Below are 40634 nucleotides of genomic sequence, written 5' to 3'. Positions count from 1 at the left end.
CGGCAAGTCCAGCCATGGCCCGCTGAAAAGCGTGGCTGTGGAGATTGGGCATGGCAGGGACGATCACGGCATGGCGCTCATCCTGCGACTGCGGGGAAACACCGGTTTCGACCGACAAAACAGCGCCGCCATTGATGACAATGCGAACATCCTGCACCCATCCATGCGCCAGAAGCGCTGCGCCCGCGTGAATTGCCGTCATGCCACCTCTCCTCTTGGTCTCTTCCAGCGAGGCCACTTTCAGCCGTGAAATTGCGGCTTGCCAAGCGCATTATTATGTATATACATTTGGCGCACAAAAGAAAGGCGAAAAGCAAATGCCAGGGAACAAATCTGCAAAGGGAATGGCACCGGAAAACGCCACTTCATTGTGGCGCAATGCTCGGCTCGCGACATTCAACCCTTCCATGGAAGGCATCGGCGCAATCGAAAATGCCGCCATTGCCGTCCGCAACGGCCGCATTGCCTTTGCCGGGGCTGAAAGCGATCTGCCTGCGGATCTGGCGTCGGCCGACGAGACAATCGATTGCGGCGGGCGCTGGATCACCCCAGCCTTGATCGACTGCCACACCCATCTGGTATTCGGCGGCAATCGCGCCATGGAATTCGAGATGCGGCTGAATGGCGCGACCTATGAGGAAATCGCCAAAGCCGGCGGCGGCATCGTCTCTTCGGTGCGCGATACGCGCGCGCTTTCCGAGGAAGCGTTGGTTGCACAGGCACTGCCGCGTCTCGACACACTGCTGGCCGAGGGTATTTCAACCATCGAAATCAAATCCGGTTACGGTCTCGATATCGAAACCGAACTGAAAATGCTGCGCGTCGCGCGCAAGCTTGAGACGCTGCGCCCGGTGCGGATCGTCACCAGCTATCTCGCCGCGCATGCGACACCCGCCGAATATAAGGGCCGCAACGCCGATTATATGACGGATGTGGTCCTGCCGGGGCTCGACGAGGCCCAAGCCGAGGGTCTGGTGGATGCGGTGGATGGTTTTTGCGAAGGCATCGCCTTTTCCGTTGAGGAAATGACCAGAGTTTTCGAAAAGGCAAAACAGCTGAAGCTTCCGGTCAAGCTGCATGCCGAGCAGCTTTCCAACCTCGGCGGCGCAGAGCTTGCGGCATCTTACGGCGCGCTTTCCGCCGATCATCTGGAATATCTCGATGAAGCCGGTGCAAAGGCGCTGGGGACAGCGGGAACGGTGGCCGTGCTGCTGCCCGGCGCCTTTTACGCACTCAGGGAAAAACAGGCCCCACCGGTTCAGCTCCTGCGCGATGCGGGCGCTGACATTGCACTTGCGACCGATTGCAATCCCGGCACTTCGCCGCTCACCTCCCTGCTGCTGACCATGAATATGGGTGCCACTCTTTTCCGCATGACGGTGGAGGAATGCCTGACGGCGACGACGCGCAATGCCGCAAATGCGCTCGGCCTGCTTGCGGAAACCGGCACGCTGGAAACAGGAAAATCCGCCGATTTCGTCATCTGGGACATCGAACGCCCGGCTGAGCTTGTCTACCGCATCGGTTTCAATCCGCTCCACGCCCGCATTTTTAAGGGACAGAAGGTTTACCCATGACTATCACGCTTCACCCCGGCAACGTGACTCTTGCCGAACTTGCCGCGATCTACTGGGATAACGGCACGGCCAAACTCGACCGTTCGTTTGATGCCGGCATAGAAAAAGCGGCGGCCCGCATCGCCGAGATCGCCGCCGGCAATTCGCCGGTCTATGGTATCAATACCGGTTTTGGCAAACTCGCTTCCATCAAGATCGACGCGGCCGATGTGGCGACGCTGCAGCGTAACCTCATCCTGTCGCATTGCTGCGGTGTCGGTGCGGCCCTGCCGGAAAATGTCGTTCGCCTGATCATGGCGCTGAAGCTGATTTCGCTCGGTCGCGGCGCATCCGGCGTGCGGCTGGAACTGGTGCGGCTGATCGAGGATATGCTGGAAAAGGGCGTCATTCCTTCCATCCCGGAAAAAGGTTCGGTTGGCGCCTCCGGCGATCTCGCGCCGCTTGCCCATATGGCCGCTGTGATGATGGGCGAAGGCGAGGCATTTTATGAAGGCGCGCTTCTGCCCGCCGGCGAGGCGCTCGCAAGAGCCGGGCTGACCCCGGTCGTTCTCGCCGCCAAGGAAGGCCTGGCGCTGATCAACGGCACGCAGACCTCGACGGCGCTGGCGCTCGCCGGTCTTTTCCGCGCTCACCGCGCGGCACAGGCGGCGCTGATTACCGGCGCGCTTTCCACCGATGCCGCCATGGGTTCTTCCGCCCCCTTCCATCCCGATATTCACACATTGCGCGGCCATAAGGGCCAGATCGATGCGGGCGCTGCACTACGTAACCTGCTGGAAGGATCCGAAATCCGCGTCAGCCATATCGAAGGTGACGAGCGCGTTCAGGATCCCTATTGCATCCGCTGCCAGCCGCAGGTGGACGGCGCCTGCCTCGACCTTCTGAGACAGGTGGCCCGCACGCTTGAAATCGAAGCCAATGCGGTGACGGACAATCCGCTGGTGCTTTCCGACAACTCCGTCGTGTCAGGCGGCAATTTCCACGCCGAGCCGGTGGCCTTTGCTGCCGACCAGACGGCGCTCGCCATCTGCGAAATCGGTGCGATCGCGCAGCGCCGCGTGGCGCTTCTGGTCGATCCGGCCCTCTCCTATGGCCTGCCCGCCTTCCTTTCGAAGAAACCGGGACTGAATTCCGGCCTGATGATCGCCGAAGTCACGTCCGCCGCGCTGATGAGCGAGAACAAGCAGATGGCGCACCCGGCTTCCGTCGATTCGACGCCAACCTCGGCCAATCAGGAAGACCACGTCTCGATGGCCTGCCATGGCGCGCGACGCCTGCTGGCCATGACGGAAAATCTCTTCGCCATCCTCGGCATCGAGGCGCTTTCGGCGGTTCAGGGCGTGGAATTGCGTGGGCCGCTGAAAACCAGCCCTGAGCTACAAAAGGCAATCGCCGTGCTGCGGCAAGTGATCCCCTCGTTGGAGGATGACCGTTATATGGCGCCGGATCTGAAGGCGGCATCCGACCTCATCGCCTCCGGCGCTCTGGTTTCGGCCATTTCGGAAGGCATCCTGCCGAAGCTGGAGGTGTGAGGTGCGCGTCTTCGACATCAGAGAGGGTTCATCGCCGGTCATTCTCGGCCTGCCCCACACCGGCACCGAGGTTCCGGCGGAGATTTGGCAACGTCTGAACGACAATGGCAGGATACTCGCCGATACCGACTGGCATATTCACGATCTCTATGCAGATCTGATCCCCGATGCGACGACGGTTCGCGCCAATTTCCATCGTTATGTGATCGACGCCAACCGCGATCCGGAAGGCGTCAGCCTCTATCCGGGGCAAAACACCACAGGCCTCGTTCCGGACACCGATTTCGACGGCAAGCCGATCTGGAATGAGGGGCAGGAACCCGGTCAAGATGACATCGCTGCCCGGCTGGAAACCTTTCACGCGCCCTATCACGCGGCGCTTGCGGCGGAAATCGAGCGGGTGAAGGCCATCCACGGCATCGCCATCCTCTATGATTGCCACTCGATCCGCTCGCATATTCCTTTCCTGTTTGAAGGCAAGCTGCCGGATTTCAACATCGGCACCGATATGGGCAGGACCTGCGACCCGGCGATCGAAAAAATAGCCGTGGAAGTGACCTCTGCCGCAGAAGGTTACGACTGCATTCTGAACGGGCGTTTCAAAGGCGGCTGGACAACGCGCCATTATGGAAAGCCGGAAACCGGCGTGCACGCCATTCAGATGGAGCTTGCACAATCCACCCACCTTGCAAGCGAGACGCCGCCCTTTGCCTATGACGCGGAAAGGGCTGAACGCCTGCGCGTCCATCTCAAAACCATTCTGACGCGCCTCGAAAATTTCGCGCTTGCGACAAAACGATAAGGGGAAACCACATGAACAATCCGCGCCACAATATCCGCGATGTCCGCGCACCGCAGGGCACTGAACTCAATGCCAAGAGCTGGATGACGGAAGCGCCGCTGCGCATGCTGATGAACAATCTCGATCCTGACGTGGCCGAGAACCCGCATGAGCTGGTCGTCTACGGCGGTATCGGCCGTGCCGCCCGCACCTGGGAGGATTTTGACCGCATCGTCGCGACGCTGAAGGATTTGAACGAGGATGAAACGCTCGTCGTACAATCGGGCAAGCCGGTCGGTGTTTTTCGCACCCACAAGGATGCGCCGCGCGTCCTGATCGCCAATTCCAATCTCGTGCCGCACTGGGCGACCTGGGATCACTTCAACGAGCTGGATAAGAAGGGTCTCGCCATGTACGGCCAGATGACGGCCGGCTCGTGGATTTACATCGGCACGCAGGGCATCGTTCAGGGCACCTATGAGACCTTCGTCGAGGCTGGCCGTCAGCACTATGGCGGCAATCTGAAAGGCAAATGGATATTGACCGGCGGTCTCGGCGGCATGGGCGGCGCACAGCCGCTGGCGGCCGTGATGGCCGGCGCCTGCTGCCTTGCCGTCGAGAGCGACGAAACCCGTATCGATTTCCGCCTGCGCACCCGTTATGTCGACGAGAAGGCAAAGACGCTGGATGAAGCTTTGGCACTCATCGACAAGTGGACCAAGGCCGGGGAAGCCAAATCCGTCGGACTGCTCGGCAACGCGGCCGAAATCTTCCCGGAACTTGTCAAGCGTATGAAGAATGGCGGCCCGCGCCCCGATATCGTCACCGACCAGACATCGGCCCACGACCCGCTCAACGGTTATCTGCCGGTTGGCTGGAGCGTTGCCGAACACAAGGCCAAGCGTGAGAGCGATCCCAAAGCTGTCGAAGCCGCCGCTCGTGCCTCGATGAAGCAGCATGTCGAAGCGATGGTCGCCTTCTGGGATGCCGGCGTGCCGACATTGGACTACGGCAACAATATTCGTCAGGTCGCCAAGGATGAAGGACTGGAAAATGCCTTCGCCTTCCCAGGCTTCGTCCCGGCCTACATTCGTCCGCTTTTCTGCCGTGGCGTCGGCCCGTTCCGCTGGGCGGCCCTTTCCGGCGATCCGGAAGATATCTACAAGACCGATGCCAAAGTGAAGGAACTGCTGCCCGACAACAAGCATCTGCACAATTGGCTGAACATGGCGCGCGAGCGCATCGCCTTCCAGGGCCTGCCGGCACGCATCTGCTGGGTCGGGCTTGGAGACCGCCATCGCCTTGGGCTTGCCTTCAATGAAATGGTGAAGAACGGCGAGCTGAAGGCGCCTGTTGTCATCGGCCGCGACCATCTCGATAGCGGCTCCGTCGCGTCGCCGAACCGCGAGACAGAGGCCATGAAGGACGGCTCGGACGCCGTTTCCGACTGGCCGCTCCTGAACGCACTGCTCAACACGGCGTCGGGTGCGACCTGGGTTTCCCTGCACCACGGCGGCGGCGTCGGCATGGGCTTCTCCCAGCATTCCGGCATGGTCATCTGCGCTGATGGTTCCGACGATGCCGCCCGGCGGCTTGAGCGGGTTCTGTGGAATGACCCGGCAACCGGCGTCATGCGCCATGCCGATGCCGGTTACGATATTGCCGTGGAATGCGCGAAGGAACAGGGCCTGCGCCTGCCCGGCATCCTCGGCAACTAAGGGATAAAACTCGGCGCAGCCTTCGGGCTGCGCCATTTATCTGATCGGAGAGGACGACCGCGATCCGCCTTCCCTTGCACATTGCCGAATCTGGTGCCTCATCAATGCCGCGTCGGCGGCGGTGGAACTTCTGCGCTCTCTGCGGCTTTGCTCGTTGCTGTTTTTAACCGACCGGCTTTATGCTCGTTTGAAAGCCGCGCTAACCGTGAGGGCGGGCATGAAGGACATGGTAGATCGAAGAATGGCGCACAGGTTCCTCCCGCTTGCCTTTACCCTTGTTTTCGGAGCGCTTTTCCCGCTTTCCGCCACACAGGCCACGACTTCCGAAAAAGAACATATCGTTCCCGTGCGAATAGATGTGGGCGGCTACAAGCTGAACAGCGTCTTGTTCGAGCCGGGAAAAAGCGCCGATCTTCCGCCGATCCTCTTCATTCACGGGGCGAGCGCCAGCCTTTACGATCCGATGTACTCCTTTCTCACAAAGCTCCGCGGCCGGGCGCAATTGCTGTTTGTCGACAGGCCGGGGCACGGCAACTCGGATATCGGCGGCAAAGGCAATATTCTCCCGGATGGGCAGGCCGACGCCATCGCACTTCTTATGAAGAAACGAGGGATCCCAAGAGCCATTGTCGTCGGGCATTCCTTTGGCGGCGCCATTGCGGCGGCGCTTGCCGTCCGTCATCCAGATATGGTCACCGGCCTCGTATTTCTCTCTCCCGCGGTCTATCCGTGGGAAGGCGGAATTGCCTGGTATTACACGGCGGCAAACGCGCCCTTCACCGGCCCGCTCTTCAGCACCTTCATTGCGCCGCCCGCCGGTCTTCTGGCGCTGGATCAGGCAACGCGCGGCGTTTTTGCACCCAATTCCAGGCCCGCCGATTATGTGGAGGCGACGCATGCCGTGGCAGCCCTGCGGCCCAAGGCTTTCCGGCACAATGCCCAAGAGGTCGCGGCCCTCAACGAATGGGCGCGTGGAGCTTCGTCGGACTATCGGCGCATCAAGGCGCCGACTGTCATCATAACGGGTGATACGGACACCATCGTCTCACCAGAGGTACATTCCCGTCACCTCGCCAGAGATATTCGCGGATCCACTTTGATCGTCGTGCACAATCTCGGGCATAAATCCGACTATGTCGCCAGCGACCTTGCCATCGCCGCCATCGAAAAAGTGGCCGGCCGACCGTCGGATCTCAAGACGGCGCAAAGAGCGGTCGAGCGACGCATCGAGAATGATCGCGGATCATAAACTTCCGCTCCCCCGCCCCCAAATAACGACCCGATTCTGGACATCACATGAAAATACTGCGCGCTTCTGAATACAAGACCATGCCTTGGAAAAACGGCGGCGGCGTTACGGTGGAAATCGCCATCCATCCGCCGGGTGCCTCCGTGGATGCATTCGAATGGCGCATCAGCATGGCGACCGTCGCTCAGGACGGACCGTTTTCCAGCTTCCCAGGCATAGACCGCACACTTGCCATTATCGAGGGAAACGGCATGGCGCTCTCTATTGCAGGAGATGAGCCGGTGGCGCTGACGACAAAGAGCACCCCCCTGCCCTTTGCCGCCGATGTTCCCGTGGATGCGTCCCTGATGGATGGTTCGATCGTTGATCTGAACATCATGACCCGCCGCTCATCCTTCAGCCACAGCGTGGAAAGGCTCTCCGGCAGCTATTCGGCGGAAGCGGGAACGGGCACGAGGATGATCCTGTCGCTCCGTCCTTTAACGGTTTCCTTCGATAACGATAGTGCCCGGCTGGAGAAGCTGGATAGCATTTTCATCCCGGAAAGCCTGCCTTTCACGGTCAAGCCCGACCATGATGACGGCGTGTTCTTTCTGATCACGCTGCGGCGGATATAAGCTGCCGTAGCCTCAATCCAGCCCGAGCGGATCGGCCAGCCTTGGCCAAAGTTGCAGGCTTGCCTTGCGATAGGCGGTTTTTGCCGGGTCGGTCGGATAGGATGTCGGCGCGGCGATATAGACGATCTCCGAGGCGATCGGCGCAAACCCGGCATGAAAGTGGTTTGTGGACTTTACAAGCAGCACGTCTTTTCTGGCAAAATCGATGCCGAGATTGGAAAAGATATCCGGCTCATAAGTCTGCGTTCTGCTGGTAATGAGAATGATATCGATCTCCGTTCCAACCGGTCTTACAACGGCGGCGCGGCCGAGCGTAACGCGGCTGTTGCGGAAACTCTGCCAGCCAGCCTCTGCGGTGCGCATCACCTTGATCCGGAAATCCAGCGGTTCACCGCCTTCAGGACTGGATTTACCGCCGATGCGCAGATCGATCTCGGCCCCCTCACCTGCCGCATGACAGAAGGACACGGCAATCGGATCCCAGATCGTCGCAACACCGATATTATCCATGCCGCGCTCCACCATGCGCCGCAGAATATGGGTGGCGTCACCCGCAACACCGCCGCCTGGATTGTCCCATATATCCGACACCACGACCGGCATATCCGGATTATGGCCGCGGATGGTGAGCGCCATGTCCAGGCCAGCCTCCGTGTCGAGCATCGGCATCGCTGTCAGCTTGCGCATGGCATAAAGCTCATGGCCAAGCTTTTCGGCCAGCGCGTCGCCCTTTGCCCTGTCATTATCTGTGACGACAACAATGCGTGTGCCCATATCCGGCACATCGCCAGCCATGAAACCGTGAATGACGGAAATCGACAGGATGCCATCCTTGCCCTCCAATGCCTTCAAACGGTCGACATAGGAACGCATCGGCTCGCGGCTGGTGGGATAGATGGTGATCATGCGGCAGTCGAAAGTGGAGATAACCGGCCTGATTTCTCCACGCAGGGTGCGCAGCGCCATTTCCACCACATGCTCGCCGCGTTCCTCGAAATCCGTATGCGGGAATTCCAGGAACGTTGCCATGATGTCGAGATTGGCGACCCTTAGTGCTGTCAGATGGCTATGGGGATCAAATTCGGCCGCGATCAACACATCCGGGCCGACCAGCGCGCGTATCCGCGACAGGAAATCGCCTTCGGGATCGTCATAACCCTGTGCCACCATGGCGCCATGCAGGCCTAGAATCACCGCATCGACCGGCAAGGCCGCCGTGAGCTCGGCAAGAATCGTATCGCGCAGCGTTTCATAGGTCTGGCGCTGGATGAGCCCCGCCGGCTCCGCCCAACATGATGTACCCTCGATGACCGTGAACCCCTCCATCTTGCCACGACGGCGCAGGATTGGCACCGGCGACGAGCAAAGCGTCGGCGTTTCCGGATGCTCGCCCGGGCCGGCGTAAAAGGCCGCGCGGAAAGCGTCCATATCCGTTGGAACGGGTGAAAACGTATTGGTTTCGGTGGCGAGCGATGCCGTGAATATGCGCATGACTGTGTTACTCTTTGCCGGTGCCGGTTGGTCCGAAGCACCCGTTTCGCAATTTAATTAGCCGGGTAATATTACCAGACGGTACCGCGCGCTGCGACATCTTCCACGCGCGTTACCAGGCCATTTCGATGGAAAACCATTCGGTCGAAGAGATTGCTGACGACACAGGTGTGGTTCGGCACGACCTTGACGACATCACCAATGTCAGGCCGGGCGGAACTGCAGGCCGACAAATCGACAACCGCGTGTTCTTCCGAAAGCGAAATGATCTTTGCGCCCTCATACCCCTCAATCATGCCGTAATCGCTGAAACCCAATAGATCGGAGGTCAAGGCCTTCGAGCCGCAATCAAGCACGGCGCGATCGACCGTAGGTCTCGATACCACGGTGGCGAGGACGTGCATTGCCAGATCGCCAGCGGTGCAATGTCCGGCGCGCAGCATCGAACGGTCATTGTAGACATAGGTGCCCGCCCGATGTTCGGTGGCGGAAGGAACAAGGTGAGCCGAGAAAAAATCAGGTGAGCCGCCACTTGAGCGGACCGGGCAATCGATGCCTTTTTCCGCGAGCAGCGCCATGGTTTCGCGTATGAAGTCTTCCACCTTTTCCGCCCCGCCAGGGGCCGGATAGGTCAAAATGCCCTTGAATTTGAGGCCCGTCGCCGCGACGATCTTCTCCGCAAGCTCCAGCGCTGCCCGTGGGGTCTGCACGCCGCAACGCTTTCCACCCGTATCGCATTCGACAAGCACCGCAAGCGGTCTTTCCGCATCAAATGTGCCGGCAAGTCCGGCAACCGTTACAGCGCTGTCGGCAACAACGCTCAGTCTGCCGATGCGCGCGTTCAGCGTCTTTAATCGCGCAAGTTTTGCCGGGCCGAGAATATTGTAGGTGATCAGGATGTCGTCGAACCCGGCATCCGCGAAGACCTCCGCCTCGCTGACTTTCTGGCAATTGATGCCGATGGCGCCCGCCTGAAGCTGCTGTCTTGCGATAGCCGGTATCTTGTGCGTCTTGATATGGGGACGGAAAGCCTTGTCATGGCTATCGAGATAGGATTGCGCCCTCAGAATATTGGCAGCAAGCCGGTCCTCGTCGATCACCGGCATTGGTGTCGAAATCGCATCGAGTGGTGTGCCTGCATCAGGCCAGGGATAGGTCATCATATGCTCTCAAAATCAGCAAAATCGGGCATCAAGCCAGCGGCTTATAGGCGATAACATCCATTTCCACCTTGGCATCCACCATCAGGGGCGACTGCACAGTCGATCGTGCCGGCGGATGATCAATGAAATATTTCTGGAAAACGGCATTGAAGCTCGAAAAATCACGGGCATCATCCAGCCAGACATTGACCTTAACAACGTCAGCGAGCGTGCAATCGGCAAGCGCCAGGACATCCTTGATGTTGGCCACAACCTGCTCGGTCTGCGCCACGATGCCGCCGGTCACCACCTCACCGTCAACAGTCGGCACCTGACCGGACACATAGACGAAATCTCCGGCCCGGACGGCTTTGGCGAAGGGTCGGCGCTGACCGCCAGCCTGACTATCAGCCGTCTCGAACCGCACCAGTCTGTGTTTTTCCATGATCGCCTCGCAAATAATTTTCATCAATCCCGTATTTTTATCGTTTTATAGCCGGTTTGGCAGCGATATTCCATAAGCGATGTAAATTATTTAGCAAATCCGCAAATTCAACGTTTTTTGGCGCAAAGAACGCGCATCTTATTCCGGCCGCCGTCAGGCTTCACCCACAGGCTGCCACGAACCGACAGAGATAGACGCGTTACAATAAGAAGGCGAAGTTTGCCGCGGCTAACTTCAAATCCAATATTATCAAGCTTTCGAAAGGTCTTTCAAACCAACCCGTCTCCAACTGTTCATTACTCCGTCAGCCGTGCGCCGATATCCACCCGTTCGACGTCACTCTTTCCGTCACAGCCTCGGCAATTTTCTTTGCCTGTACGCGAATATCCGGAACGGCAGTTATCTCCCAGAAACGGCCTGCCGTCAGCGCACCGGCGGCAAAAAGGCCCGGCCAGACCTCCCCGTCCGCTCGATGCAGGCGGGATTGCGCGTCAACCTCTACTCCCAGACCAAGGTGATCGAGCATGAGGACGCCATCACTATGCATCGTTTCAAGAAGACGTGAGTGGCCGATCCCTGCTCGCTCCATACCCGTGCAATTGACGACCCAGTCGACCTGAAACTCCCTGACGTCTTGCGTATGCCTGCGGCGATAAGAAACCGTGATTCCGTCGTCCTGCTCATAAAGCGAGCGTAGATAACCGGCATGAATCTCAAGAACGCCGTCAGAAAGGAGTTTCTCAAACGCTTTATGGACTTCAGGCGCGATGCGGTGCCGATGTATATTCCACCAGGGCAAGGCGTGGCGAAGAAAGCGACTGCGTTGCACGGGCGTCAGGCGTTGCCACAGGGCCTGCGTTATCGGTCGCAAGCCGTCCATCACCGTGCGCCAGGTCGCACCGTCCTTCACCTGTTTTCGTAGCAACTGCAACAGTCGGCTGATCTCCGTAGACCCATCGGGCAATTGCAGGTCGGCTGCAGTCAGTGGCGGACTGATATGGGGATGCGGCACCAGCCCTCGCCGGGACAGAACGTGGATCGGACCGCGATGGCCTTTTCCTCGCAAGGTAAGGACCTGATCGATCATCGTGAGACCGGAACCGAGAATACAGATGCGATCACCCGCCCTCACTTTCGACAACCATCCGGGTTGCCAGCAGTGACTGATGACGCGCTGTGGTCTCTCTTCTTCTTTCGCGACGGTTTGCACCGGCAAACCGGCCGCCCCCACACCCAGACATAAAACAACATTATGCGCACGCAACGTCTCGCCATTCTCCAGACTAAAGGAAAATGCGCCATCGCGATCCGGCCGGCAGGCGGAAGCCTTTGCACGGATGAAATCCACCCTCGCCCGCTGGTCCCGGCTTCGGAGCAAGGAGGCAAGCCTGTCTCTCAGATAGAGACCGTAGTCTCCGCGCGAGGCGAACAACAGGGGATCCCGTCCGATCCCGTTCTCGCGTAACCAGTCAAGAAAATCATCGGGCCGGTCCGGGAAGACGCTCATCCGCCCCGCAGGCACATTCAGTCGATGATAAGGCAGCTCCGTTCGGTAGGCGGTGCCGCGCCCGAAATCTGACTCGTCCCCGACAATGGCTACTGAGGCCTCAGGCGGTAGCGAGGACAGAAGATGAGCGGCGGTACAGATGGCCGAAAACCCCGACCCGACGATAGCGACATCATAGGACATTCTTTCCTCCAACCTGCGACGGTATGAACACGGTCAGACGGTGCCGAGCGCGTGGATACCCTAGTCGTTGAGTAGAGATTAAACACCTCCGAATGTCTACCCTTCACTTCCTTCTCCATGACGGTGACCGTGCGGTCAGGTTGCCAAAGTTAGCCGCGGCAAACTTTCCGACCGTTCTCCATCAACGACGTAAAACAATGGAAAAAAGCGACATCGCCGCGTGAACAAAAGCGAAGTTAGCCGCGGCTAACCGTCAAACTGTCACAAAACGCAAATCTGATTCTTCCACAATGCCTTAGCGGCACTTTCGCATCTGGGAAAAAAGCCTATTGCGCCAAAAAGAGAATCGGCGCTTATATCTCAGTTGCGGAAAAAACCGCCTTTTTCGGAAAAAACCGCTACTGCAATATCGAGCGAAAGAAGACAGATGACACAGAGTGCCGACTCAAGACTTGCTGCAGGGGCACCCGACCTCACGAGCCTTATACAACAGCATTCGGCTGCATTGTCAGCCCAATTGCAGGCGCATAACGCAAATACATTTTCACCCCATACCGAAAAGAGCATGCGTCATTTCTCGCCTGCTGAAACCGCTCGGCTGATTGGTATCGGCGAAGCCTATCTTCGTCAGATCGCCGCCGAGCGTCCCGAGCTGGATGCAGCGCAGGCCTCCGGTCGCCGTTCCTATTCTGTCGAGGACATGGACGAGATCAGGCGCTTTCTCGATCAGGGCGCACGCGGCACTCGTCGTTACCTGCCCCATCGTCGTGACGGTGAAGAATTGCAGGTCATCGCCGTCATGAACTTCAAAGGTGGTTCGGGCAAGACGACGACCTCGGCGCATCTGGCGCAATATCTGGCGCTTCGCGGTTACCGCGTGCTCGCCATCGATCTCGACCCGCAGGCAAGTCTGTCTGCGCTCTTCGGCCACCAGCCGGAGATCGATGTCGGCCCGAACGAAACGCTCTATGGCGCAATCCGCTACGATGATGAACGCCGGCCGATGGCTGAGATCGTTCGCGGCACCTATATTCCCAATCTTCATATCGTTCCCGGCAATCTGGAGCTTATGGAGTTCGAACACGACACGCCGCGCGCTTTGATGCGCCGCGCACCGGGCGATACGTTGTTTTTCGCCCGCATCGGCCAGGCTATCGCCCAGGCCCAGAACTTCTATGACGTGGTGGTCATCGATTGCCCGCCACAACTCGGTTACCTGACGCTTTCTGCACTGACTGCTGCGACGTCGGTTCTCGTCACCGTTCACCCGCAAATGCTGGATGTGATGTCCATGAACCAGTTCCTTGCCATGACGGGTGATCTTCTCGCTGAAATCGGCCGGGCTGGCGCACGTTCCGACTATAATTGGATGCGTTATCTCATTACCCGTTTCGAGCCGAGCGATGGACCGCAAAACCAGATGGTGGCTTTCCTGCGCTCGATCTTCGGTGAAAACGTCCTCATTCACCCGATGCTCAAGAGCACGGCCGTCTCGGATGCCGGATTGACCAACCAGACGCTGTTTGAAGTGGAAAGAACCCAGTTCACCCGATCGACCTATGATCGCGCGCTGGAAGCCATGAACAACGTCAATGGTGAGATCGAGGGACTGATTAAAAAAGCGTGGGGTAGGGCAGCATGAGCAGGAAACAGATATTCGCCAATCTCGGCACGCCGGGTACCGACAGCAATGACGCCACTCCAGAGCGGTCGCGACCACGCATCCGGCCAATTCTCGGCTCTCCGGAACTTGTAACGGATGTCGTCAATTCGCCTGTCGGCATGATCGGCCAGTCGCTGAACGAAGTATCGGAACGCGCCAAGCGTGCTGAAGCGATCGAAAAGCAGCTCGCAGAGGGCCTGACGATCGTTTCTCTCAATCCGGCGGATATCGATCCCTCTTTCATTCCCGATCGCATGCCGGCCTCGGAAGAGGCGGATGCCGGTCTTGTGGAAGCCATTCGCGAGCAGGGCCAGCAGGTCCCCATTCTGGTGCGCCCGCATCCCGATTTCCCGGGTCGTTATCAGGTCGCCTTCGGTCATCGCCGCCTGCGTGCCGTGACGAGCCTCGGTATTCCCGTCAAAGCAGTCGTGCGCGATCTCAGCGATGAACAGCTGGTTGTTGCCCAGGGGCAGGAAAACAACGAGCGCCGCGACCTCACCTATATCGAAAAGGCCCGCTTTGCCCAGAAACTGCAGATGCGGTTTCCAAGGGACACGATCATGGCCGCAATGTCGCTGCATAAGGGCGACCTTTCCAACATGCTCTCTGTTGTCGGCCGCATTCCGGAGGATCTGGTTGATCTCATTGGCCCGGCGCCAAGCGTCGGCCGCCGCAACTGGATGGATCTGGCCGATCAGCTCTCGTCATCGCAGGTCAAGGAAGCGGCGCGCGCCTATGTAAGGGAGCCGTCCGTTGCCTCACTTCTTTCGGAAGAACGTTTCAAGTCGCTTCTCGATTTTCTGAAACCCAAGGCACAGGCGAAAAAGACCGGTGTCTGGTCATCGGAAACAGGCGGACGACTGGCAAAGGTTGTCGAGAGCGACCGCAAGCTGGACATATCCATCGACAAGAACGAAGCGCCGGAGTTTGCCGATTTCGTTCTGGAACATCTTCAGGCGCTGTTTGCCGAATACCGGTCCAAGCAGTGATTTCTAATCTTAACGACTAACAGGAGACGCATCACAAAAGAAAAAAGCCCCCGAACGTTGCCGCACGGAAGCCTTTCTTTGATCTAAGCAACCAAAGAATCTCATTTCCGCGAATCATAGTCAAGAGTCTTTGGCATCGAATTTTTCGGTGAGCGATTTTCTTTTGCCTTGTGAAAGGTGAAAGACATGGACAGCACATGTGTAACGACGCCATTTGGGCGGCGAGCGATGTCGTTTGGCGTTCTCGCAACCCAGTTTGCCGCGCAAAAGAACAAAAAGACTGAGACGGTCGATAAATGGAAACTCTATCGTTCGGTCTGTGAAGCAAGACCATTGCTCGGTGTGACCGATCGTTCTCTCGCAGTCTTGAACGCGCTTTTGAGTTTTTATCCGAAAAACGAACTGTCCAGCGAAGCCGGACTGGTGGTTTTCCCTTCCAATACGCAATTATCGCTGCGTGCCCATGGCATGGCGGAACAGACTTTGCGCCGGCATCTCTCGGCCCTTGTCGAAGCCGGCCTCATCATCCGCAAGGATAGCCCGAATGGAAAACGCTATGCCCGCAAACACAGGGGCGGAGAGATCAGCGAGGCCTATGGTTTTTCACTGGCACCGCTTCTTTCCCGCAAATCAGAAATCGAGGAGCTGGCCGACCGTATCGTTCGTGAGCGGCTCGATCTTCAGCGCCTTCGCGAAAACATCAGCCTTTGCCGTCGCGATATCCAGAAGCTTTGCGAAATGATCGCCGCAAGCGGTAAGGTCGAGACCTTCGAACGGTTTCAGACGCGCTATAATGCGATCGCCCGTTCCCTTGGACGCAATTCAAAGCCTGCCGAACTCAAGGAGATCGCCGGTTTTCTGGTCTCTCTGCGCGCTGAAGTGACCAACTATCTGGAAAATATTGAAAAATCTGAAAAAATGGGCGGCAATGACTGCCAAAATGAGCGCCTCATAAAGAATTCAGAATCCGAATCCATATCTAAACCGCAGGATTTTCGTGAACCGGCTAGCGTTCCACCCACAAGCACGGTTGGCATCCAGCCAGCCTATGCCGCAACCATCAGCGCAAAACCCTCAGCACATCCGCCCAAGCCTGTTGTTCATAAGCAATTTTTTGTTCCTGATATTGTTTTGGTTTTGAAGGCTTGCCCGGATATTTCCCTCTATGCCCCTGGAGGAACCGTCACCGGCTGGCGTGATCTCGAAGTGGCAACATCCGTGATCAAAACCATGTTCAATGTCAGCCAGTCGGCTTATCAGGATGCCATGGCTATCTTCGGGCGGCAGGGAACTGCGGCCATCCTTGCATGCCTGCTTCAAAAGGCGGATCAGATAAGCTCACTCGGCGGATATCTGCGCAATCTGACACGCAAGGCCCATGAGGGTGGTTTCGATCTTCAGGCCATGCTTCTGGCGCAGCTGCGCGGGCGGCAGGACGAGATGGAGAGGGGGCTGACGGGGTGAGTAGCCGCGGAACCCCGCCTCAGCTTGCGGAAAACCCCGTCTGAAGTTACATTGAGGTCGTTCCTGCAAGATTCGAAAGATTCGGTGTGAGGCTGGTGATGTCTAAACGAATAGACCTGCCAAATGGCAATCTATGGTTAATGCAAGGTAATGAAAACTAAGTGCCGATTAGCTTTCGTTTGCGTTTTTCCGCTATTGGTTTCAATCGCTTGAGTCCGGATGTTTTTTTAAGCGAACTGACCCTGATAGAGACGGGAAAAGCGGTTTTCATGTATAAGTCACCATCGCAGGACCGTCGTTGAAGAGCACCCAAACGGTGTTGGCGACAGGGCGGGGACGAGAAACAGCCAGTCCGACTGGCGGGCGGCAATCCGGAATACAGAGAAAACATCAGGCTTCGAACTCATGAAATTGAACCTTCGCTGAGATGCCACGTTCTATTTCATCACTTCAACGGATCACTGGCGTTATGGTTTTCTCGGACGATATGGAGCTGGCCGTCGCTCTTTACATGGCGGACATTGCCTTGCCCCGGCACATGGCCGTTGAAAAGCTTTTGAAGGCGGGACTTGAAGACGCCGGTTACTTGACCGGAGGTAAGGGTCGGCCGCCGGAAATCGTCGATGGACAGACAAGCGCGGACTATGTGCAATATCGCACCTATCTGGACGAGGATAGCTGAAAGACGGCGGGAACCAAACCGGACGGGGGCTGTTTATGGCGCAGTCAATTGTGTCAGGATATTCCGATGTTTCCCAAGCCCCTCCTTCTCGCGGCAATTCTCATCTCCGCGCCGAGCTACCCGATATTCGCTCAGCCTCTGGAGGTAAGCACCCTAGAAGCCGTAGAGACCCGGAGCGCCGCAGTCTCGCCTTTAGAGACCGCATCCGACTACATTACCGATGTCTCCGGCAAGAAAGTGCGTCTGGTGGGCCCGCGTTTTTATCCCGACAATGCACGGGCGCTGCAGTTTCCGGGCCGAGCCTCAACCATTGATACTTCGGCTGAAGAAGACCGTCTGTCGCAGCGATGAAGCAATCGCAATAACGCCTATTTGACGAACAGGGGCAGAATGGGAACCGAGAGCGAAACGTCCGGGCCGAAACCGGAGGCGCGAAGCTGGATCAAAAAGGAAGGGCAGGAGGCCGAAAAGGCGACCTTTCCTGAACTGTTCTTCGATCTGGTCTTTGTTTTCGCGCTCATCCAGCTTTCCCACGCGCTTGCCAAGGACTTCGGACCGACGGCCGCACTTGAGGCGGGCATTCTGATATTGTCGCTTTGGTGGCTGTGGATACACACCACATGGATCACCAACCTGCTGAATACGGAAAAGGAGCCGGTCCGGCTTCTGCTCTTCGTTCTGATGTTCGGCGGGGTGCTTTTGGCCATCGCGCTGCCGGAGGCCTTTGCGGAACAGGGTTTCGTGTTCGCCCTGATCTATAGCGCCATGCAGGTGGGCCGAAGCCTGTTTGCGCTTTATGCTTTCAAGGGAGAAGACCGGCAGTCTTTTCTGGTTTTTGTGCGGGTGACGATCTGGCTCGTCATATCCAGCCTGTTCTGGCTCGCTGGCGGGCTCGCCGATCTGACGGATCGCATCCTGCTGTGGGGTATCGCGCTGGCGATCGAATATGCCGGACCCGCCTGCCGTTATGTCGTGCCGGGATTAAAAGCAAGCGATGCGGACAAGCTGCATCTCTCCGGCGAGCACCTTGCGGAGCGCTGTGCGCTTTTCGTCATCATCTGTCTCGGGGAAACGATCCTCACCACGGGCCGCACGGCCACGGAATATATGAACTCCGGCCTGACATTTATCGTCTTTTGTTCGGCCTTCGTCAGCACGGTGACAATGTGGTGGATCTATTTCCATCACGGACAGGAAGAGGCTTCCAGAAAGGCTGAACATGCGGACGAGAAAGCGAAGATTGCCCAGAATCTTTTCAACTACGGGCATCTGCCCATCGTGGCCGGCATTATCCTGACGGCAGTGGGAGAGGATTTCAGCCTGTCCCATGCCCATGAAGGGACGACGATGAGGGAGTCCATCGCCATTCTTGGCGGTCCGATCCTGTTTCTGGCCGGTAATATCGGCGTCAAGATTGCCGCCACCTATCAGCGACCCATCTCGCATTTTGCGGGCGTAGCAGCACTTTGCCTGCTTTTGCCGGTGCCGGGTGTGCCGCTTTTTGTGCTGCAGCTGGCAAGCACCGGGATTTTGCTGCTCGTTGCTCTCTGGGAATATCTGGCGCTGAAAAAATCAGTCGCCAACGCCTAGGCAGTGGCGAAATTGCGTGCCCTGTCGTTCCATAGCCGCAGGCTGCGGGCATAGGCCTCTTCGAAAGGTAGCATCATATCATTGACCAGCATCAGGGCGATGGCAGCGGTGGAGACGATGATGGTTTCCGCTCTCCCGTCTCTCGCCGCCCCCGTCCAGACGGCGCGCCAATATTCGAAGGTGGTGAACATGGTCGGCATTTCGGCCGGTGGAGTTTCGCGGGCGGGAATGACGAACTCCACATCCTCGCCCTTGGAAAGACCGAAGATGCGGGTGCTGCGAAAGGGTGTAAACTGCGCGAAATCCCGCGTATTGCCGAGAATGGCCAGGCTCTCGACCGAAAGCAGCCGCGCCGTATCGCGATGAAGCTCCTGATAGGAGGGGCGGGCGACGCCGATAATGGTGCTTCTGGCGCGAAGCGGATTGAGAAGATGCACGACCGTATTGAGCGGCAGGCGCATTTCCAGAATGCCGTGCAGGCCAAGCAGGCTCTGAAACTGTAACGACAGTCCACCGATCGGCAGATAGGCTATCCCTTGCGAAGCCGTGGCCTTGGCCGCCTCAGAAATCGAGTGGCAGAGCGGTATCCCGCAGGCTTCAGCGGCGAGTTCGAGCTTACCGCCATTTTCTCCCTGGCCCACATGCCCATGCAACAGCACGCTATATCCCGCCATGGAAACAAGACGTGCGGAATGCAGGAACCAGGGCGCATCGCGATGTTTGGGTGACATATAGGCGGGCCAGTCGAGATCGACCGATGCGGGCGCTTGCTGGTCTATTTTTATATGGCCCCACATGGCTTCGATAAAACCGGCAAGCTCTGCCGCGGTCACGCCGCGATAATGCATGGTCGCAAGCAGCGCTCCGATCTGTATGGGATCTGCATCGCCTTCGAGAATGATCGAGAGCGCGTCCATCGCCTCTTGCTGGCTGAGCGGGCGGCTGTTGCCGATGCCCATCGCCGAGGTCGCGATATATTTGGCGAGCCTGTGCTGCGGATCGGCATTGTGGCCGATGCGGGCAAGGCGGTCCGCTATATTTTCCGGTGTCGGCTGACCTTCGAGGAGAACGCTGGGGCGCAGCGAAAGAGGCGGCGCCTTCATCAGCACCGGCCGTTCCCAGCCGCTAACATTGGCGGCGGCGGGGGCTGCCGCTTTTTCCTGTGAATAATCGATCAGGTTTTCCGCCTCCGCCGCCAGCGACCGAATGCGCAGCCGCATGGTCTCGGCAAAGGGGGTGGGCCGCAGACCCTGGCCGGTGCGTAAGAACAGCTGGTCGCCGTATTTCTCGCGCAGCTGCTGTAATATCCGGCTCATCGATGATGTCGGTAGTCCCATGCCTGCCGCTGCGCGGCTGACACTTCCTTCACGCAACAACGCATCGAACGCGACAAGGAGTTTCAGCTGTCCAAGCCTGTCGGGCTTTGCCGGGGAAGCTGGTTCTTCTTTTCTCTTGCCGGTTGTCATCTTGCTGTTTTTTTACCCCGCTGCCGAATGGCGGAGCCCTTTTTGCAATTTCTGGAATTTAGAACTGTTCGAAAACAAACGCGTTGCGCCTGCACTCCCTCCTAAATAAGTGGGGTTAAATTCTCAAGTTAAATGCGGGGGCGTAACATGGAATTGAAGTACCGCGGCCGGGATATGGCCGCGACGATAATAAAGGCTGGCCTTTCGGCGGCACTGGCAGGAACGGCGCTCAGCGCCGCATTGCCCGCTTTCGCACAGCAGGCGTCCGAGGGAACCACCGTCCTGCAGCAGATCGTGGTCACCGCATCAGGCTTCGAGCAGAATGTGAAAGACGCTCCCGCCAGCATCACGGTTGTGACGCGGGAGGATCTGGAAAAGGGATCCTATCGCGATCTGACCGACGCCTTGCGCGAAGTTCAGGGTGTATCCGTCACCGGCATTGCCAATGAGAAGGACATTTTCATTCGCGGATTGCCCGGCGCCTACACGCTGGTGCTTGTTGACGGCAAACGGCAGAGCACCCGCGATGCCCGCACGAATGGTAATTCCGGCTTCGAACAGAGCTTCGTGCCGCCGGTTTCGGCCATCGAGCGTATCGAGGTCGTGCGCGGCCCGATGTCGTCTCTTTACGGTTCCGACGCCATGGGCGGCGTCATCAACATCATCACCCGCAAGGTCGGCGATGTCTGGTCCGGTTCCGTCACCACCGAGGGAACGGTTCAGCAGCATTCCAAATTCGGCAATAGCGGCCAGGTGTCCTGGTATGCCAACGGGCCGATCCTGACGGACCAGCTGGGCCTTCAGATCTGGGGCAGGGGCTTCAACCGCGGCGAAGACCGTATTCTGAGCGGCACCACCGGCGCCAAGGAATATGATTTCAACGGCCGTCTGACCTTTACGCCGAACGAAGACCACGACATTTATCTCGAAGGCGGCAAGACGCGGCTGCGTCGCAGCGCCGAGCCCGGCGAGACGCTGGCGGCGACCGACGCCAACGGCACCTACAATACCAATACGCGCGACCATTGGTCGTTGTCGCATACCGGCCGCTGGGGACCGACCACATCCGAATTCTCCTTCCAGCAGGAATGGGCCGAGCGCACCAATTTCACCAGAAATACCCGCACGGGACGCGTCACGGAAAATCCGCGCTCACCGGAGGTTCGCAACACCGTCCTTGATGGCAAGTTCACCACGCCCTTCGAATTGTTCGGCAACCACACGCTGGTCACGGGCGGTCAATATTTCGAGGCGCGGCTGACGGACCAGAACCCGGGGCGGCGCACCAGTGTTGATGAAACCTTCTCGGCGACGCAATGGGCGCTCTTTGTCGAGGATGAATGGCGCATCGTCGATAATTTCGCGCTGACGGGCGGTCTTCGTCTCGATAACCATGAAAAATACGGCAACCATTTCAGCCCGCGCCTTTACGGTGTGTGGAGCGCGACGGAAGAGCTGACGATCAAGGGTGGTATTTCCACCGGTTTCCGCGCGCCTGAAATCCGCCAGATCGCGCCGGGTTATGCCTATACGACGGGCGGTGGCGGTTGCACCTATGGACCGAGCGGCACCTGCGGCGTGATCATCGGCGATCCCGGTCTGGAAGCGGAAAAGAGCACGAGCTACGAAGTGGCCGCGCTCTGGGATAATGGCGATGTCGCTCTTGGCGCCACCTATTTCTACACGGATTTCAAGGACAAGATCTCCAACGCGCTGGTGCTCAATCCGGATGGAACGCCGGCCCGCTGGAGCGAGGATCGCAATTATCGCCTCTGGTATAACTACAATATCGATGATGCGGTCATTCAGGGTGTGGAACTGACGGCAACCTGGTATGCGACGCCGGAGCTGACGCTGCGCGGCAACTATACCTACACGCATTCCGAACAGAAGACTGGCGACTACGAAGGTTTCCCGCTGGCGCGCACGCCCGAGCACATGGCCAATCTGCGGGGTGACTGGGTAACGCCGATAGACGGGCTGGAAGCCTGGGCCTCGGTGAATTATCACGGATCGGAAATCAATGCCGGCCCGCGCATCGGCACGAATGGTACGCCGGTGACGATCAACGGCAAGGCCGGGCGCAAATATGAGGCCTACACCACGCTTGATATTGGCGCGAAATATGCTGTCGCCGAAAATGTCGATCTCAATGCTGCCGTTTACAATGTCTTCGACAAGGATGTCGGCACCGATGATTTCAACACGGTCATGGAAGGCCGCCGTTTCTGGATCAGCATGACAGCAAAATTCTGATAAGCAAAATTCTGATACCGGCCATATCCAAGATTTCAGAGGCGCCCATCGGGCGCCTCTTTTTTTAGCCATCCGGCCTATTGACCTCAACTATGGTTGAGGAATTATACCGGCTGCTCTTTAATGTATTTCCGCGTTTTTCAAGAGCGGAGATCGTTCAGAAAACCGGAGCCGGCATGGAAAATACCATACTTAAACACAGCCTGACGGTTGGCGAGGTTGCGCGTCGCAGCGGCGTCGCCGTTTCCACCGTCCATTTTTATGAGGCGAAAGGATTGATAGAAGGCTGGCGTACCAGCGGCAACCAGCGCCGTTATCATCGCGCCGTGCTGCGGCGCATCGCGATTATCCGCATCGCCCAGCGGGCCGGTATCCAGCTTGGGATCATCAGGGATGCGATGGCGGATTTGCCGCAGGATCGGGTGGCGACGGCCGCTGACTGGCGCAGGTTTTCGCAGTCCTGGCGGGAAATGCTACAGCTTCGCATCAACAGCCTGATTATGCTGCGCGACCAGCTTACCGGCTGCATCGGTTGCGGTTGCCTTTCACTGGATGACTGTCCCTTACGAAATCCGAACGATGTTCTGGCCGATGACGGCGCTGGCCCGCGCCGTCTCGTATCCGCCGAATGAACGGTGTCGTTGGTTGAAGCGGTTGTGTTTCACTCGGGACCTGCAGGAACCCAGACGCTGACGCTGCCGCCATTGGTGGGGAACACGCCCTTGCCGCTCTCATCAAGGGTAATCCGCTCGTCACGGTGGCCGAGAAAGTCGCGCCATGCCGCTCCCGCATGTTCGGGGCCCAGATCAATCTGCTTCTCCGCCGGCTCGCCATTCGACATCACCACCACGCAACCCGGCTCATCGGCGGTGCCGTGGCGGATAAAGGCGATGCAGCTCGGATCGTCGAGAATATCCGTCTGGGCGCCGTTGCCGAAGCGGCTGCGTGCCTCGACGAGCCTCGGCAGGCATTCGATCGCCGGCATGTCGATCTGATGTTCGTTGCCGTCATTGCCGGTGTCGGTGTAGCTCGTGCCGAACAGATCGGGATAGAAGACGCAGGGAACACCCTCTTCGCGCAGCAGAATGATCGCATAGGCCAGGGGCTTGAACCACGGCTCCACCGGCGCTTCCAGCGATTGCAGCGGCTGTGTGTCGTGATTGTCGACCAGCGTGACGGCGTGATCGGGAACAGCCGAAAGCAGCGACCCTTCGAAGATGGTCCGCATGTCGAAATCGCCGCCCTGTTTGGAGGCGTCGTGGAAACGGTGGTGAAGGGCGACATCGAAAAGCATCAGCTGCTTGTCGACCAGATCAAGATAGCTTTTCAGCGCCTCTATGTCGGGGTGCCAATATTCCGCCACGACGAAAAGATCGGGATCGACCGTGTCGCGCATATGGCCGACCCAGTCGCGGAAGAACCAGGCCGGGATGTGTTTGGCGGCGTCGAGACGGAACCCGTCGACCTGAACCTGCTCGGCAAGCCAACGGCCCCAATATTTGAGTTCCTCATAGACCGCCCTGTTTCTGAATTCGACGTCCGCACCCATCAGGTAATCGAAATTGCCGTTTTCCTGATCGACTTCCTCGTTCCATTCGCCATCGCCATATTCGTTGACGAGGCGGAAAATGCCGTCCTCCGTCGGTTCCTCGATGTGGTCGACACCGCTGAAGCACTTCAGATCCCAGATGAATTTGGAATATTTGCCGTTTCGTCCGGGAAAGGTGAACTTGGTATAGGCAAGTGCCTGGAAATCCTCGTCGTCTATCTCGGTGCGGTCCTCGGGATTGACGCGGCGGACCCGCACCTTTTCCTTTTCGTCGGCACCCATCTTGTGATTGAGAACGACATCGTGAATGACGCGGATGCCGTTTTCCTTCAGCGTCCGTCCTGCCTGCTCGAGGGCGGCGCGATCGCCATATTTGGTGGCGACGGTTCCCTTCTGGTCGAACTCGCCGAGATCAAAGAGATCGTAGGTGTCGTAACCCACCGAATAACCGCCGGCGGCGCCCTTGTAAGCGGGCGGCAGCCAGACATCGGTGATTCCCATTTTCGCAAGGCTTTCGGCTTTTTCGCCCACCTCGCTCCATAATTTCCCTCCGTCCGGATAATACCAATGGAAGAACTGAAGCAAGGTGCGTCCGGCCATATTTCCCTCACGATGGTTAGCAGGTCGCGCCATAAACGGACCGGCGGCGAAAGGGTTCCGCCGCCGGTGCCGACCGAGCATCGATTGTGGGTGCCGCCTTCCCTGAGTTGGTTGGCGGTTCGGCTGTCTTCGCGTTAGCCGGTGATTTCCAGAAGTGCTGCGCCAGCCTGCAGATAATCGCCTTCCTTGACGATCAGGCGCACCTTGCCGGCCGTGGTGGCGACGATTTGCGTCTCCATCTTCATGGCTTCCATGACCGCCAGCAGATCGCCTTCGGAAACGGTTTCACCATCCTTTATCTTGAAGGATTGCAGGGTGCCGGAAACCGGGGCGGTGATTTCGCCTTCCTTCTCTTTGACCGCAGCGCCGGGCGCAGAAGCGTTGCCGCCGCTGGCGGCGCCAAGACCGGATAGCAGCAGGCTCGGCAGACCGACCGAGACGCGCTTGCCGTCGATTTCCAGAAAGGTCCTTGTGATGGAAGGGTCCTCGACCGGTGCCGGGCGCTCCATCGCATCCGGCATGGCGCCGAAATCGGTCTCGATCCAGCGGGTGTGAACCTTGAATCCGTCCGTGCCGATGAAGTCCTCCGTCTCGATTGCGGCGCGATGGAACGGCAGGACCGTGGCGATGCCTTCGATACGGAATTCCTTAAGCGCACGGCGGGCGCGGCGCAGAACCTGATCGCGGTCCGCACCCGTGACGATGAGCTTCGCCATCAGCGAGTCGAACACGCCGGGCACGCTGGAGCCGCTGACGACGCCGCTATCCATGCGAATACCGGGACCGGAGGGCGCGTCGAAGACCGAGATCGAGCCGGGTGTGGGCAGGAAACCCCGGCCGGGATCTTCGGCATTGATGCGGAATTCCATCGAGTGGCCGCGCGGTTCCGGCGTTTCAAGAACCCGCAGCTTGTGGCCTTCGGCGATGCGGAACTGCTCGACAACGAGATCGATGCCGGTGGTTTCTTCGGTGACGGGATGTTCCACCTGCAGGCGCGTATTAACCTCCAGGAAGGAAATCGTGCCATCGACACCGAGCAGGAATTCGACGGTGCCGGCACCGGAATAACCTGCCGCAGCACAGATAGCCTTTGCGGCATCGTGAATTTTCTGCCGCTGTTCGGCAGACAGGAACGGGGCCGGAGCCTCCTCGATCAGCTTCTGGTTACGGCGCTGCAGCGAGCAGTCGCGGGTGCCTAGCACGAGCACATTGCCATGCTTGTCCGCCAGAACCTGCGCTTCGATGTGGCGGGGCCGGTCGAGGAACCGTTCGAGAAAACACTCGCCACGGCCGAAAGCGGCTGTCGCCTCGCGAACGGCGGATTCGTAGAGATCGGCGATCTCTTCCATCCTCCACGCAACCTTCAGGCCACGTCCACCGCCACCATGCGCCGCCTTGATGGCGACGGGCAGGCCGTGTTTTTCGGCAAAGGCGGTGACTTCGGCAGCGGTAGAGACCGGGCCGTCACTGCCGGCGACCAGCGGCGCGCCAACACCGGTGGCGATACGCCGCGCTTCGACCTTGTCGCCCAATGCTTCGATGACATGGGGGTCTGGGCCGATCCAGCTAAGGCCGGCATCGATAACGGCTCGCGCAAATTCGGCGCGTTCGGACAAAAAACCGTAACCGGGATGCACGGCATCCGCACCGGCGCGTTTGGCAATCGCGATCAGCTTGGCGATATCGAGATAGGTCTCGGCGGGGCGCACGCCCTCCAGCGCAAAGGCCTCATCCGCCAGCCGTACGAAAAGAGCATCCTGATCGGGGTCGGCATAAACGGCAACCGATTGCAGGCCGTAATCGCGGCATGCGCGGATGATCCGCACCGCGATCTCGCCACGATTGGCAATCAGCACTTTTTTCATCGCTCTTCTCCTCGGAATTATTTGTTTTTGGCCGCGATTTCGGCGAAGGGGCCGATCGGGCGGAATTTGATTTTGGCATTGACGGGGATTTGCCCGGCAAGATCGAGATGATATTCGGCAACCGCGCCGATGACGGGATAACCGCCGGTCAGTGGATGGTCGGCAAGGAAGAGGACGGGCTGGCCGCTATGGGGAATCTGAATCGCCCCTGTTGCGGTGCCCTCGCTCGGCAATTCGGCGCTGTCCTTACGTTCCACCGGCACGTCGCCGGCAAGGCGGATGCCGACGCGGTTCGATTGCGGGGTGACCTGCCAGAGCTGGCTGGTCAGGGTCTCGATACCCTTCTGCGTAAACCAGTCAGTGCGGGGGCCGAGAACGACGTCCAGTGTCACGACTTCACCGGTTGCCGGCGGTTCGAAGGCCGGAACCTCGTTGATCGATACACTGGAGAGCCCCGCCTTTTCACCTTTCAGCGGCAGTATCGTGCCCGCGGCCACGCTTTCTGGCCCGACGATGGCGAGCGTGTCCGTCGCGAAGCTGCCGAGCACGGGTTCGACATCGAACCCGCCGCGGACGGAAAGATAACAGCGCATGCCCTTTTGCGGCTGACCGAAAGTGACGACATCGCCGGGCTCGAGTGAGACGGGAACATGGGTCTGCACTGTGAAACTGCCATCCGCCGTCTTGATGGTGACGGGGCAGGGTGCACCGGCAATGCCAATGACCGCGCGGCTTGTGCTCTTGAAGGAAAAACCGCCAAGCGTGAGTTCGAGACACGGCATGTTGACCGGATTGCCGACAATGCGGTTTGCGGCGTTAAAAGCACCGCGATCCAGCGCGCCGGAGGCCGATACGCCCTGTCCGGTCTGGCCGAAGCGGCCGAGATCCTGAAATATTGCTGGCATGGGTGCTGCGAGCACCTCGAAATGCGGGCCTTCCCTTGCTGCATCCGGCTGGGAGGTTCGCGGTGCCGAGGCAGAAATATCGACTGTCCTGCCGGACTTGTCCATATCGAAGAAGCGCACCCGATAACCCGGCTGGAAAAGCGCGCCGGGATCGCGGTCGATATCCCACATCTTCACCGGCGTGGTGCCGATGATCTGCCAGCCGCCCGGGCTGTTTTGCGGATAGACGCCGCTGAATGCGCCGGCGAGCGCCACCGAACCCGCCGGAATGCGGGTGCGCGGGCTTTGCCGGCGCGGCACGTGAAGGGCCGGATCGCCGCCGACCAGATAACCGAAGCCGGGCGCGAAACCGCAAAAGGCCACGGTGAATTCACTTTCGGTGTGGCGACGGATGACCTCATCGACGCTCATGCCGGTCAGTTCGGCAACGTCGGTGAGATCTTCGCCATTATAGTGGACGGGGATTTCCACGAGATTGTCCGAAGGCGCGATTTTTGCCGAGAGATCGCGGCTGGAAAGCCTTGCGACCAGTGCTTGCGCGCCGATCTTCTCGGGACGGAATCGGATCATCAGGGTGCGGGCAGCCGGAACCGTCTCTTCGATGCCCTCGACCGGATCGTTCTGAAGCGAGGCGAAAAGCGCCAGCGTTTCGTCAAGATCGGCAAGTTCAACGAGAATGGTTGTGAGGCTGACGGGGAGAAAACGCATCATATCCTCACGCGTGATAGGCTGAATCGGGAATGTCGGTGATGAACATGTGTCCGGGCGCATGGGTGATCGCAAAAGGCACACCGGACGCCATGACGGCGGCCTGTGGAGTGACGCCGCAGGCCCAGAACACCGGAACCTCGCCGGGCTCGATCCGTACCGCGTCACCGAAGTCGGGTTTCGCAAGATCGGTGATGCCGATCTCTTCCGGCGCGCCGACGTGCACGGGCGACCCGTGAACGGCCGGAAAACGCCCCGAAATGGTCGCGGCATCGGCGACCCGCGAAGCCGGGATCGGCCGCATGGAAACGACCATATTGCCTTTCAACCGACCCGCCGGACGGCACGGCCGGTTGGTCAGATACATCGGAACATTACTCTTGTCGGTCATGTGGCGGATTTCGATCCCAGCTTCCACCATTGGCGTTTCGAAGGTGAAGCTGCAGCCTATCAGAAAGGCGACGAGATCGTCGCGCTCCGCCCAGGCCGCGGTTGCATCCGGCGTTTCCTCGGCAAGCATGCCGTCTCGCCAGATACGGTAGAGCGGCAGGTCGGTTCTAAGATCGGCACCGGGAGCCAGAAGCGTGGTGGGCGAACCGGGATCGGAAACATCAAGCACCGGGCAGGGTTTTGGATTGCGCTGCGCATAAAGCAGGAAATCGAAGGCCCAGTCGCGCGGCAGCACGATCATGTTGGCCTGCGTGAAGCCAGGCGCGACGCCGGAGGTGGGCTCAACGAGGCCGCCGCGATAGGTGACGCGGGCCTTTCGCGCGGCTTCCGCGTCGGTGTGATTGAGAAAGGATGTCGGTATGGTCACTGGCCGCTCCTTTTAGAGAATGGAGGCAAAAGAGCGGATATCGATACCTTCGGCTTCGAAACGGCGTCGGATTTCCTGGGCAATGGCGACTGCACCGGGGCTGTCGCCATGCACGCAGATGGATTGCGCCTCGATTTTTACGATGCTGCCGTCGATCGCTTCCAGCGTTCCTTCGCGGGCAAGCCGCACCATCCTGTCAGCGATTTTGGCGGCGTCGTGAAGAACGGCGCCGGCTTCCCTGCGTGAGACGAGCTGGCCTTGCGGCGTATAGGCGCGATCCGCGAAGGCTTCGGCAACGACGGCAAGGCCTGCCTTGCGGGCAAGATCCAGGATGGGCGCATTGGCAAGACCCATCAGTACCAGCGAGGGATCAACGGCCTTGATGCCGTCGATGACCGCCTGCCCCTGTTTTGCGTCGTTGGCGATGCGGTTGTAAAGCGCGCCGTGCGGCTTGACGTAGCGCACCGTGGTTCCCGCAGCGGCGGCAACGCCTTTCAGCGCGCCGATCTGGTAGATGACATCGGCGATCAGCTCTTCGGAAGTCACGTCCAGATCGCGGCGGCCGAAGCCGACGCGGTCCGGATAGGAGACATGGGCGCCGACGACCACGCCTTTTTCGGCGGCGGCCTTGACGGTGCGGTAGATGCCGGCCGGGTCGCCGGCATGAAATCCGCAGGCGATGTTGGCGCTGGAAACGATGGCGAGCATCGCCTCATCATCTCCCATGCTCCACGCACCGTAACTTTCGCCAAGATCGCTGTTGAGATCGATAGCGGCCATGTTTGCCTCCCTTTAGAGCATTTCCAGCAAAAGTGCGTAGCGGTTTTGCGTCCGGAAAATGCGTAAAAACACTAGTTTATTACAGGCCGAGCAGGCCGAAGATGGTGCCAGCGGACTTGTAGCCCATGTACCAGGTCAATGCGCAAGTCAGAACGCCGAGCAACAGCAGGACGCGCGGATAGCGGTAGCCACCCATCAGGTCTTCGCGTTTCCACGCCGCAAACAGGAAGATGCTGAGGCCGATCGGCAGGATGAGGCCGTTGAGGCCGCCGACGAAGACCAGCATGGCGGCGGGCGGCGTGGTGATCAGCAGGTAGCAGACGAGCGAGACTGCGATGAAAATGACCGTCGCCATATTGCGGGCACGCTCGCTCATATCCTGCTTGAAGACGGGCAGGAATGAAACGGAAGTATAGGCTGCGCCGATGACGCTGGTGATGGCCGCTGCCCAGAAGATGATGCCGAAGAGGCGGAAGCCGAGATCGCCGGCAGCCGAACGGAAGGCCTGCGCGGCGGGGTTTGCGGCCTGGCCCGACGTATCGATGATGACGCCGCTGGCGACAACGCCGAGAATCGCGAGAAACAGCACGTAACGCATGATGCCCGTGACGGCGATGCCGGTCAGAGCGGCGCGGTTGACGGCCGGAAGATTTTCAATGCCGACCATTCCCCGGTCCAGCAGGCGGTGTGCGCCGGAATAGGTGATGTAGCCGCCAACGGTGCCGCCGACGATGGTGGTGATGGTTGCGAAATTGATCGTATCCGGCAGGAAAGTCTGGCGGAAGGCGTCGCCCACCGGCGGCGCGGAAACGAATGCCACATAAAGCGTCAGCACGATCATCAGGATGCCGGCGAAGATGATGAAGCGGTCAACGGCGAGACCTGCCCGCTTGGAAACGAAGATGGCGATGGAAAATATCGCGCTGATGGCGCCGCCGATTTTCGGATCGAGCCCGAAAATGGCGTTCAGGCCAAGGCCGGTGCCGCCGATATTACCGATATTGAAGAACAGCCCGCCGATGATGACGAGAATGGCGAGCAGATAGCCGGCGCCGGGAATGGCGGCATTCGCAATATCGGATGCACGCATGCGCGTCAGCGTCACGATACGCCAGATGTTAAGCTGGACGACGAAGTCGATGACGATGGAGGCAAGAATGCCGAAGGCGAAGGCTGCGCCAAGCTGGGTGGTGAATGTCGCCGTCTGGGTGATGAAGCCGGGACCGATGGCGGATGTCGCCATCAGGAAGATCGCTCCCACCAGGGATGCGCGTTTTGACATTTTCATATCGGCAGTCGGGGTGAGCTTTTTTTGCTCCATGGATTTTCTCCGCTCCTGTCGCAATCCGCCCCTCGCGGATGCTTTATGCCCCGATCTTGTCGTGTTCTGCGAAATTGTCAACTTTGTTCAACAATATAAAGTTATCGTTCTTTCATTTTGTCTATTTGTTGGACGTCGTGGGCAGGATTTAATCATGTTTTTTTCGTGCTTTGCTAAAGCTTTGTGCTATGGGCAATCATGCCGTGTCCGAACTTGCCTGTCACGGAATTCCCGATGCTGCATTGCCTTAAGGAAAGAAGCGCCATGACGGAAACGATAGAAGGTCTTCCGCTTGCGGATCGATTGGCGAAGGGTATACGCACCTTGCTGATCTCCGGTGAGCTGATGCCGGGGCAACGCCTTTCGGAAGCAGCCTTCAGCGAACGTTTCGATGTCTCCCGCAATTCCCTGCGCGAAGCCTTCCGTCTTCTGACGAAGGATGGCCTGTTGCGTCATGAGGCCAATCGCGGCGTTTTTGTCGCCGTTCCCACCATGTCCTCCGTAATCGATATTTACCGCGTGCGACGTATGGTGGAATGCGGTGCCCTGCGCCAGGCATGGCACAAGCATTCGGCGATCCGGGTAATGCGCGCGGCGGTCGAGGATGCAAAGGTCAAGCGTGAAGAGGCGGACTGGCTGGGTGTGGGCAGCGCCAACATGAAGTTCCACGCCGCCGTGGTCGATCTTCTCGACAGCGCCCGTCTCAGCGATTTTTACGAGCGCATCGCCGCCGAACTCCGGCTTTGTTTCGGCCTGCTGAAAGATCCCGAACAGCTCCATTCTCCCTTCGTCGATATGAACAGCAAGATCCTGTCTCTGATGGAAGAGGGCAAGGCGGTTGAGGCGAGCGACGAGATGGAAATCTATCTCAATCTTTCCGAGCGCACGGTCTTGAAGGCGCTTGAACGCGCGGTAGAACACGCTTCCTGACATCTCTGGCGGGGAGGGCAACAGCCTCCATTGTCGCTCCGCCTCATTTTTGCATCCGCTGCCGATTGCCAAGTTTGCTGCGCTGCGTCATCAATGCTGCCATGACGCTTCGCGACCTGACCATTCTCGTTATTGACGAAAACGCGATCCGCGCCTCGATCATCGAGGAGGGGCTGCGCGAGGCCGGATATCAACGCGTCACGGTCATCCATGAGGTGCAGGGCGTGGCGCGCACCATCGAGACGCTGCAGCCCGACGTCATCTTCATCGATCTTGAAAATCCCAACCGCGACATGATGGAGCATCTGTTCCAGCTCACTCGTACGGTCGGCCGGCCGATCGCCATGTTCGTTGATCGCTCCGACACGGCCTCCATCGAGGCAGCTGTCGAGGCGGGGGTTTCCGCCTATGTCGTCGACGGGCTGAAGAAAGAGCGGGTCAAACCCATTCTCGATATGGCGGTCAGCCGCTTCAATGCTTTCAGCCGCCTGCAGCGGGAGCTTGCCGACGCCAAATCGGCGCTGGAGGAACGCAAGGTCATCGAGCGCGCCAAGGGCATCCTGATGAAGATGCGCGGCCTTTCCGAAGAGCAGGCCTTTGCGCTTTTGCGGCAAACGGCAATGAACGAGAAAAAGAAAATATCCGAGATCGCGCAAAGCGTGGTCACCGCAGCGGGTCTGTTGATGTGACGAACCCCGCCGGTTGGACAGTCGAGGAGTGCATGATATGGCGGCACCGGAAAAAACGGCCGGATCAAAAAGTGGAATGACACAAGCTGGTGCACCCGCAATCGTGGGCAGCGACCGGCAGAAGGTCCTGCGCGCCGGTTTTATTCCCCTTGTCGATGCGTCCGTGCTGATCGCGGCGGCCGAATTCGGTTTCGCCGCCCGCGAAGGCCTGACGCTCGATCTCGTCAAGGATGTGTCCTGGGCGAATGTGCGTGACAGGCTGGCCTTCCGGCAATTCGATATCGCTCATATGCTCTCGCCAATGCCCGTTGCTTCCATGCTGGGGCTCGGCTCCAACCCTTCGCCGACGATCACGCCCTTTTCACTCGGGCGCGGCGGCAATGCCATCACGCTTTCGACCCGGCTTTTTGCGCGAATGAAGGCGTTGACGGGTCTATCTGAAACGGCGGGAGCGCTCGAAAATGCCAAGGCGTTGAAGCAGGTGCTCGATGATATGCGGGCGCGGGGCGAAGCACCCCCGACACTTGGCATGACCTATCCGTTTTCGTCGCACAATTACGAATTTCGCTATTGGCTCGCTGCTGGCGGCATTCACCCCGATCATGACGTCAAGCTGGTGGTCGTGCCGCCGCCATTAACGTCGGATGCGCTCGCCGCAGGAGCCATCGACGGTTTCTGCGTCGGCGCGCCGTGGAACATCGTCGCCGCCGAGCGCGGTGTCGGCAGGATCGTTGCGGCCAAGCAGGATCTGTGGCCTTCTGCGCCAGAAAAGGTCATCGGCATGCGGCCCCAATGGGCCGAAAGCCAGCAGGAAACGGTCAGCCGGCTGCTGACGGCGCTTGATGCGGCAGCGCGCTGGTGTGACCTTTCGGAAAATCACGACGAACTGAGCCGGGCGCTCGCCGATCCCCGCTATATCGGCGCGCCGCAAAGCATCATCCGCCATGTGCTCGCCGGCGAATTCTCAATCGACAGCCAGGGCAACCGCCGGGTGATCGACAAATATTTCATCTTCCACGGCGGCCATGCCAACTATCCGCGCCGGAGCCAGGCATTGTGGATTTACAGCCAGATGATCCGCTGGGGGCAGGCGGAGTTCTCGCAAGCGGGCGTGGAAGCCGCGCTGTCCGCCTATCGGCCGGATATTTATCGGGTAGCACTGGGAGACACCAATGCGCCCGGCGATGCCGATATCCGCATTGAAGGGCAGGAAGAGGGGGACCGTTTCGTGGACGGCCTCGTTTTCGATCCTGCCGACATTGCGGGATATGTAAACGGCTTTTCCGTGCGAACATCCGCGCCGTTTTCACCGCCTGCCGGGGAGACGTGATTGGCGTCAGGCCTTGAAAGCTGCGCAAATTTCAAGCGCGAACCTTTCTTGTTTGCACAAACAGCAGACAAAAATGATGCTGATTAAAATTTGATCAACTGCCTGAATTCCAAGAATTATCATTGTTTTTCAACAGTATATTCTTGAATCCATAAACTGGCATGCCTTTTGCTTCTTCCTATTTGCTCCGGTCAACGGCGATCGGTGCGAGCAGGGCGCGGCATAGGCGCTTTCAAAGACATAGACGTCGCAAGGTTTTGCTGCCCGGAACACCTCCCGTTCCGCAGGCGCAAACACCGAGCGGCGTTTTTTTATTTTCAGGTTTTTTCGCAAGCGAAAACGTCACCCGCAGAGGTGGCCCAATAAGGGGAACATGCGAATGAAAAAGATATTCTCGGGCGATGTCAGCCGCCGCACGATACTGAAGACGACAGCCACCGCAGCGCTTGTCACCGCCGTGCGTGTGGCCTTTCCGTCCGGTGCTTTCGCAGCCACTGCTGAGCCCGAGGTGAAAGGCGCAAAAATCGGCTTTATCGCGCTGACCGATGCCGCCCCGCTCATCATTGCGGCGGAAAAGGGCCTGTTCGCCAAACACGGTATGCCGGATGTCGAGGTTCTGAAGCAGGCCTCCTGGGGTGCGACGCGCGACAATCTCGTGCTCGGCGGCGCCTCGAACGGCATCGATGGCGCGCATATTCTGACGCCGATGCCCTATCTCATGCATACCGGCAAGGTGACCCAGAACAATGTGCCGGTGCCGATGGCCATCCTCGCCCGCCTCAACCTCGACAGCCAGGGCATTTCCGTCGCCAGGGAATATGCCGAAACCGGCGTTCAGCTCGATGCTTCCAAATTGAAGGCGGCTTTCGAGAAAAAGAAGGCCGAGGGCAAGGAAATCAAGGCCGCGATGACCTTCCCCGGCGGCACGCATGATCTCTGGATCCGCTACTGGCTGGCTGCCGGCGGCATCGATCCGGACAAGGACGTCTCCACCATCGTCGTTCCGCCGCCGCAGATGGTTGCCAACATGAAAGTCGGCAATATGGACGTCTTCTGTGTAGGCGAACCCTGGAACGAGCAGCTGGTCAATCAGGGCATAGGCTTCACAGCCTGTACCACCGGAGAGCTCTGGAAGGGGCATCCGGAAAAGGCGCTCGGCATGCGTGCGGACTGGGTGGAAAAGAACCCGAACGCCACCAAGGCGCTGCTGATGGCCGTGATGGAGGCGCAGCAATGGTGCGATGAGATGGCGAACAAGGAAGAAATGTCCTCCATCCTTGGCAAGCGCCAATGGTTCAACGTGCCGCCGAAGGATGTGCTTGGCCGCCTGAAGGGCAATATCAATTACGGCAACGGCCGCGTTCTCGAAAATACCGGCCTGCAGATGAAGTTCTGGCAGGACCACGCCTCCTATCCTTTCCGCAGCCATGACAGCTGGTTCATCGCGGAAAACATCCGCTGGGGCAAATTCGCATCCGATACGGATGTGAAGGCGCTGGTGGAAAAGGTGAACCGTGAGGATATCTGGCGCGCGGCGGCCAAGGATCTCGGCGTTGCCGATCTTCCCGCCTCCACCTCGCGTGGCAAGGAAACCTTCTTCGACGGCAAGGTCTTCGATCCTGAAAATCCATCCGCCTATCTCGAAAGCCTGTCCATCAAGGCGGCCTCCTGAGGAGGAGACCCGGGGTATCGCCCCTCATCCGCCAGATGCGCTGCCCAACCGGCGCGACTGAAGACCGGATGAGGGGCGAGCCCCAGACCGCAACCGAAATCAAGAGGAAACGTCCATGTCCGCATTGGCCCGAAAATTCAAAGAAGAGCCGCAGCAACCGGTGGCACAGAAGGCAAACGTCGTGGCACTGGCGCCGAAATCCGTCTCGCGGATCGATCTGCGCAAATGGGGCGCGGCGGCGGCCCGTAACATCATACCGCCGTTCATCGTCCTCGCCGTGCTGCTCGGTATCTGGCAGCTTCTCTGTTCCGCCCCCGGCTCATCGCTGCCGCCCCCGAGCCAGGTCTTCGAGGAGAGCTACGATCTCATCGTATCGCCGTTCTTCCATAACGGTTCGCAGGATATCGGCCTCGGCCTGCGTGTGTTGGTCTCGCTGGAGCGTGTAGCTTACGGTTTCGGCCTCGCCGCCATTGCCGGCATCATCCTCGGTGCGGTGATCGGCCAGTCGGTCTGGGCCATGCGCGGTCTCGATCCGATCTTCCAGGTGCTGCGCACCGTGCCGCCGCTTGCCTGGCTGCCGCTTTCGCTCGCTGCCTTTCAGGACAGCAACCTGTCGGCCATTTTCGTGATCTTCATCACCTCCATCTGGCCGGTCATCATCAATACCGCAGTCGGCGTGCGCAATATTCCGCAGGATTACCGAAATGTCGCGCAGGTGCTGCGGCTCAACCAGATCGAATTCTTCTTCAAGATCATGCTGCCATCGGCCGCTCCTTACATCTTCACCGGCCTGCGCATCGGCATCGGCCTTTCCTGGCTTGCCATCGTGGCGGCTGAAATGCTGACCGGTGGCGTCGGCATCGGTTTCTTCATCTGGGATGCGTGGAACTCCTCGCGCCTGCCCGACATCATCGTGGCGCTCGCTTACATCGGCGTTGTCGGCTTCATGCTCGACAAGCTGGTGGCGGCGCTCGGCAAGGTCATCACCCGCGGCGCAGCGGCTAATTGAGAGGGCCAAAATTATGAACGCTTATTTGAAGCTCGATCACATCGACAAATATTTCGACAAGGGCGGCTCGCGCGCCGAGGTGCTGAAAGGCATCAACCTCACCATCGAAAAAGGCGAATTCGTCTCCGTCATCGGCCATTCCGGTTGCGGCAAATCCACCATGCTCAACCTCATCGCCGGGCTGACGAAAGTGTCTGCCGGTGCGGTGCTTCTCGAAAACCGGGAGGTCAACGAACCCGGCCCGGAACGCGCCGTCGTGTTCCAGAACCACAGCCTGCTGCCCTGGCTTTCGGTCTATGAAAACGTCAATCTCGCCGTGGAAAAAGTGTTCCGCAACACCAAGACACGGGCCGAGCGGCACGACTGGGTCATGCGCAATCTCGATCTCGTGCAGATGGCCCATGCAAAAGACAAGAAACCGTCTGAAATTTCCGGCGGCATGAAACAGCGCGTCGGCATTGCCCGCGCGCTCGCCATGGAGCCGAAAATCCTGCTGCTGGACGAGCCTTTCGGCGCGCTGGACGCGCTGACCCGCGCCCACCTTCAGGATGCGGTGATGGAAATCCACGCCCGGCTCGGCAACACCATGGTCATGATCACCCATGATGTGGACGAGGCGGTGCTGCTCTCCGACCGTATCGTGATGATGACCAACGGTCCCGCCGCCCATACCGGCGAAGTGCTGGAGGTGCCGCTGCCGCGCCCGCGCAACCGCATCGAGCTCGCATCCGACAAGACCTACCTCAAATGCCGCGAAGCCGTGCTGAAGTTCCTTTACGAACGTCACCGCTTCGTCGAAGCTGCGGAGTAACGCCCATGACGCAAAAACTCGTCATCATCGGCAATGGCATGGCGCCGGGGCGCATGTTGGAAAACCTGTTCGAAACCGCTCCCGGACTTTACGACGTCACCATTTTCAACGCCGAGCCGCGCGTCAATTACGACCGCATCATGCTCTCGCCGGTGCTCTCAGGCGAAAAGAGCTATGAAGACATCGTCATCCACAATGACGAATGGTATGCGGCTAACAATGTGACCTTGCACAAGGGCGCGAAGGTCACCGGTATCGACCGCGACAGGAAGACCGTGACCAGCGAAAACGGCATCACGGTTTCCTACGACAGGCTGGTGATCGCCACCGGCTCCTTGCCCTTCATCATCCCCGTTCCCGGCCATCAGTTGCCTGGTGTGCTTGCCTATCGCGATCTCGACGATGTGACGAAGATGTTGGAAATCGCCGAGGGCAAAGGCCGCGCCATCGTCATCGGCGCGGGTCTTCTCGGACTGGAAGCGGCTTACGGCCTGAAGCGTCAGGGCATGGATGTCACCGTCATCCACCTGATGCCAACGATCATGGAGCGCCAGCTCGATCCGGCAGCGGCTTATCTCTTAGAAAAGGCGCTGAACGAGCGCGGCATCGACATCATCACCAAGGCCAACACCAAGTGCATTCTGGGTGAGGAGAAGGTCGAAGGAATCGAGCTGGAAGACGGCCGCGTCATAAAAGGCGACATGGTGGTGATGGCTGTCGGCATTCGCCCCGCCTCCGGTCTCGCCAAGGAGGCCGGCATCGCCGTCAATCGCGGCATCGTGGTGGATGACGGCATGATGACGTCGGACGCCTCGATCTATGCGCTCGGCGAATGCGCCGAACATCGCGGCATGTGCTATGGCCTCGTTGCGCCGCTTTATGAATCGGCCCGCGTGCTGGCGGACCGGCTGTGCGGCGGTTCGGCCGAATATCACGGCTCCGTCACCAATACCAAGCTGAAGGTCACCGGCATCAACCTGTTTTCCGCCGGTGATTTCGCCGAAGGCGACGACCGGGAGGAGATCGTGCTGCGTGATGCCACCGCCGGCGTCTACAAGCGCCTGATCCTCAAGGAAAACCGCATCATCGGCGCGGTTCTTTATGGCGAGACGGCGGATGGGTCGTGGTTCTTCGACCTTATGAAGAAATCGACCGATATTTCCGCCATGCGCGAAACCCTGATCTTCGGCCAGGCCTATCAGGGAGGGTCTCCGCTGGACCCTATGGCGGCCGTTGCAGCCTTGCCGGATGATGCGGAAATCTGCGGCTGCAACGGCGTCTGCAAGGGCAAGATCACCTCGGCCATCACCTCCAAGGGGCTGGCTTCTCTCGACGATGTGCGCGCCCACACCAAGGCGTCCGCCTCCTGCGGCAATTGCACCGGCCTTGTCGAGCAGCTGATGACGCTGACGCTTGGCGACAGCTACAACCCCGCTGCCGTGCAGCCCATGTGCAAATGCACCGATCTCGGCCATGACGATGTGCGCCGTCTCATCAAGGCCAAGGGGCTGAAGACCATTCCCGCCGTGATGCAGGAACTGGAATGGAAAACCTCCTGCGGCTGCGCCAAGTGCCGGCCGGCGCTCAATTATTATCTCGTCTGCGATTTTCCGGATGAATATGCCGACGATTATCAGTCGCGTTATATCAATGAGCGTGTCCACGCCAATATTCAGAAGGACGGCACCTATTCCGTCGTTCCGCGCATGTGGGGCGGCGTCACATCCTCCTCCGAACTGCGGGCGATTGCAGATGTGGTCGACAAGTTCGAAATCCCGATGGTGAAGGTGACCGGCGGCCAGCGTATCGACCTCCTCGGCATCGAGAAGGAGGATTTGCCGGCGGTCTGGGCCGATCTCGGCAAGGCCGGTTTCATTTCCGGTCAGGCCTATGCCAAGGGGCTGCGCACCGTAAAGACCTGTGTGGGCGAACAATGGTGCCGCTTTGGCACGCAGGATTCCACCGGCCTTGGCATCCGCATCGAAAAATTCATGTGGGGCTCGTGGACGCCCGCCAAGTTGAAGCTCGCCGTCTCTGGCTGTCCGCGCAACTGCGCGGAGGCCACCTGCAAGGATATCGGCGTCATTTGCGTCGATTCCGGTTTCGAAATCCACTTCGCCGGTGCCGCCGGTCTCGATATCAAGGGCACGGAGGTGCTCGGTCTTGTCAAAACCGAGGATGAGGCGCTGGAGCATATCGTGGCGCTGACGCAGATGTATCGCGAACAGGCGCGCTATCTCGAGCGCATCTACAAATGGGCCAAGCGCATCGGTTACGACGAAATCCGCCGCCAGATCATGGACGATGCGGGCAAGCGTCGGGCCTATTTCGACCGCTTCGTCTTCAGCCAGAAATTCGCGCAGGTCGATCCCTGGTCCGAACGCGTGTCCGGCCACGATAAGCATGAATTCAAACCCATGGCGGCAATCGGTTTCAGTGAGGCGGCGGAGTGAGAACGATGAACAGCAACTGGATCGATATTGGCGACATCTCCGACATTCCGCTGCGCGGCGCACGTTGCGTGAAAACGCCGATGGGCAAGATCGCCGTATTCCGCACGGCGGAAAATCAGATCTTCGCGATTGAGGATCATTGCCCGCACAAGGGCGGGCCGCTGTCTCAGGGCATCGTGCATGGGGTGTCGGTGACATGTCCCTTGCATAATTGGGTCATTTCGCTGGAAACGGGCAAGGCGCTGGGGCGGATGAAGGTGAGGTGAAGACCATACCCGTCCGCAATCTGGATGGACGACTCTCAATTGCGCTTGAAACCTTGATGATTGCGGCGGAGTGAATTGCGATGGCAGCGGCGTTACCCCCCTCTGTCCTGCCGGACATCTCCCCCTCAAGGGGGGAGATCAATCGCGGCACAAACTTCCATTCACAACTGGCGTCGTCGCCGGTGGAGAGGGAACGGGGAGCCATCCGCTTGGCGATCTCCCCCCTTGAGGGGGAGATGTCCGGCAGGACAGAGGGGGGTAACAGCCACGCACTGAGAGGGCAAACCCATGCCCACTGAAACAAAAACCACCTGTCCTTATTGCGGCGTCGGCTGCGGCGTTATCGCCACCGTCAATGATAATGGCGTCGTTTCCGTCAGGGGAGATCAGGACCACCCCGCCAATTTCGGAAGACTATGTTCCAAAGGTTCGGCTCTGGCTGAGACCATCGACCTCGACGGTCGCTTGCTCCACCCTGAAATCAGCGGCAGGCGGGCGGCATGGGACGGAGCGCTTGACCTCGTCGCTTCCCGGTTTTCTCAAGCCATCGCCGAACACGGACCGGACTCCGTTGCCT

32 protein-coding genes and 3 pseudogenes (2 of these 35 only partly in view) are annotated in these 40634 nt (G+C 59.1%); 23 read left to right on the top strand and 12 right to left on the bottom strand.

Annotation, left to right across the window (positions count from 1 at the left end):
* Positions 1–202 (bottom strand): annotated as a pseudogene (locus G3A56_RS21680) (formimidoylglutamate deiminase) (it extends 1144 nt beyond the left edge of the window).
* 115 nt (positions 203–317) lie between these two features.
* On the opposite strand from G3A56_RS21680, the gene hutI reads away from it, so the two are divergent.
* From hutI to G3A56_RS21650, 6 genes are all read left to right on the top strand, one after another.
* Positions 318–1577, top strand: a complete 1260-nt coding sequence (hutI, locus tag G3A56_RS21675; protein ID WP_082185209.1) for an imidazolonepropionase — start codon at positions 318–320, stop codon at positions 1575–1577.
* Positions 1574–3109, top strand: coding sequence for a histidine ammonia-lyase (hutH, locus tag G3A56_RS21670; protein WP_082185210.1), 1536 nt, complete (start codon positions 1574–1576; stop codon positions 3107–3109). Before hutI ends, hutH begins: the two co-directional genes overlap by 4 nt.
* A gap of 1 nt (position 3110) precedes the next feature.
* Entirely contained in the window at positions 3111–3911 is an 801-nt protein-coding gene (gene hutG / locus G3A56_RS21665; protein ID WP_082185211.1) for an N-formylglutamate deformylase, read from the top strand.
* A gap of 11 nt (positions 3912–3922) precedes the next feature.
* On the top strand, positions 3923–5608 hold the full coding sequence (gene hutU, locus G3A56_RS21660) for a urocanate hydratase (protein ID WP_082185212.1): 1686 nt from the start codon (positions 3923–3925) through the stop codon (positions 5606–5608).
* Positions 5609–5849: 241 nt separating this feature from the next.
* The gene (locus G3A56_RS21655) at positions 5850–6857 is read left to right on the top strand and encodes an alpha/beta fold hydrolase (protein WP_246231404.1); all 1008 of its coding nucleotides are present in this window, start codon (positions 5850–5852) and stop codon (positions 6855–6857) included.
* A gap of 47 nt (positions 6858–6904) precedes the next feature.
* On the top strand, positions 6905–7474 hold the full coding sequence (locus G3A56_RS21650) for a HutD/Ves family protein (RefSeq protein ID WP_175414394.1): 570 nt from the start codon (positions 6905–6907) through the stop codon (positions 7472–7474).
* 12 nt (positions 7475–7486) lie between these two features.
* On the opposite strand, the gene G3A56_RS21645 is transcribed toward G3A56_RS21650, so the two are convergent.
* The 4 genes from G3A56_RS21645 to G3A56_RS21630 all read right to left on the bottom strand — a co-directional run bounded on the left by G3A56_RS21645 (position 7487) and on the right by G3A56_RS21630 (position 12242).
* Positions 7487–8965 (bottom strand): M81 family metallopeptidase, encoded by a 1479-nt coding sequence (locus G3A56_RS21645; protein WP_082185215.1) that lies wholly within the window; start codon positions 8963–8965, stop codon positions 7487–7489.
* Between the two features lie 71 nt (positions 8966–9036).
* Positions 9037–10125: a D-TA family PLP-dependent enzyme gene (locus tag G3A56_RS21640; RefSeq protein WP_035243272.1), complete on the bottom strand. Its 1089-nt coding sequence runs from the start codon at positions 10123–10125 to the stop codon at positions 9037–9039.
* Between the two features lie 31 nt (positions 10126–10156).
* The gene (locus tag G3A56_RS21635) at positions 10157–10552 is read right to left on the bottom strand and encodes a RidA family protein (RefSeq protein WP_035242947.1); all 396 of its coding nucleotides are present in this window, start codon (positions 10550–10552) and stop codon (positions 10157–10159) included.
* Between the two features lie 304 nt (positions 10553–10856).
* Entirely contained in the window at positions 10857–12242 is a 1386-nt protein-coding gene (locus G3A56_RS21630) for an FAD/NAD(P)-binding protein (RefSeq protein WP_082185216.1), read from the bottom strand.
* A gap of 427 nt (positions 12243–12669) precedes the next feature.
* On the opposite strand from G3A56_RS21630, the gene repA reads away from it, so the two are divergent.
* From repA to G3A56_RS21600, 6 genes are all read left to right on the top strand, one after another.
* Positions 12670–13884, top strand: a complete 1215-nt coding sequence (gene repA, locus G3A56_RS21625) for a plasmid partitioning protein RepA (RefSeq protein WP_080600398.1) — start codon at positions 12670–12672, stop codon at positions 13882–13884.
* A complete protein-coding gene (gene repB, locus G3A56_RS21620) occupies positions 13881–14894 on the top strand; it encodes a plasmid partitioning protein RepB (RefSeq protein ID WP_082185217.1) in 1014 nt (337 codons plus the stop codon). The genes repA and repB overlap by 4 nt, the downstream gene beginning before the upstream one ends.
* Positions 14895–15080: 186 nt before the next feature.
* Complete coding sequence (gene repC, locus G3A56_RS21615) at positions 15081–16358, top strand: plasmid replication protein RepC (protein WP_082185218.1); 1278 nt, start codon at positions 15081–15083, stop codon at positions 16356–16358.
* A gap of 469 nt (positions 16359–16827) precedes the next feature.
* Entirely contained in the window at positions 16828–17040 is a 213-nt protein-coding gene (locus tag G3A56_RS21610) for a hypothetical protein (RefSeq protein ID WP_003497996.1), read from the top strand.
* A 66-nt stretch (positions 17041–17106) separates the two neighbouring features.
* Complete coding sequence (locus G3A56_RS21605) at positions 17107–17391, top strand: hypothetical protein (protein ID WP_082185219.1); 285 nt, start codon at positions 17107–17109, stop codon at positions 17389–17391.
* A 39-nt stretch (positions 17392–17430) separates the two neighbouring features.
* Positions 17431–18630 carry a low temperature requirement protein A gene (locus G3A56_RS21600; RefSeq protein WP_082185220.1) on the top strand — a complete coding sequence of 400 codons (1200 nt, stop codon included), beginning with the start codon at positions 17431–17433 and terminating at the stop codon, positions 18628–18630.
* Here G3A56_RS21600 and G3A56_RS21595 read toward each other — a convergent pair.
* Positions 18627–20096: a glycosyl transferase family protein gene (locus G3A56_RS21595; protein ID WP_082185221.1), complete on the bottom strand. Its 1470-nt coding sequence runs from the start codon at positions 20094–20096 to the stop codon at positions 18627–18629. The two genes, G3A56_RS21600 and G3A56_RS21595, sit on opposite strands and share 4 nt — an antisense overlap.
* 147 nt (positions 20097–20243) lie before the next feature.
* On the opposite strand from G3A56_RS21595, the gene G3A56_RS21590 reads away from it, so the two are divergent.
* Positions 20244–22352, top strand: coding sequence for a TonB-dependent receptor plug domain-containing protein (locus G3A56_RS21590; RefSeq protein ID WP_082185222.1), 2109 nt, complete (start codon positions 20244–20246; stop codon positions 22350–22352).
* Positions 22353–22528: 176 nt separating this feature from the next.
* Entirely contained in the window at positions 22529–22984 is a 456-nt protein-coding gene (gene soxR / locus G3A56_RS21585; protein ID WP_164056825.1) for a redox-sensitive transcriptional activator SoxR, read from the top strand.
* A gap of 29 nt (positions 22985–23013) precedes the next feature.
* On the opposite strand, the gene amyA is transcribed toward soxR, so the two are convergent.
* From amyA to G3A56_RS21555, 6 genes are all read right to left on the bottom strand, one after another.
* On the bottom strand, positions 23014–24501 hold the full coding sequence (gene amyA, locus G3A56_RS21580) for an alpha-amylase (protein WP_082185224.1): 1488 nt from the start codon (positions 24499–24501) through the stop codon (positions 23014–23016).
* Between the two features lie 134 nt (positions 24502–24635).
* Positions 24636–26366, bottom strand: a complete 1731-nt coding sequence (locus G3A56_RS21575; RefSeq protein WP_082185225.1) for an acetyl/propionyl/methylcrotonyl-CoA carboxylase subunit alpha — start codon at positions 26364–26366, stop codon at positions 24636–24638.
* 17 nt (positions 26367–26383) lie between these two features.
* Positions 26384–27979, bottom strand: coding sequence for a 5-oxoprolinase subunit B/C family protein (locus G3A56_RS21570; RefSeq protein ID WP_082185226.1), 1596 nt, complete (start codon positions 27977–27979; stop codon positions 26384–26386).
* 7 nt (positions 27980–27986) lie between these two features.
* Entirely contained in the window at positions 27987–28796 is an 810-nt protein-coding gene (locus tag G3A56_RS21565; RefSeq protein ID WP_082185227.1) for a putative hydro-lyase, read from the bottom strand.
* A 12-nt stretch (positions 28797–28808) separates the two neighbouring features.
* Complete coding sequence (locus G3A56_RS21560) at positions 28809–29576, bottom strand: LamB/YcsF family protein (protein ID WP_003497977.1); 768 nt, start codon at positions 29574–29576, stop codon at positions 28809–28811.
* Positions 29577–29655: 79 nt separating this feature from the next.
* On the bottom strand, positions 29656–30897 hold the full coding sequence (locus G3A56_RS21555) for an NRAMP family divalent metal transporter (RefSeq protein WP_003497976.1): 1242 nt from the start codon (positions 30895–30897) through the stop codon (positions 29656–29658).
* A 264-nt stretch (positions 30898–31161) separates the two neighbouring features.
* Here G3A56_RS21555 and G3A56_RS21550 point away from each other — a divergent pair, with 264 nt between their 5' ends.
* The 9 genes and pseudogenes from G3A56_RS21550 to G3A56_RS21510 all read left to right on the top strand — a co-directional run.
* Entirely contained in the window at positions 31162–31827 is a 666-nt protein-coding gene (locus G3A56_RS21550; RefSeq protein WP_035242942.1) for a GntR family transcriptional regulator, read from the top strand.
* Positions 31828–31928: 101 nt separating this feature from the next.
* Positions 31929–32516 carry an ANTAR domain-containing response regulator gene (locus tag G3A56_RS21545; protein ID WP_035243269.1) on the top strand — a complete coding sequence of 196 codons (588 nt, stop codon included), beginning with the start codon at positions 31929–31931 and terminating at the stop codon, positions 32514–32516.
* Positions 32517–32553: 37 nt separating this feature from the next.
* Positions 32554–33846 carry a CmpA/NrtA family ABC transporter substrate-binding protein gene (locus tag G3A56_RS21540; protein WP_082185228.1) on the top strand — a complete coding sequence of 431 codons (1293 nt, stop codon included), beginning with the start codon at positions 32554–32556 and terminating at the stop codon, positions 33844–33846.
* 379 nt (positions 33847–34225) lie between these two features.
* Positions 34226–35518 carry a CmpA/NrtA family ABC transporter substrate-binding protein gene (locus G3A56_RS21535; protein ID WP_082185229.1) on the top strand — a complete coding sequence of 431 codons (1293 nt, stop codon included), beginning with the start codon at positions 34226–34228 and terminating at the stop codon, positions 35516–35518.
* Between the two features lie 115 nt (positions 35519–35633).
* Positions 35634–36527, top strand: a complete 894-nt coding sequence (gene ntrB, locus G3A56_RS21530; protein ID WP_082185230.1) for a nitrate ABC transporter permease — start codon at positions 35634–35636, stop codon at positions 36525–36527.
* Positions 36528–36540: 13 nt separating this feature from the next.
* Positions 36541–37338: an ABC transporter ATP-binding protein gene (locus tag G3A56_RS21525; RefSeq protein ID WP_082185231.1), complete on the top strand. Its 798-nt coding sequence runs from the start codon at positions 36541–36543 to the stop codon at positions 37336–37338.
* A 5-nt stretch (positions 37339–37343) separates the two neighbouring features.
* The gene (gene nirB / locus G3A56_RS21520; RefSeq protein WP_082185232.1) at positions 37344–39791 is read left to right on the top strand and encodes a nitrite reductase large subunit NirB; all 2448 of its coding nucleotides are present in this window, start codon (positions 37344–37346) and stop codon (positions 39789–39791) included.
* A 5-nt stretch (positions 39792–39796) separates the two neighbouring features.
* Positions 39797–40131, top strand: a pseudogene (gene nirD, locus G3A56_RS21515) (nitrite reductase small subunit NirD).
* Between the two features lie 214 nt (positions 40132–40345).
* A pseudogene (locus G3A56_RS21510) lies at positions 40346–40634 on the top strand (nitrate reductase); it runs 2359 nt beyond the window's last position.

The organism is Rhizobium oryzihabitans, from assembly GCF_010669145.1.
In the GTDB taxonomy this organism is placed as follows: Bacteria; Pseudomonadota; Alphaproteobacteria; order Rhizobiales; family Rhizobiaceae; genus Agrobacterium; species Agrobacterium oryzihabitans.
Note: the sequence above shows the minus strand (reverse complement) of the source record. Positions and strands in the feature narration are given on the sequence as shown.

Excerpts from the sequence above, each read along its gene's own strand:
- G3A56_RS21545 (WP_035243269.1), top strand. The coding sequence starts at position 31,929 with ATGACGCTTCGCGACCTGACCATTCTCGTTATTGACGAAAACGCGATC.
- soxR (WP_164056825.1), top strand. The coding sequence starts at position 22,529 with ATGGAAAATACCATACTTAAACACAGCCTGACGGTTGGCGAGGTTGCG.
- repA (WP_080600398.1), top strand. The coding sequence starts at position 12,670 with ATGACACAGAGTGCCGACTCAAGACTTGCTGCAGGGGCACCCGACCTC.
- G3A56_RS21635 (WP_035242947.1), bottom strand. The coding sequence starts at position 10,552 with ATGGAAAAACACAGACTGGTGCGGTTCGAGACGGCTGATAGTCAGGCT.
- hutU (WP_082185212.1), top strand. The coding sequence starts at position 3,923 with ATGAACAATCCGCGCCACAATATCCGCGATGTCCGCGCACCGCAGGGC.
- G3A56_RS21610 (WP_003497996.1), top strand. The coding sequence starts at position 16,828 with ATGGTTTTCTCGGACGATATGGAGCTGGCCGTCGCTCTTTACATGGCG.
- G3A56_RS21595 (WP_082185221.1), bottom strand. The coding sequence starts at position 20,096 with ATGACAACCGGCAAGAGAAAAGAAGAACCAGCTTCCCCGGCAAAGCCC.
- repC (WP_082185218.1), top strand. The coding sequence starts at position 15,081 with ATGGACAGCACATGTGTAACGACGCCATTTGGGCGGCGAGCGATGTCG.
- hutI (WP_082185209.1), top strand. The coding sequence starts at position 318 with ATGCCAGGGAACAAATCTGCAAAGGGAATGGCACCGGAAAACGCCACT.
- ntrB (WP_082185230.1), top strand. The coding sequence starts at position 35,634 with ATGTCCGCATTGGCCCGAAAATTCAAAGAAGAGCCGCAGCAACCGGTG.
- G3A56_RS21650 (WP_175414394.1), top strand. The coding sequence starts at position 6,905 with ATGAAAATACTGCGCGCTTCTGAATACAAGACCATGCCTTGGAAAAAC.
- G3A56_RS21655 (WP_246231404.1), top strand. The coding sequence starts at position 5,850 with ATGGCGCACAGGTTCCTCCCGCTTGCCTTTACCCTTGTTTTCGGAGCG.
- G3A56_RS21540 (WP_082185228.1), top strand. The coding sequence starts at position 32,554 with ATGGCGGCACCGGAAAAAACGGCCGGATCAAAAAGTGGAATGACACAA.
- amyA (WP_082185224.1), bottom strand. The coding sequence starts at position 24,501 with ATGGCCGGACGCACCTTGCTTCAGTTCTTCCATTGGTATTATCCGGAC.
- G3A56_RS21600 (WP_082185220.1), top strand. The coding sequence starts at position 17,431 with ATGGGAACCGAGAGCGAAACGTCCGGGCCGAAACCGGAGGCGCGAAGC.
- G3A56_RS21645 (WP_082185215.1), bottom strand. The coding sequence starts at position 8,965 with ATGCGCATATTCACGGCATCGCTCGCCACCGAAACCAATACGTTTTCA.
- G3A56_RS21640 (WP_035243272.1), bottom strand. The coding sequence starts at position 10,125 with ATGACCTATCCCTGGCCTGATGCAGGCACACCACTCGATGCGATTTCG.
- G3A56_RS21590 (WP_082185222.1), top strand. The coding sequence starts at position 20,244 with ATGGAATTGAAGTACCGCGGCCGGGATATGGCCGCGACGATAATAAAG.
- G3A56_RS21525 (WP_082185231.1), top strand. The coding sequence starts at position 36,541 with ATGAACGCTTATTTGAAGCTCGATCACATCGACAAATATTTCGACAAG.
- G3A56_RS21560 (WP_003497977.1), bottom strand. The coding sequence starts at position 29,576 with ATGGCCGCTATCGATCTCAACAGCGATCTTGGCGAAAGTTACGGTGCG.
- hutH (WP_082185210.1), top strand. The coding sequence starts at position 1,574 with ATGACTATCACGCTTCACCCCGGCAACGTGACTCTTGCCGAACTTGCC.
- G3A56_RS21550 (WP_035242942.1), top strand. The coding sequence starts at position 31,162 with ATGACGGAAACGATAGAAGGTCTTCCGCTTGCGGATCGATTGGCGAAG.
- G3A56_RS21570 (WP_082185226.1), bottom strand. The coding sequence starts at position 27,979 with ATGCGTTTTCTCCCCGTCAGCCTCACAACCATTCTCGTTGAACTTGCC.
- G3A56_RS21630 (WP_082185216.1), bottom strand. The coding sequence starts at position 12,242 with ATGTCCTATGATGTCGCTATCGTCGGGTCGGGGTTTTCGGCCATCTGT.
- G3A56_RS21605 (WP_082185219.1), top strand. The coding sequence starts at position 17,107 with ATGTTTCCCAAGCCCCTCCTTCTCGCGGCAATTCTCATCTCCGCGCCG.
- nirB (WP_082185232.1), top strand. The coding sequence starts at position 37,344 with ATGACGCAAAAACTCGTCATCATCGGCAATGGCATGGCGCCGGGGCGC.
- G3A56_RS21575 (WP_082185225.1), bottom strand. The coding sequence starts at position 26,366 with ATGAAAAAAGTGCTGATTGCCAATCGTGGCGAGATCGCGGTGCGGATC.
- repB (WP_082185217.1), top strand. The coding sequence starts at position 13,881 with ATGAGCAGGAAACAGATATTCGCCAATCTCGGCACGCCGGGTACCGAC.
- G3A56_RS21555 (WP_003497976.1), bottom strand. The coding sequence starts at position 30,897 with ATGGAGCAAAAAAAGCTCACCCCGACTGCCGATATGAAAATGTCAAAA.
- G3A56_RS21535 (WP_082185229.1), top strand. The coding sequence starts at position 34,226 with ATGAAAAAGATATTCTCGGGCGATGTCAGCCGCCGCACGATACTGAAG.